The sequence below is a fragment of the Cohaesibacter sp. ES.047 genome (assembly GCF_900215505.1).
Taxonomy (GTDB): Bacteria; Pseudomonadota; Alphaproteobacteria; order Rhizobiales; family Cohaesibacteraceae; genus Cohaesibacter.
The window spans coordinates 574,594-632,264 of the sequence record NZ_LT907844.1 but is presented as its reverse complement, the minus strand read 5'-3'; the positions used below and the strand labels follow the sequence as shown (position 1 = coordinate 632,264).

At 57.1% G+C, this 57,671-nt stretch carries 50 protein-coding genes (2 of these 50 only partly in view); 17 read left to right on the top strand and 33 right to left on the bottom strand.

All coding sequences use genetic code 11. From position 1 onward, the window contains the following. The 13 genes from ybeY to mutS all read right to left on the bottom strand — a co-directional run. Positions 1–384, bottom strand: the 5' portion of a protein-coding gene (gene ybeY, locus CPH65_RS02745; protein ID WP_096172023.1) for an rRNA maturation RNase YbeY. 147 nt of this gene lie to the left of the window's left edge; only the first 384 of its 531 coding nucleotides appear in the window; it begins with the start codon at positions 382–384; its stop codon lies off the left edge, out of view. Beyond that, positions 381–1,493: a PhoH family protein gene (locus tag CPH65_RS02740; protein ID WP_096176189.1), complete on the bottom strand. Its 1,113-nt coding sequence runs from the start codon at positions 1,491–1,493 to the stop codon at positions 381–383. Before CPH65_RS02740 ends, ybeY begins: the two co-directional genes overlap by 4 nt. A gap of 207 nt (positions 1,494–1,700) precedes the next feature. Beyond that, positions 1,701–3,068 (bottom strand): tRNA (N6-isopentenyl adenosine(37)-C2)-methylthiotransferase MiaB, encoded by a 1,368-nt coding sequence (gene miaB / locus CPH65_RS02735; protein ID WP_096172022.1) that lies wholly within the window; start codon positions 3,066–3,068, stop codon positions 1,701–1,703. A 154-nt stretch (positions 3,069–3,222) separates the two neighbouring features. Next, positions 3,223–4,074 carry a 1-acyl-sn-glycerol-3-phosphate acyltransferase gene (locus CPH65_RS02730; RefSeq protein ID WP_244574521.1) on the bottom strand — a complete coding sequence of 284 codons (852 nt, stop codon included), beginning with the start codon at positions 4,072–4,074 and terminating at the stop codon, positions 3,223–3,225. 71 nt (positions 4,075–4,145) lie between these two features. Continuing rightward, entirely contained in the window at positions 4,146–4,577 is a 432-nt protein-coding gene (locus CPH65_RS02725) for a Fur family transcriptional regulator (RefSeq protein WP_096172021.1), read from the bottom strand. Between the two features lie 20 nt (positions 4,578–4,597). Continuing rightward, positions 4,598–5,164 (bottom strand): ribosomal protein S18-alanine N-acetyltransferase, encoded by a 567-nt coding sequence (rimI, locus tag CPH65_RS02720; RefSeq protein WP_157747471.1) that lies wholly within the window; start codon positions 5,162–5,164, stop codon positions 4,598–4,600. 139 nt (positions 5,165–5,303) lie between these two features. Further along, positions 5,304–6,020, bottom strand: a complete 717-nt coding sequence (tsaB, locus tag CPH65_RS02715) for a tRNA (adenosine(37)-N6)-threonylcarbamoyltransferase complex dimerization subunit type 1 TsaB (protein WP_096172019.1) — start codon at positions 6,018–6,020, stop codon at positions 5,304–5,306. Positions 6,021–6,063: 43 nt separating this feature from the next. Continuing rightward, complete coding sequence (locus tag CPH65_RS02710; RefSeq protein WP_096172018.1) at positions 6,064–6,618, bottom strand: NifU family protein; 555 nt, start codon at positions 6,616–6,618, stop codon at positions 6,064–6,066. Between the two features lie 262 nt (positions 6,619–6,880). Continuing rightward, positions 6,881–7,372: a universal stress protein gene (locus CPH65_RS02705; protein ID WP_371359399.1), complete on the bottom strand. Its 492-nt coding sequence runs from the start codon at positions 7,370–7,372 to the stop codon at positions 6,881–6,883. Positions 7,373–7,689: 317 nt separating this feature from the next. Continuing rightward, positions 7,690–8,763: a tryptophan--tRNA ligase gene (gene trpS, locus CPH65_RS02700; protein WP_096176187.1), complete on the bottom strand. Its 1,074-nt coding sequence runs from the start codon at positions 8,761–8,763 to the stop codon at positions 7,690–7,692. A gap of 184 nt (positions 8,764–8,947) precedes the next feature. Beyond that, positions 8,948–10,576: a murein biosynthesis integral membrane protein MurJ gene (murJ, locus tag CPH65_RS02695; protein WP_371359398.1), complete on the bottom strand. Its 1,629-nt coding sequence runs from the start codon at positions 10,574–10,576 to the stop codon at positions 8,948–8,950. A gap of 78 nt (positions 10,577–10,654) precedes the next feature. Further along, a complete protein-coding gene (locus tag CPH65_RS02690; protein ID WP_096172015.1) occupies positions 10,655–13,441 on the bottom strand; it encodes a [protein-PII] uridylyltransferase in 2,787 nt (928 codons plus the stop codon). Between the two features lie 153 nt (positions 13,442–13,594). Further along, positions 13,595–16,294: a DNA mismatch repair protein MutS gene (mutS, locus tag CPH65_RS02685; protein ID WP_244574520.1), complete on the bottom strand. Its 2,700-nt coding sequence runs from the start codon at positions 16,292–16,294 to the stop codon at positions 13,595–13,597. 247 nt (positions 16,295–16,541) lie between these two features. On the opposite strand from mutS, the gene CPH65_RS02680 reads away from it, so the two are divergent. Further along, positions 16,542–18,821, top strand: a complete 2,280-nt coding sequence (locus CPH65_RS02680) for an NADP-dependent malic enzyme (protein WP_096172014.1) — start codon at positions 16,542–16,544, stop codon at positions 18,819–18,821. A 100-nt stretch (positions 18,822–18,921) separates the two neighbouring features. Here the strand turns inward: CPH65_RS02680 and CPH65_RS02675 are convergent, their stop codons facing one another. After that, positions 18,922–19,893 carry a GNAT family N-acetyltransferase gene (locus CPH65_RS02675; RefSeq protein ID WP_244574519.1) on the bottom strand — a complete coding sequence of 324 codons (972 nt, stop codon included), beginning with the start codon at positions 19,891–19,893 and terminating at the stop codon, positions 18,922–18,924. A gap of 275 nt (positions 19,894–20,168) precedes the next feature. Beyond that, positions 20,169–22,496 (bottom strand): PAS domain-containing hybrid sensor histidine kinase/response regulator, encoded by a 2,328-nt coding sequence (locus tag CPH65_RS02670; RefSeq protein WP_096172013.1) that lies wholly within the window; start codon positions 22,494–22,496, stop codon positions 20,169–20,171. 205 nt (positions 22,497–22,701) lie between these two features. Here CPH65_RS02670 and CPH65_RS02665 point away from each other — a divergent pair, with 205 nt between their 5' ends. Further along, positions 22,702–23,676, top strand: coding sequence for a quinone oxidoreductase (locus CPH65_RS02665; RefSeq protein ID WP_096172012.1), 975 nt, complete (start codon positions 22,702–22,704; stop codon positions 23,674–23,676). Here CPH65_RS02665 and CPH65_RS02660 read toward each other — a convergent pair. The 12 genes from CPH65_RS02660 to CPH65_RS02605 form a co-directional block, all read right to left on the bottom strand. Continuing rightward, entirely contained in the window at positions 23,656–24,246 is a 591-nt protein-coding gene (locus CPH65_RS02660) for a chloramphenicol phosphotransferase CPT family protein (protein WP_244574518.1), read from the bottom strand. The two genes, CPH65_RS02665 and CPH65_RS02660, sit on opposite strands and share 21 nt — an antisense overlap. Next, positions 24,236–25,333: a ribosome small subunit-dependent GTPase A gene (gene rsgA / locus CPH65_RS02655; protein WP_096172011.1), complete on the bottom strand. Its 1,098-nt coding sequence runs from the start codon at positions 25,331–25,333 to the stop codon at positions 24,236–24,238. Before rsgA ends, CPH65_RS02660 begins: the two co-directional genes overlap by 11 nt. Positions 25,334–25,605: 272 nt before the next feature. Further along, positions 25,606–26,046 carry a cupin domain-containing protein gene (locus CPH65_RS02650; protein ID WP_096172010.1) on the bottom strand — a complete coding sequence of 147 codons (441 nt, stop codon included), beginning with the start codon at positions 26,044–26,046 and terminating at the stop codon, positions 25,606–25,608. A gap of 37 nt (positions 26,047–26,083) precedes the next feature. After that, complete coding sequence (gene gyrB, locus CPH65_RS02645) at positions 26,084–28,513, bottom strand: DNA topoisomerase (ATP-hydrolyzing) subunit B (RefSeq protein ID WP_096172009.1); 2,430 nt, start codon at positions 28,511–28,513, stop codon at positions 26,084–26,086. Positions 28,514–28,678: 165 nt separating this feature from the next. Continuing rightward, positions 28,679–29,128: a cytochrome c gene (locus CPH65_RS02640; RefSeq protein ID WP_096172008.1), complete on the bottom strand. Its 450-nt coding sequence runs from the start codon at positions 29,126–29,128 to the stop codon at positions 28,679–28,681. A 15-nt stretch (positions 29,129–29,143) separates the two neighbouring features. Beyond that, positions 29,144–29,551, bottom strand: coding sequence for an L-alanine exporter AlaE (alaE, locus tag CPH65_RS02635; RefSeq protein WP_096172007.1), 408 nt, complete (start codon positions 29,549–29,551; stop codon positions 29,144–29,146). A 9-nt stretch (positions 29,552–29,560) separates the two neighbouring features. Continuing rightward, positions 29,561–30,859: a DNA replication/repair protein RecF gene (gene recF, locus CPH65_RS02630; protein WP_244574517.1), complete on the bottom strand. Its 1,299-nt coding sequence runs from the start codon at positions 30,857–30,859 to the stop codon at positions 29,561–29,563. A 43-nt stretch (positions 30,860–30,902) separates the two neighbouring features. Further along, entirely contained in the window at positions 30,903–32,021 is a 1,119-nt protein-coding gene (gene dnaN / locus CPH65_RS02625; protein WP_096172006.1) for a DNA polymerase III subunit beta, read from the bottom strand. Positions 32,022–32,235: 214 nt separating this feature from the next. Next, positions 32,236–33,711: a chromosomal replication initiator protein DnaA gene (dnaA, locus tag CPH65_RS02620; protein ID WP_096176182.1), complete on the bottom strand. Its 1,476-nt coding sequence runs from the start codon at positions 33,709–33,711 to the stop codon at positions 32,236–32,238. Between the two features lie 185 nt (positions 33,712–33,896). After that, positions 33,897–34,337, bottom strand: a complete 441-nt coding sequence (locus CPH65_RS02615) for a rhodanese-like domain-containing protein (RefSeq protein ID WP_371359397.1) — start codon at positions 34,335–34,337, stop codon at positions 33,897–33,899. Positions 34,338–35,037: 700 nt separating this feature from the next. Continuing rightward, positions 35,038–35,304, bottom strand: a complete 267-nt coding sequence (rpsT, locus tag CPH65_RS02610) for a 30S ribosomal protein S20 (protein ID WP_096172004.1) — start codon at positions 35,302–35,304, stop codon at positions 35,038–35,040. A gap of 320 nt (positions 35,305–35,624) precedes the next feature. Further along, positions 35,625–36,398 carry an enoyl-CoA hydratase gene (locus CPH65_RS02605; RefSeq protein WP_096172003.1) on the bottom strand — a complete coding sequence of 258 codons (774 nt, stop codon included), beginning with the start codon at positions 36,396–36,398 and terminating at the stop codon, positions 35,625–35,627. Positions 36,399–36,830: 432 nt separating this feature from the next. On the opposite strand from CPH65_RS02605, the gene CPH65_RS02600 reads away from it, so the two are divergent. From CPH65_RS02600 to CPH65_RS02590, 3 genes are all read left to right on the top strand, one after another. Beyond that, on the top strand, positions 36,831–37,832 hold the full coding sequence (locus CPH65_RS02600) for a PRC-barrel domain-containing protein (protein ID WP_096172002.1): 1,002 nt from the start codon (positions 36,831–36,833) through the stop codon (positions 37,830–37,832). Positions 37,833–38,137: 305 nt separating this feature from the next. After that, a complete protein-coding gene (locus CPH65_RS02595) occupies positions 38,138–38,548 on the top strand; it encodes a host attachment family protein (protein WP_096172001.1) in 411 nt (136 codons plus the stop codon). Positions 38,549–38,597: 49 nt separating this feature from the next. Further along, a complete protein-coding gene (locus tag CPH65_RS02590; RefSeq protein WP_096171912.1) occupies positions 38,598–39,548 on the top strand; it encodes an IS481 family transposase in 951 nt (316 codons plus the stop codon). An 86-nt stretch (positions 39,549–39,634) separates the two neighbouring features. Here the strand turns inward: CPH65_RS02590 and CPH65_RS02585 are convergent, their stop codons facing one another. Further along, complete coding sequence (locus CPH65_RS02585) at positions 39,635–40,372, bottom strand: pyrimidine 5'-nucleotidase (RefSeq protein WP_096172000.1); 738 nt, start codon at positions 40,370–40,372, stop codon at positions 39,635–39,637. Positions 40,373–40,628: 256 nt separating this feature from the next. Here CPH65_RS02585 and CPH65_RS02580 point away from each other — a divergent pair, with 256 nt between their 5' ends. After that, positions 40,629–42,188, top strand: coding sequence for an ATP-binding protein (locus CPH65_RS02580; protein WP_096171999.1), 1,560 nt, complete (start codon positions 40,629–40,631; stop codon positions 42,186–42,188). Next, positions 42,185–42,565, top strand: coding sequence for an MmcQ/YjbR family DNA-binding protein (locus CPH65_RS02575; RefSeq protein WP_096171998.1), 381 nt, complete (start codon positions 42,185–42,187; stop codon positions 42,563–42,565). Before CPH65_RS02580 ends, CPH65_RS02575 begins: the two co-directional genes overlap by 4 nt. Positions 42,566–42,676: 111 nt before the next feature. Here CPH65_RS02575 and CPH65_RS02570 read toward each other — a convergent pair whose 3' ends face one another. Then, positions 42,677–43,330, bottom strand: coding sequence for a peroxiredoxin (locus tag CPH65_RS02570; RefSeq protein ID WP_096171997.1), 654 nt, complete (start codon positions 43,328–43,330; stop codon positions 42,677–42,679). Positions 43,331–43,470: 140 nt separating this feature from the next. Between CPH65_RS02570 and CPH65_RS02565 the strand changes: the two genes are divergently transcribed. Further along, positions 43,471–44,400, top strand: a complete 930-nt coding sequence (locus CPH65_RS02565) for a hydrogen peroxide-inducible genes activator (protein ID WP_096176181.1) — start codon at positions 43,471–43,473, stop codon at positions 44,398–44,400. Between the two features lie 180 nt (positions 44,401–44,580). Continuing rightward, positions 44,581–45,951 carry a tryptophanase gene (locus CPH65_RS02560; RefSeq protein ID WP_096171996.1) on the top strand — a complete coding sequence of 457 codons (1,371 nt, stop codon included), beginning with the start codon at positions 44,581–44,583 and terminating at the stop codon, positions 45,949–45,951. Positions 45,952–46,033: 82 nt separating this feature from the next. On the opposite strand, the gene CPH65_RS02555 is transcribed toward CPH65_RS02560, so the two are convergent. Further along, entirely contained in the window at positions 46,034–46,366 is a 333-nt protein-coding gene (locus CPH65_RS02555) for a hypothetical protein (protein ID WP_096171995.1), read from the bottom strand. 205 nt (positions 46,367–46,571) lie between these two features. On the opposite strand from CPH65_RS02555, the gene CPH65_RS02550 reads away from it, so the two are divergent. After that, positions 46,572–47,072 (top strand): hypothetical protein, encoded by a 501-nt coding sequence (locus CPH65_RS02550; RefSeq protein ID WP_096171994.1) that lies wholly within the window; start codon positions 46,572–46,574, stop codon positions 47,070–47,072. Here the strand turns inward: CPH65_RS02550 and CPH65_RS02545 are convergent. Next, positions 47,062–47,853: a carboxylesterase gene (locus tag CPH65_RS02545; protein ID WP_096171993.1), complete on the bottom strand. Its 792-nt coding sequence runs from the start codon at positions 47,851–47,853 to the stop codon at positions 47,062–47,064. The genes CPH65_RS02550 and CPH65_RS02545 overlap by 11 nt on opposite strands. Before the next feature lie 73 nt (positions 47,854–47,926). Between CPH65_RS02545 and CPH65_RS02540 the strand changes: the two genes are divergently transcribed. Next, a complete protein-coding gene (locus CPH65_RS02540) occupies positions 47,927–49,129 on the top strand; it encodes a glycosyltransferase family 4 protein (RefSeq protein ID WP_096176180.1) in 1,203 nt (400 codons plus the stop codon). 54 nt (positions 49,130–49,183) lie between these two features. Here CPH65_RS02540 and focA read toward each other — a convergent pair whose 3' ends face one another. Continuing rightward, positions 49,184–50,047, bottom strand: coding sequence for a formate transporter FocA (focA, locus tag CPH65_RS02535; RefSeq protein WP_096171992.1), 864 nt, complete (start codon positions 50,045–50,047; stop codon positions 49,184–49,186). A 322-nt stretch (positions 50,048–50,369) separates the two neighbouring features. On the opposite strand from focA, the gene infC reads away from it, so the two are divergent. Continuing rightward, entirely contained in the window at positions 50,370–50,906 is a 537-nt protein-coding gene (gene infC, locus CPH65_RS02530; RefSeq protein WP_096171991.1) for a translation initiation factor IF-3, read from the top strand. A 182-nt stretch (positions 50,907–51,088) separates the two neighbouring features. Here infC and CPH65_RS02525 read toward each other — a convergent pair whose 3' ends face one another. After that, entirely contained in the window at positions 51,089–52,483 is a 1,395-nt protein-coding gene (locus CPH65_RS02525; RefSeq protein WP_096171990.1) for a PLP-dependent aminotransferase family protein, read from the bottom strand. A 78-nt stretch (positions 52,484–52,561) separates the two neighbouring features. On the opposite strand from CPH65_RS02525, the gene CPH65_RS02520 reads away from it, so the two are divergent. The 5 genes from CPH65_RS02520 to pheT all read left to right on the top strand — a co-directional run. Continuing rightward, positions 52,562–53,518 carry a DMT family transporter gene (locus tag CPH65_RS02520; RefSeq protein ID WP_096171989.1) on the top strand — a complete coding sequence of 319 codons (957 nt, stop codon included), beginning with the start codon at positions 52,562–52,564 and terminating at the stop codon, positions 53,516–53,518. A 598-nt stretch (positions 53,519–54,116) separates the two neighbouring features. Beyond that, positions 54,117–54,314 (top strand): 50S ribosomal protein L35, encoded by a 198-nt coding sequence (rpmI, locus tag CPH65_RS02515; RefSeq protein ID WP_096171988.1) that lies wholly within the window; start codon positions 54,117–54,119, stop codon positions 54,312–54,314. A 45-nt stretch (positions 54,315–54,359) separates the two neighbouring features. Continuing rightward, the gene (gene rplT / locus CPH65_RS02510) at positions 54,360–54,719 is read left to right on the top strand and encodes a 50S ribosomal protein L20 (protein ID WP_096171987.1); all 360 of its coding nucleotides are present in this window, start codon (positions 54,360–54,362) and stop codon (positions 54,717–54,719) included. 390 nt (positions 54,720–55,109) lie between these two features. Next, positions 55,110–56,192: a phenylalanine--tRNA ligase subunit alpha gene (gene pheS, locus CPH65_RS02505; protein WP_096171986.1), complete on the top strand. Its 1,083-nt coding sequence runs from the start codon at positions 55,110–55,112 to the stop codon at positions 56,190–56,192. Next, positions 56,189–57,671, top strand: the 5' portion of a protein-coding gene (gene pheT / locus CPH65_RS02500) for a phenylalanine--tRNA ligase subunit beta (RefSeq protein ID WP_096171985.1). Its footprint extends 935 nt past the window's final position; the window shows 1,483 of its 2,418 coding nt (coding positions 1–1,483); it begins with the start codon at positions 56,189–56,191; the stop codon falls past the right edge of the window. Before pheS ends, pheT begins: the two co-directional genes overlap by 4 nt.

The following is a 57,671-nucleotide window of genomic DNA, read 5'->3' as shown; positions in this document are numbered from 1 at the left end:
ACACAGATGTGTCAGATGGGCCGGGATTGCAAGACCCATTTCATCCGCCTCGCGCAAAATGGTTTCATGGGCGAAAACAACATCGCCCAGCATCGGGCCAAAGACATCGGCATTCTCGTCCTGCGGAAAGGATAGCACATTGGTCGGCTTGTCCTTGCCGCGATGCTCGGCATTCAGTTTCCGGATCGCCGCATCATCGACGAACACCAGTGAAATCTCACATTCCGGCAAGAAGGCAATGCCTTCTTGCCGGATCACATGATTATAGGCCGCATCGAGGGCGAATGCGACGAAAAGCTCGAGATTCTCGACGTCGTTCCAGACCTTTGCCTCGATCAGAAAGTCTTTGCTTAACTCGCCATCCGGTGTTTGGGGCTTCGTCACTCTGCTTGGTCCTCTTCAGGATAGGCCGTCAGCATGTCGGGATTTTCAAAGCCGCGCTGGGCATGCCGTTCCTCAGCCTCGATGTTGCGTGACCGCTCCCGCTCGAGAACACGGCGTGCCTGTGCCCGGCGGCGTGCCTCTTCGTCATAGGCATTGACGATCCGCATCACCAGTTCGTGCCGGACCACGTCTTCCGCCGTGAACTGGACACGCACGATCGAGGGAATATCGCCGAGCAGCTCCATGGCCTGCACAAGACCGGACTGCTCGCCGCTTGGCAAGTCGATCTGGCTCGGATCGCCGGTCACGATCATCTTGGAATTTTCGCCAAGGCGCGTCAGGAACATCTTCATCTGCATCGAGGTGGTGTTCTGCGCTTCGTCGAGGATGACCGCTGCATTCGAGAGCGTCCGCCCACGCATGAAGGCGAGCGGTGCGATCTCGATGACCTTGGCTTCCAGCTCTCGCTCCACCTTGTCTGGCGGCATCATGTCATAAAGAGCGTCATAGAGCGGGCGCAGATAGGGATCGACCTTTTCTTTCATGTCTCCGGGCAAAAAGCCCAGACGCTCGCCAGCTTCCACCGCGGGGCGCGAGAGAATGATGCGTTCCACAACACCCCGTTCGAGCAACATGGCCGCATAGGCGACGGCCAGATAGGTCTTGCCCGTCCCGGCCGGCCCGGTGCCGAACACCAGATCTGCCCGATCCATGGCCCGGATATAGGCATCCTGCGTTGCTGTGCGGGCGGTCAGCTTCTTTTTGCGGGTGGCGATCTGGGCAAAGGTCATCTTGCCGGCCCCTTCATTACGGTCGGGCACGACTTCGGGCAGCATCAATTGCTCGTCGGAGGCCTGCGCCATGCGAATGGCACCGTCCACGTCGGCCTGTTCGATGGTGTCGCCTTCCTGTAAGCGGTGATAAAGCGCATCAAGAACCATCTTGGCCAGATCGCACAGGTCGCCCGGTCCCTTGATGGTGACCCGGTTGCCGCGCGCGATCGCCTCGACATTCAGCTTCTGCTCGATCCGGGCAAGATTCTGGTCATATTCCCCGAACAGATCTGCAGCCATCCGGTTGTCGTCATAGGACAACACGATATGCCCCATGTCCGAAGCCGCCGAAAGCGCCTTGTGGGTCAGATGATCCCGATGGTGTCGCTGATCTTGTTTCGGGTCCCAGCCCTTTTGGTCCCGGGGCGGTTTGCTGCCTCTTTGCTTCTTGATTTTCTCGCGGCGCTGATCGCTCAAACGCTTAATCCCTTCGAAAACTTCGGTTGGCGGCTTCGGCTTTGTGCCAAGTCAAGCCGCACCATATTACGCCGGTTTGTCAATCATGGAACCGAACAGACTGTTTGTCCCAACAGTATCAATGGTAACTGTGACAATTTCACCAATCAATTCTTCCGGGGCATCAACTTGCACAGCTTGCAGCCATGGCGACTTGCCAACCAGCTGCCCCGGTTCGCGGCCCTTGCGCTCCAGAAGCACGGTCATTTCCGTTCCGACTTTGGAGGCATTGAAGGCGCGCTGCTGTTCGGTGAGTAGCAATTGCAGGCGTTGCAGCCGTTCGGATTTCACGGCTTCTTCGACCTGCTCTTTACTGTCCGCTGCCGGTGTGCCGGGGCGGGGAGAATATTTGAAGCTGTAGGCCGATGCGTAGGTGACCTCACGCACGATGCGCATGGTGTCCTTGAAATCCGCCTCCGTTTCGCCCGGGAAGCCGACGATGAAATCACCCGACAGGGCAATATCTGGGCGGGCGGTGCGAATGCGCTCAATTAGGCGCACATAATCGTCATAGCTGTGCTGGCGGTTCATGGCAGCAAGGATCTTGTCTGATCCAGACTGCACAGGCAGATGCAGATAGGGCATCACGATATCGAGATCCCGATGCGCGGCCATCAAAACATCATCCATATCGCGCGGATGGCTTGTTGTGTAGCGCAATCTGTCAAGACCATCGATTTCAGCCAGCCGAAAGAGAAGCTGCCCAAGGCCCCAGTCTTTGCCGTCTGGCCCCTCGCCGTGATAGGCATTGACATTCTGACCCAGCAGCGTGACTTCGCGCACACCGGCCTCGGCCAATCGTTCCGCTTCCGCAACAATCTGGCTGACCGGGCGCGACATCTCGGCGCCACGTGTGTAGGGCACAACGCAGAAGGTGCAGAACTTGTCGCACCCTTCCTGCACCGTCAAAAACGAGCTGACGCCGCGCTTGCGCGTGACTTCGCGCTTGGCAGCGGGAAGGGCGGCGAATTTGTCCTCGACCGGGAAATCGGTTTCCACCACGCTCGACCCATTGCCCGTCCGGTCAAGCAGCTCGGGCAGTTTGTGATAGGCCTGAGGGCCAACCACCAGATCGACAATTGGTGCGCGTCGAATGATTTCCTGCCCTTCGGCCTGAGCGACGCAACCGGCGATGCCGATTTTCATCTCGCCCTTGCCGTCCTTGGCCCGCCTCTCCTTGAGCTGACGGATCCGCCCCAGCTCGGAATAGACCTTTTCTGCGGCCTTCTCGCGAATATGGCAGGTGTTCAGGATCACCAGATCCGCATCATCCATCACGTCGGTCGGGCTGTATCCCTTGGTCGCCAGAGCGTCCGACATGCGGTCGGAATCATAGACATTCATCTGGCATCCATAGGTCTTTACAAAGACTTTCTTGTTTTCAAAGGCAGTCATAAAAGCTCAATCCGGTTCTTGGCTGGAAACGGGATCTGCATACGGCAGCTTGGCCCGGGAATAGCGCACCCCTTTATCCTGTTTTTCCCGTCAATGCAAAGTCAAATTGGCTGAAACGGGCCACGAATTTATCGATTGCGTGGCGATTGCGCCACTAGCGCCGTTTGCCATCGTTGTGGTGATGAAGGGTCTTGAGCATGTTGGCGCGCACGGTCGCCTCTGCCTTGCGGGCCGCTTCCTTGCGATCCGCATCGGCTCCGAAGGGAATCGGCTCGCCAAAGGTCAGCGTGACGTCGATCGCCCCCTCCTTGGCCACAGCCCACAGATGGGGCGCCAGATCCATGTCTCCGTACCAGGCGGCAATGTGACGATGCTGACGCCCCATCGGCAGGCCCTGAATGCCTGTGTAGGCAACAGAGAGAGGCTGGATCCAGACGGAGGTCTGCCCTTTCTCTTCTGCGCCGGGCTGTTCGGCTACCATCGCTGCCTTTGCGGCCCCGATCAGTGCGGTGCGAAAGGGCCGGACCTCGTTGCCGTTCGAAGACGTGCCTTCGGCGAACAGCACCATCGCATCCCCTTCCTTCAGCCGCTTGGCGATCTCTTTGGCAACATTGCCCGTTTCCGAGCGTTTGCTGCGATTGACAAAGATCGAGCGTTGCAACTTGGCGAACATGCCGAAAATCGGCCAATTTGCGACTTCCGATTTGGCGATGAAGGAAACGGGCTGGACGGAGCTGAGCACCGAAATGTCCAGCCATGAGGCATGATTGGCGGTGATCAGCACGGATCCCTTGGTGGTGCACAGCCCCCTCACCACGACCTTGATCCCAAGGGTGCGGCAGACGATGCGATGGAACAGCACCGGGATCCAGCGCTTGGACGGCATGTCCAGCAGAACGGAGAGATACTGCAGCGGAATCAATGGCAGGGCCACAAGGGCAATGATCAGAAGGGCACAGAACGCCCGTATAGAGGTCACGGTAAACTTGGACCGGCGATCCGTCATGGTGTGTGCCTTGGTCAAATCGGGATTAACAAAAGACGTTTGGGAAGGACCGCACGACAATCGCGGTGATTCTATTTTTCCTTGTCGTCGATGCGCACACCATATAGCTCCAGCCGGTGATCGACCAGCTTGAATCCGAGCCTGCGGGCCACTTCAACCTGAAGGCGTTCAATCTCCTCATCACGGAATTCGATGACCTTGCCGGTTCGAAGATCAATGAGATGATCGTGATGTTCTTCGGTGATGGTCTCGTAGCGTGAGCGGCCATCCCTGAAATCATGGCGTTCGATGATACCCGAATCCTCGAACAGCTTGACGGTGCGATAGACGGTGGAAATCGAGATGTTGCTGTCGATCTTGACGGCGCGCGCGTACAATTCCTCGACATCGGGGTGATCGATGGCGGCGTCAAGCACCTGTGCGATGATCCGCCGTTGCTCGGTCATGCGCATGCCGGCTTTGGTGCACAGATCCTCAATGCTTGTTTTGTTGTTCTGTGACATGCCCGCTCGCCTTCTGCACTCTATCGTTTTGCACGCTTGACCGGCGCGCCGATCAAGTTCACTTGCATGATCAAAGCCAGAGAGGGGGTGTCATCGGCCTTTGTGTAATAGCCTTTGCGCTCGCCGACCTTCTCGAATCCCAGATCACGGTAAAGTGATAGCGCAGGATCATTGCTTGCGTCCACCTCCAGAAAGAGTTTTGCAATTCGATCCCCGTAGAGTTTGCGCATCAGGCCTTCCATCAACTGCCGTCCGCAGCCACTGCGCCGGTAGTCCGGATGCACACCGATGGTGAGGATCTCCGCTTCGTTGGCGACAGCGCGCGCAAGCACGAACCCGGCAACCTGATCGGTGGCTCTGAAGGTCGAACGGCGCAAAACCAGACATTGGACAAGCCGATCCGCCATCAGGGTCTGGAATTCGCTTGCCGACCAGCCGCGCTGAAAGCAGCGCGCATGAATGTCGGCCAGGACCGGAATGTCATCCCTGCTGGCCTCCGTGACCAAAGAAGTTGATTTGAGCGCAAAGATCACGTCTCTCTCCCCGCAATCTGCCGGTGTCTCGCCAGCGATTTTCCATACGCCCAAGCGGTCAGCTCCGGACAGTCAGCATAGTTTCATCTGGCTCGATACCCGAAAAGACCCCAAATCGTCGAAGATCAACAACCGGTGATCATGAATGGCCACCCTTGGTGACTGAAAAGACGATACAAGGCAAGGGGAATGATCAAGACAGACGGGCAATGACGCTCGCCGCTTGTGGTTTGGCGTCCGGTGCCCTCAGATAAAGCGGCGACGGGGCTGTCTCGGGCGCGGATTGATCAAGGGCCCAGACCGCCAGAGCGGCCATGTCGGGATGAGCTGGCGAGAAGACCTCACAGTTTTCAAGGCCGAAGGCGCTCTCCCGGACGAGAGCTGCGCCGGACCCGATCATCGCCAGTCCCCTATGTGCAACGCAAAGGCTGGCAAAATCCTGCGCACTTCTGGCTGCAGCCACCTCAAGGCTTTCGAGCGTGGGAGCGATTTCCGGCAGATTGAAAATCTCACCGTAGATCTGGTCCCTGCGTGCGTCGATCAGGGCGGCAAGCGGCCCATGATGTCCGCGCCGCCGCGCCGTCAGTCCCAGCGCAAAGAGTGTCGATGCCCCGATCAGCGGCACATCAAGCGCCAGTGCCAACGCACGCGCAGTGGCAAGCCCGACCCTGAGACCGGTGAAACTGCCCGGACCGACGGTCACGGCCAGCCTTGTCAGATCCTGATAGCCAAGCTGCTCTTCTTCAAGCAGGGCAGCGATTTCGTCCATCAGGCGCTCCGCGTGGCCCCGACCGATCACAACCGATCTTGAGGCCTCCCGCCGCGTTTCACCGTCCCATACGGCTAGACCGACAGAACAGGCGTCAAGCGCGGTATCAAGCGCCAGGCATATGTTTCTCTCATTGTTCATGGCACATCACACCCGCCGCGCGTATTGGCTTCGTCGAACGATCCTAGACCGACCGGACTTCCTGAACATCTGGCAGGAAATGGCGCAGAAGATTTTCGATGCCATGCTTGAGGGTCGCCGTCGAGGACGGACAACCGGCACAGGCCCCCCGCATGCGCAGGAACACGACACCGTCACGGAAGCCGTGGAAGGTGATGTCGCCGCCATCCTGAGCTACGGCAGGGCGAACCCGGCTTTCGAGCAGTTCTTTGATGGTGGCAACGGTATCTGAATCGGCTTCATCGAAGTCTTCGTTGCTGACGCTCTCGCTTTCGGCCTGCTTCATGGTCGGAGCGCCCGACATGAAATGATCCATGATGGCGCCGAGAATGGCAGGCTTGATGTGCTGCCAGTCAGTGTCGCCCTTGGTCACGGAAACAAAATCAAATCCGAAGAAGACGCCTTCGACACCTTCGATGGTGAAGAGTTTCTCCGCCAGCGGAGAGGCTTCCGCTTCCTTCACGGAACGGAAATCCATGGTGCCATCGTCAAGGACGACTTTTCCCGGCAGGAATTTCAAAGTCGCCGGATTGGGGGTCGCTTCAGTCTGGATGAACATGTCTGATCCTTCTCACGCCATAACGTCTCATGGCGTCATTTGCTGCTCTGGTGGCGCCATGGCAACGCGGCAGCCATCACGCCTTTGCAAGTCTCTCTAATATGTCAAATAAAACTTCTGTTGCAAAGATCAAGCACAAAGCATCGATCAGATGCAAACAAAGGCGAAGAAATCGGGGCATCCCGGGACGGGATGAAAGGAAACGCCGGGAATGGCTCTGTCGCCAATCAGGCTGATCGGACTGTGCGTGAAGACGAGTCCCTCAACAAAGGGCCTGAATGTCTTCGTCCAACAGATCGCCCGGCACGATAGTCACGGGTATAGGGAAGGGTTTGTTAGACTGGCTGGAAATGGATGAAACCAGAGGTCCGGGTCCATCTTTCTTTCCCACCGCGGACGCGAGCACCAGAACGCCGATGTCTTCGTCCTCGTCGATGAGGGAAACGATTTGTTCGGCAACCTTGCCTTCGCGGATCACGCATTCAACCGGAACGCTTGCAATGGCCTCGATCTGCTCCTTGAATTGATCCAGTCTTTCCTGCGCGGCATCATTGGCTTCAGCCAGCATGATTTCCTTGACGCCGAGCCAGTGCTCGAAATGTGCAGGTTCGATGGCAACCATCATGACGATTGCGCCACGGGTCGCCGCCGCTCGATAGGCGGCATAAGTGATGGCACGGTCACATTCCTCGGTGTCATCGACGATAACGAGAAATTTCCGGGAGTGACCCTCATCGTGAATTGTACGTCTCATAATCATGCTCCGAGCCTGCCATGTCCCGATCCATTGGGCAAGTCTGTGTTTCGGTCAGTGCACTGTCTTGGCGCGACAATTCAGGCCGCTGCTCGACGATTTGGGCTCGGAACCAATGAAAAATTGCCACGATTCGACAACTTGAGTCGACTCTGGATTGGTGCTTGATATGATGACACGGAAAAGGCGATGTGGGCGTTAACCGGCTTTGGTGGGGTTTTCAAGATGATCGGAAGGCTCCGCGCCTTCAGAACAGGAAAGCCCGGACCAAACGAAGTTGATCCGGGCTGACGGGTAGTACGAAGCTTCTTCTATTTCTAGCGAATGAAGCCCACGATATCCTTGACCTGATCAAGGATGGGGGAGGCGATGGCGTCTGCCTTTTCGGCCCCTTTTTTGAGGACGGCGTCGATGTGCCCCGGATCGTCCATCAAGCGGCGCATCTCCGAGGTGATCGGAGACAACTTGGAGAGAGACAGCTCGACCAGAGCGGGCTTGAATTTGGAAAATTCCGAACCGCCATGTTCCTTTAGAACATCGTCTTTTGACAGACCCGAGAGCGCCGCGTAGATGCCGACAAGGTTGGAGGCTTCAGCCCGGCCTTCCAGTCCTGCGACTTCGCTGGGAAGGGCTTCAGGGTCGGTTTTGGCCTTGCGGATCTTTTGAGAGATGGTATCCGCATCATCGGTCATGTTGATGCGCGCTTTGTCAGACGCGTCCGACGAGGACATTTTCTTGCCACCATCCCGAAGCGACATCACCCGCGGAGCCGGACCGCCGATCAGTGGCTCCGGCTGCGGGAAGAAGACCAGCTCGGGATCGGTCGTCACATCACGGTCGATATTGTCCACGCCATAACCCAGCTGCGCGATACGCTCGGCATAGTCGATGTTGAACTTCTGTGCCGTGTCGCGCGCCAGTTCCAGATGCTGCTTCTGGTCTTCGCCCACCGGAACATGGGTGGCCTTGTAGACCAGAATGTCCGCACTCATCAGGTTGGGATAGGCAAACAGACCCGAGGACACATTCTCGCGGTTCTTGCCCGCTTTGTCCTTGAACTGGGTCATCCGGCTAAGCCACCCCATCCGGGCCACGCAATTGAACACCCAGGCCAGCTGGGCATGGGCGGGAACCTGACTCTGGTTGAAGACGATATGCTTTTCAGGATCTATGCCGGACGCAAGAAAGCCCGCCGTGACCTCACGGGTCCGACGGATCAGGCCTTCGGGATCCTGCCAGACCGTGATGGCATGCATGTCGACGACACAGAAAATGCAATTGTAGGAGGATTGCAGGTCGACAAACTTGGTGATCGCACCAAGATAGTTGCCCAGATGCAGGTTGCCGGATGGTTGAATGCCGGAGAATACACGTGGCTCAAAGCTGGCCATGGAATGCCTCATGATGTTGCCCAGGCGGTTGGACGCGCGAGGGGGAGGGAAAAAATGTGCCGCATTGTCACAAAATCCGCGTCTGATGAGCGCGGCGGGACACATGCGGCTTGCAGCGTTATCGGACAAGGCCAAGCTGGATGCAAGGGATTTTCGAAACCGTCACCCGCGTTTTCATTGATGCTCAGGTGCCACGCCGCATCTGGCGGCGGATGTCGCCAAGCGAGATCGCACCGGTCACAAGGCTCGTAACCAGAAACAGGGCGATCCCCACCCCCACGAGCACCCCGAGCGTAAGTCCCCGCGTGATTAGCAAGGGAGCCTCAAGCCATGGGGTCAGATAGGCCGAGAGCATGAAGACGCCAACTCCCATGAGAACCGCGCAAAGGCAATAGAGCGCAAGGCGGCGGATTAGCTGCGCATCGGCATGAAAATGCCCGCGTCGCCAGAGTGTGACCCCCAGCAATAAAGCGTTGACCCAGCCGGCCAGAGTGGTCGCAAGGGCTATCCCCACATGCTGCAAAGACGGAAACATCAGAAGCGAGCCAGCCACATTGATAACCATGGCGACGGTTGCAAACTGCATCGGTGTCTTGGTGTCTTGACGGGCAAAGAAGCCCGGAGACAGCACCTTGTTGAGCACGAAAGAGGGAAGGCCGAGGGCAAAGGCCGCAAGCGCCATCGCCGTCATTTGGGTGTCGCCTGCATCAAACTGGCCGCGCTCGAACAACACCGCGATGATCGGGCCGGGCACCACCGCCAGCGCGACGGCGGCAGGCAGGGTGAGGAACATGGCAAATTCCATCGCCCGGTTCTGGGCATGGTAGACGGCTTCGGACTTCTCCGCCCGAACCTTGCGCGTCAGGTCAGGCAGCAGAACCACGCCAATGGCGATCCCCACGACGCCGAGCGGCAGCTGATAGATCCGGTCCGCATAATAGAGATAGGAGACAGCCCCTGCTTGAAAGGAAGCGATGATCGTGCCGATGGTGATGTTGAGCTGCGTCACGCCTCCCGCCACGATCCCGGGAATGCCAAGACGGATGAGCTTTCTTGTGTTTTCCGTGTGCCGGGGCCGTTTGAGGCTAAGCCGAAACCCGGCCCGCATCATGGCCCAGATGAGAGCCGCAAGCTGCACGAATCCGGCGATAAAAACACCCCAGGCCAGAAAATGCCCAGCCATGGGGTTGTTATCAACCCCCAGAAACAGGATCAGCATCAGGGTTGCGATCATCACCACATTGAGAAGGACGGGCGCAAAGGCTGCTGCCGCAAATTTTCCAAGGCTGTTGAGAATGCCTGACAGAAAGGCAATCAGCGACATGCACAGAAGATAGGGAAATGTGATCCGCGAGAGCACAACGGCCAGATCGAATTTGGACGGATCATCGCCAAAGCCCGGTGCCAGCACATGGATCAGGAGCGGCATGGCCAGTTCGGCCAACGCCGTGAACAGCAACAACACGAACAGAAGGCCCGCCACGATCTCTTCGGCTACCTTGCGCGCACCGCCTTCGCCCTGATCCTCAAGGGATCCGGCAAAAATCGGAATGAAGGCAGAGTTGAAGGCCCCTTCGGCAAACAGCCGCCGAAACAGGTTTGGCAGGCGAAAGGCAACAAAGAAGGCATCGGCAATTGGTCCGGAGCCAAGACTGGCGGCGATCAGGATGTCGCGGAAAAACCCCAGAAACCGACTGGCAAGGGTCGCCACGCCTACTGTGGCGAAATTTCTCAGCATGGACATCGAAGCATCCTTCCCTACCCATTGGGTGTCGATCACGAGCAAAGAGCCGGCGTGTAAAAAAAGGCCCATTGAGGGCCTTTTGTCTTATACGCGCAAATTCTGGCCAGTCAAACACCATCTGAGGGGCTAGCCTTGGGTCATTTGCGGCTATTCCTCAGGCGCTGTCGGGCGCTCCTTGAGCTTGCCTTTGAGCACTTCCATCAAGCGGGCTGAAATGATGTCCTTGCGGGCCGGGTTGGAGATCTTGGCACCGGTCAGGTCAGTCAGATAGAAGGCGTCGACAACCCGCTCGCCATAGGTCGTGATATGAGCCGAGGCGATGTCGAGATTGAGCGCGGAAATGGTGCGCGTCAGGGCTGACAGAAGACCGGGTCTGTCGAGGCCCTCCACTTCGACAACCGTTGCCTGGTTTGAGATTTCGTTGTTGACCGTGACTTTGGTGGTCGGGCGGAAGGTTTGCAGCCGCCGCTTGTGGCCTTCCTTCTGCTGCACGAGGGCTGGAAGCCGCGTTTCGCCCTTTAGGACCTGTACCAAAAGATCAACAATCCGATTGGCCCGGCGCCTTTCGTCATGGTCTTCGAGAAATTCCCGTTCGATCAGGATGGTATCAAGAGCCCGCCCGTCGGTGGTGGTAAAGATCATCGCGTCGACAATGTTGCCCCCGGCTGCCGAACAGGCCCCGGCAATCATTGACAGAAGGCGCGGATGGTCGGGCGCGAGAATGGTGATTTCGGTGATGCCTTCGAACTCGTAGGTCTTGATGGCCGTGGCCACCTTGTGCTTTTTCTTGTCGGCCTCGTAAATGAGCTCGGCATGGGCAACGGCGCTGTCCACATCGGTCCTCAGCCAGTAGGCCGAGTAATGCAGATCGAGATAGGCCGCAATTTCCGTCTCGCTCCAAGCGGAAAGCCGGTCTGCGACCTTTTCTTTCATGCGGGCAACGCGCGAATCGCGGCTCTGCTGCGAATGGCCACCGGTCAGGATCGGTTCGACCTCGGAATAAAGGGTGCGCAAAAGCTGGCCCTTCCAGCCATTCCAGACGCCCGGCCCGACGGCCTTGATATCGGCGATCGTCAGGATCAGCAGCATGCGCATCTGTTCCATGGTCTGCACGACATTGCAGAAATCAAGGATGGTCTTGCGGTCGGACAGATCGCGCGACTGGGATACCTGACTCATCGTCAGATGTTCCATGATCAGCCAGGCGACCTGTTCGGTCTGCTCGTCAGTCAGGCCCAGACGCGGGCACAGCTCGCGCGCAACCTGCGCACCGGCTGGTGAATGGCGCTCCGGGCGTCCCTTGGCAATATCGTGCAGGAAGACCGCCACATACAGCACGACCCGATCCTTGATCTTTGGCACCAGCTCATGGGCCAGCGGATGCTCGTCTCCGAGTTCCTGCTTCTCGATCTCAGAGAGAATGCCGACCGCCCGCAACAAATGCTCATCGACCGTATAGTGATGATACATGTTGAACTGCATCATTGCGACGATGCGACCGAATTCGGGGATGAATCGACCCAGAATGCCGGATTCGTTCATGCGCCTCAGCACACTCTCGGGATCCCGGCGCGAGGTCAGGATCCTCAGGAACGTAGCATTGGCTTTCGGGTCGTTGCGCATGTCGTTGTCGATTAGGCGCAGATTGTGATGGATCGCCTGCATGGCATCGGGATGCAGCAACAGGTTCTCTTGATCAGCCACCTCGAAAATGCGCAGGATATTGACCGGATTCTGGCTGATGACTTCTTCGTTTTCGACCGACAGCCGTCCGTGATCAATGCAGAACCCGTCTGCATTGCGAATCTTTCGCCGCCGAAACGGTATGGCATTCAGAAAGCGGTTGATGCCTGGAGCGGATCGCCCGAAATCCTCTTCAAGAGCTGCGCAGAAGACGCGCGTCAACTCGCCCACTTCCTTGGCAACAAGGAAATAGTGCTTCATGAAGCGCTCCACCGAATTCTGACCGGGGCGCGACTTGTAGCCCATCTTTTCCGACAGCTCGCGCTGAACGTCAAAGCTCACCCGCTCCTCGGGGCGACCGGTGAGGAAGTGCAGATGGCAGCGAACGGTCCAGAGATGGTTGTTGGCCTTTTTGAAGCGCGCATATTCTTCGGCCGAAAAGACATCGGCGTCGACCAATTCCTTGCCCTTGCGGACGCGATAGGCATACTGGCCAATCCAAAACAGGGTCTGGATGTCTCTGAGCCCACCCTTGCCTTCCTTGACATTGGGCTCGACCATGTAGCGCGAGTTGCCCTGCTGTTCGTGGCGCGAATCCCGCTCGCCGAGCTTGGCGGCGATGAAGTCCGCGCTGGTATTTTTCATCACTTCCTTGTCGAACTTGTCGATGAGGCCTTCATAAAGGGGCTTTTCGCCATCGATGAAGCGGGCTTCGAGAATGGATGTGCGGATGGTCATGTCGCTGCGTGACAGGCGGACGCATTCATCGAGCGTGCGCGTCGCATGGCCCACTTTTTGCCCCATGTCCCACAGCATGTAGAGGATATATTCGACCACGCTCTCGCCCCACGGGGTCTGCTTGTAGGGCAACAGAAACAGAAGATCGATGTCCGAGAAGGGCGCCAGCGTGGCGCGGCCATAGCCACCAACGGCAACGATCGCGAGGCGCTCGGAAGCAGTCGGATTGTCGACGCGGTAAACGTGATTGATGGCAAAGCGATGGATGAGCGTTATGAGCTGGTCTTCCAGATACGATAGGCGAATGGCGCACAGAATCCCGATGCCATCCTCTTCGAGCAGTTTTTCCGCGCGTTCGCGGCCCGTTTGCAGGGAGTCCTTGAAAAGTTGCAGGATATCGGCCCGTGTGGACAGGTCTTTAGCGTCCCCTCCGTGATCGGCAACAATCTTGTCGAGCTGTGCCTGCGTCGCATCAATGTCGATCAGGCCGTCTGTCTGGGGGGAAATTTTCATAACTCATGCCTTGTGTCCGAAAGGGACCTGTGAATTGCTGATCAAATCTGGCTATATGCCTACAAACCGGGCAGTGCCTCTTTTTGCGTCAATGTGCGACGAGGTCGACACCATCGTCAAGCGCAAATCCCGGGTGCCTTGATAACATATAGGTCACAACAGACCTTTAAGCCTGTAGAGCGCGTCCTGCGCTTCGCGCGGGCTGAGATCATCTGGGTTAAGCTCCATCAGGGCGTCCCGCAAAGCATCGACCTCTTGCGGGGTGATGGATGCAACCGGCCTTGAAAACAGCGGCAGATCGTCGATGGTTGCAGCCGGGGCCTGTCTGTCCCCCTCTTCGAGATGTTCCAGAACCGCCCGCGCTCGCTGGATCACGGCCTCGGGCAGCCCTGCCAGCTTGGCCACCTGAATGCCATAGGAACGATCTGCGGCTCCCGGCACAATCTCGTGCAGAAACACCACATCGCCCTGCCATTCCTTCACCCTGACCGTGGCGTTGATCAGGCGGGAGAGCTTTTCGTGCAAAACCGTCAATTCGTGATAGTGGGTGGCGAACAGCGCCCGAGAGCGATTGACCTCATGCAGATTCTCGATTGTCGCCCAGGCGATGGACAGCCCGTCGAAGGTGGCGGTGCCGCGTCCGATCTCGTCCAGAATGACGAGGGATCGCTCGCTGGCCTGATTGAGGATCGCCGCCGTCTCGACCATTTCCACCATGAAGGTGGAGCGCCCGCGCGCCAGATCATCCGCCGCCCCGACCCGCGAAAACAGGCGGTCAACCAGCCCGATGTGGGCAGTGGCTGCGGGCACGAAGGCACCCATCTGAGCCAATATGGCAATCAGCGCATTCTGGCGCAAAAAGGTCGATTTACCGGCCATGTTGGGGCCGGTGATCAGCCAGATCTTGCCATTCAGTTCACTGCCTTGCGGTCCGAGATCGCAATTGTTGGCGACGAACGGATCCCCGCCCTGTCGCTCCAGCGCAACCTCGACCACAGGATGACGGCCATTCTCCACTGCAAAGGCGAGGCTGAGATCCATGGTCGGGCGGCAATAGTTTCGCTCCGCCGCCAGAGAGGCAAGGGCCATCGAGACATCAAGCACAGCAAGCGCATGCGCTGCGTCCAGAATGATATCCGCAGCCTTGATGACCGCAGCCCGGACGCGCTCATAAATCTCCAGCTCGATCGCCGTCACCTTGGCACCGGCAGACGCGATGCGCGCTTCGAGGTCAGCCAATTCTGTGGTCGTGAAGCGTACTGCATTGGCGAGCGTCTGGCGGTGGATGAAAGTCTCATTGAGCGGCGCAGACATCAGCTTGTCCGCATGGTTGGCGGTGACCTCGATGAAGTAGCCCAGCACATTGTTGTGCTTGATCTTGGTGCCGCGCACCCCGGTTTTTTCGGCATAATCAGCCTGTAGCGATGCGATCACGCGACGGCTTTCGTCCCTCAAGGCACGCAGGTCATCCAGATTATTGTCGAACCCGGACCGAACAAAACCGCCATCGCGTTTTTGTAGCGGCAATTCGTCGTCGAGCGAGGCCGAAAGAAGCGAGCCAAGATCTGTCGGCATGGCCGCAAGGGCACTGCGGGCCCGGTCTATCTCGGACGGCATCGATCCGGGCAGACTGCTGCCATCGAGCCGTTCAAGCAGATCGGATATGGCCGAAAAGCCGCTGCGGATGGCGCCAAGATCTCTTGGGCCACCCCGGTCCAAGGACAGGCGCGACAGGGCGCGCGGCATATCGGGCGCGGCTTTCAGGGCTTCGGTGAGATCCTCGCGCAGACCCGTCTGTTCCAGAAACCATGCGACCGATTCCTGCCGCTCGAGGATCGGATCAAGCTCTGCAAGCGGGGCGGCAAGCCTTGCGGCCAGAAGGCGCGAGCCACCACCGGTCACCGTGCGATCGATGGTTGACAGGAGGCTGCCCTTTTTCTCGCCCGACAGGGTCCGCACCAATTCGAGATTGGCACGGGTCGCAGCATCGATCGACATGGTGCGGCTCGATTGCTCCCGTTGGGGCGGACTGAGAGGCGGACGGGCACCCAGCTGGGTTTTTTCCACATAGGCGAGGATCGCGCTTGCAGCCATCAGCTCGACCCGCTCGAACGATCCGTGACCATCGAGTGTGGACAACCCGAAATAACTCAGCAGGCGTTCTTCGGCCGTGGCACCATCAAAAAAAGCACGCGGCACCGGCGAAAAGGTTGCTCGCGACAGGTTCTCAAGGGGCGCAATATCCTCTTCAATCAGCATGTGATCGGCAACGATCACCTCGCGCGGATCAAGCCGGGCCAACTCGGCACCGAGGCGCAAGGCGGTCAGTGCCAGCACGCCGAAATCCCCGGTGGATAGTTCGAGCCACGAGAGCGCATAGTGATAGCCGTCGTCGCCCTTCCTCACGCGGGCAATGGCTGCGAGATAGTTAGAGCTTGCCGCATCCAGGAGGCTATCCTCGGTCAGGGTGCCCGGCGTGACCAGCCTGATCACGTCCCGCTGCACCACCGACTTTGCGCCCCGCTTTTTCGCTTCGGCCGGATCCTCGGTCTGCTCGCACACCGCGACCTTGTAGCCGTGGGAAATGAGCCGTTCCAGATAGCCCTCGGCGGCATGAACCGGCACGCCGCACATGGGAATATCGTCCCCCAGATGCTTGCCGCGTTTGGTCAGCGTGATGCCGAGTGCGCCCGATGCCTCCACAGCATCGTCAAAGAACAGCTCATAGAAATCGCCCATGCGATAGAACAGAAGACAATCCTGATGGGCCGCCTTGATATCAAGAAACTGCGCCATCATCGGGGTGGATTTTGATGTCACTGTCTGTTTGGATGCTGCTGTCTTGTCGGCCATGGATTGGTAAGGCTTTCTCTTGTCCCTGCATGCCTTGGGAGACAGGTTGGACTGTCTGATTTGCGGCAAGTTAGCAATTGGCCGAAGGCTCGGCCACATAGAGTAGCTATTTGACCGATTGTTTCCTGACAGACAACGCATTAATGTGCATAACTATATTTAGAACATTTGAAATACATGTAAGGACAAAGACTTATCTTGCCGACGCTGGAGCCGACAGATAAGCAAAAACGGAGGTTGAAAGTACGTGGCTGATGAAAATTTGAAGCCCGGCGTCTCGGTTACAGACGAAGAAGCGCTAGCATTCCATAAAAATGGTCGCCCGGGGAAACTGGAAATCGTTGCCACCAAACCCATGGCGACACAGCGTGATCTGTCTCTCGCCTATTCTCCCGGCGTTGCAGCACCCGTCAAGGCGATTGCAGAAGACCCATCTCTGGCGTTTGACTATACCGCACGGGGCAACTTGGTCGCCGTGATTTCGAATGGCTCGGCCATTCTGGGGCTGGGCAATCTGGGAGCACTGGCGTCCAAGCCGGTGATGGAAGGCAAGGCGGTTCTGTTCAAGCGCTTTGCTGATGTTGATTCGATTGATCTGGAAGTCGATACACAGGATCCGGAAGCCTTTATCAATGCTGTGAGATATCTTGGACCGTCGTTCGGTGGCATCAATCTGGAGGATATCAAGGCACCGGAGTGTTTCATCATTGAGCAGAAGCTCAAGGAAGTGATGGATATCCCGGTCTTCCATGACGACCAGCATGGCACCGCCATCATCGCAGCCGCCGGTCTGTTCAATGCCTTGCATCTGACCGGTCGTGATATCAAGGAAACCAAGGTGGTCTGCAACGGGGCCGGGGCCGCAGGCATCGCCTGCATCGAGCTCGTGAAGGCCATGGGCATTCCTCATGAGAATGTGATTCTTTGCGATACCAAGGGCGCAATCTATCAGGGCCGCAAAGAGGGCATGAACCAGTGGAAGTCCGCCCATGCCGTGCCGACCAAGGCCCGGACGCTGGCAGAGGCCATGGAAGGCGCGGATGTGTTCCTCGGGGTTTCGGTCAAGGGCGCGCTGACGCCCGATATGGTCAAGAGCATGGCACCGCAGCCGATCATCTTCGCCATGGCCAACCCGGATCCGGAAATCACGCCGGAAGAAGTTCGGACCGTGCGCACCGATGCGATTGTCGCGACGGGGCGGTCGGACTATCCCAATCAGGTCAACAACGTGCTCGGGTTCCCCTATATTTTCCGCGGTGCGCTTGATGTGCTGGCAACCGAGATCAGCGACCACATGAAGGTCGAAGCGGCCCGGGCCCTTGCTGCTCTGGCGCGTGAGGATGTGCCGGACGAGGTGGCCAGTGCCTATCAGGGCAACCGGCCCAGATTCGGCCCTGAATATATCATTCCCGTGCCGTTCGATCCGCGCCTGATTTCCGCCATTCCGCCAGCCGTTGCCAAGGCCGCGATGGAAAGCGGCGTTGCGCGCCGTCCGATTGTCGATCTGGAGGCCTATGCCAATCAGCTCAACGCCCGGCGGGATCCACTCGCCTCGACGCTTCAGCGGGTCTACTCCAAGGTGCGGCGCAATCCCAAGCGCGTCGTCTTTGGCGAGGGCGAAGAGGAGCAGGTCATGCGCGCGGCGGTCTCGTTCGTCAACGAGCAGCTGGGCACAGCCGTGCTTGTTGGTCGCGAGGATCTGATCCGGAAGCATGCAGAGGAAGCCGGCATCGAAATCGACCGTCCTGGCATCGAGCTGGTCAATGCGCGCCTGTCATCACGCGGCGAGGACTATGCCGACTATCTCTATCGTCGCCTCCAGCGCAAGGGCTATCTCTATCGCGACTGCCTACGCATGGTGAACAATGACCGCAACGTCTTTGCAGCTGCCATGGTGGCGATGAACGATGCCGATGCGATGATTTCGGGTGTGACGCGCAATTACTCGATCGTGCTTGAGGACATTCGCAAGGTGATCGATCCGCGTCCCAATCACCGGATCATCGGTGTCAGCATCGCTCTTTGCAAGGATCGCACGGTGCTCGTGGCTGACACGGCGGTGCATGAGATGCCCAGCTCGGAAGAACTGGCCGATATTGCCGAAGAGGCATCCGGTGTTGCGCGCAAGTTCGGTATCGAGCCGCGCGTTGCCATGCTGGCCTACTCCACCTTTGGTCATCCCGAGGGCGAGCGGTCGGATCGGCTGCGTGAAGCGGTTGGCATTCTCGATCGTCGTCGCGTTGACTTCGAATATGATGGAGAAATGGCGGCCGATGTCGCGCTGAGTGGCGACCTTATGGAAACCTATCCCTTCTGTCGTCTTGGCGGTCCGGCCAACGTGCTGGTCATGCCTGCGTTCCACGCAGCGTCGATCTCAACCAAGATGTTGCAGGAGCTCGGTGGCGCAACCCTTCTTGGCCCGCTTCTGGTCGGCTTTGACAAGCCGGTTCAGATCTTGCCAATGGGTGCCAAAGACACCGAAATTGTCAATATGGCAGCTCTTGCGGCCTACAATCTTGGCGCTTGATTCGAAATCGAAACGATCAAATAAAAAAGAGCGGCAGTTTATCTGCCGCTCTTTTTTTTAAGTCTGCTGGATCGGGACCGCCAGATGGGACGCGGCAGGTCTAAAGGTGCTTTGCAACGGCATCCTTGACGCAATCGGTGTTGTAATGCAGCACATATTTGGGATCGATATTCTCCACCGGCAGGATGATGAAGACATCGGTTGTGCCGAACTGGTAATCCACCATGGCGCTTTCACCGAAATGGCATCCAAGGCGCATGTAGGCCTTCACCAGCGGCGGCAACAGACGCAGAGCCTGCTTGTCGTTGATCTCCTCGGGCGGCATCTGGTCAAGGGGCACCCGAATCTCGGGCCACGCCTCGACGCGCCATTCCTCCGGTGCCTTGGCCTGCTTGGACAAGAACGTGAGGGGTTCGGCCATTGCCTTCGGGTCGGTTCCTTTGAGAGAGGCGCATCCGATCATCACGTCGATCTTGTGAATCTGCACATAGGCCCAGATGCCCTGCCACAACAGCTCAATGGTGCGCTTGGTCCGATAGTCCTTGAGCACGCAGGAGCGCCCAAGTTCGAGAAAACGTAGGTCCTTGTGGGTGTCGAGGATATGCCGGATGTTGAACTCGGAAGCGGAATAGAAGCCGCCATAAAGATCTGCCATTTCCTGCCGGAGCAGGCGGTAGGTGCCGACGATACGCGGTTCCCGGCGGCGGAATTTCTTCTGGGGCGAATCGTGATCAAGCACCAGAAGGTGGTCGCAGATCGCATCGAAGGCATCCGCATCGCGGCGGGTGAATTTGGTGTGGCTGTCCGGTTTGGCGGCCATCTCTTTGTAGAAGACCTTGTAGCGCAGACGCTGCGCCTTGCGGATTTCCCGCTCGGTCTGGGCCAGTCGGATTTCCAGTGATCCGACACGGCCAAGGGTGATCGGCCTGTCGCTGATCGGACGACCATCCCGCAGGCGATTGCGCCGCATGGCGGTCAGGATCTTCTTGGGCAGGTTCGTTCTCACAAATGGCGGAGTGTCCGGCATTGGATGCTGTTTGGAGAGCTCGGTTTCCCGCTCGAGCATGACCATTCTTTCCGTCCCCTTCCCTGCCACATGGCACGCAGTGCGCTGCGCATGTGGGTGCCTTTCTATGCAGTGGCCTGATGGTGAACAGCCAGCTCACCGGTCTTTCGTCAATGCGCGGACGTTATCATGGCGCGCATGGGTCCGAATTGATCGAGCACTACACGTCTATCTTATTCCCAGAACTATAGTCGACAATCGCCATTTGGCCAAAACAACTTCTGTGCTTCCTCCCGGACTGGTCGGAAAAACTACCAGTGCAATAGAACAGTTATATGACATTACTTTGTCAACTCAAGAACTTCTCGGATGCGGCTGACCAGGAGATCCGGTTCGGACGGTTTGACGATAAAGGCGTCGAATCCATGCCGTTGGCAGGCGTCCTGGGTCTCCTGCAACGCGTCGGCCGTAAAGGCGATCTTGGGGATGCGGCGTCCGTGCTGCTGATCGCGTTCCTTCATGGCGTCAAACAGGGTCATTCCGTCCATGTCGGGCATATGCAGGTCGATCAGCGCCAGATCAAAAGCCATCGTGTCGCCGTCATAAAGAGCCAGCGCCTCGGTGCCGGATTTGGCAAGCCCTACCTGCATTCCCTCTTTGGTCAGAATCGTGTGCGCCAGAAGAGCATTGATTTCATTGTCTTCCACGAGCAGCACATGGGGTTGCTTTTGCGGCTCGGCAAGTGAAACAGGCTCGATGACGGAGGGCGATTCGGATTCGAAATGATCTTTGTTTTCAGCTGCGGCAGGATGTCCCAGCAGCGCCAGATGCAGCGAAGCCTGCCGCACGGGTTTGACCAGATAGGCGTTGATGCCACCTTCGCGCATCTGCGGAATCACTCGCCGCTCGCTCGGCTCAAGCAGAATCACGCGACTGCGCGGAACAGGCCGGGTGAGCTTTCCGCCTTGAAGCGGATGAAAGGCGGCAATGATTCGTTCTGCCTTGTTCGGGTCTGCGCCATTGATCAACAGATGATCAGGAAGGATGTCATCCCCCTGTTGCTGCCATTCATCAAGGCTGAAGCTGTGAAACGCGATGTCCCAGTCCTTGCAATAGGCGTGCAGTGCCCGCTGATCAGCCTGTGTCAGATCGATACCGACGAGCCGATCCCCGGCAAGCTCGGCCCCGATCTTTTGACTGGCCCCGATCTTTTGACTGGCCCCAATCTTTTGACTGGCACTGACTGGCCCGGAAGGGCGGCTGGCGATCTCTGCGCCACCGCCGACGGGCTGGTCTTCGTCCCCTTCGTTGAGCCAGGACGCATCGAGTTTCAGTGTGAAAGTCGAGCCCTTGCCCAGTTTGCTGGAAAGAAGAATATCCCCCTGCATCATGCGCGCCAGACGTTGCGAAATGGCCAGACCAAGCCCGGTGCCTTCATGACGCCGCGTCCGGGCCGTGTCGGCCTGCTCGAACTCTTCAAACAGGCGGGCATGCATGTCTTCGCTGATGCCCGGGCCCGTATCGCGCACGGACAGAAGAATCGTCGCCACTTCGCCCTCGACGGGCGGGGTCTCACAGTCAAGCGACAGGTTGATGGCACCCTCAGGGGTGAATTTGATGGCATTGCCAACCAGATTGACGAGAATCTGCCGAACCCGCACCGGATCAATCAAAAGCTTGTCGGGTACGGACTGTCCCACCCATGAGGCGACCGACAGGCCTTTTTCTTGAGCGTCGGGGGCCAGAAGCTCTACCACGTCCTCCATCAGCCGGGCTGGCGAGGTCCATTCGTGGCTCAGGGTCATCTTGTTGGCTTCGATACGCGACAGGTCAAGCACGTCATTGACGAGCGCCAACAACGCGGTGCCGGATTGGCGCAAAGCCTGACTGTAGCTGGCTTGCTCGGCTGTCAGGGTCGTTGATTCCAGCAAGGTCGCCATGCCGATGATGCCATTGAGCGGTGTTCGCATCTCGTGGCTGATCGTTGCCAGAAAACGGGATTTCGCTTCACTTGCCGCTTCCATCTGCTTGTAGGCGGTCACATCCCGGGCGATGACCAGACGGCGTTCGCCCTTCTGGGTCGAGCGCATCATGGTCTCGGTCCAGCGAAACCAGCGTGGCCCTTCTCTCGTTTCGATCAGTTTTTCCCAAAGGGGATCGAGACAGCCTGGCCTATCATCGCCCTGAAACAGGTTGATCGCCGACTCGTCGGGCCGGAAAGGTGATCCCTCATCACTCGGCTCGAAAAATCGGGCGAAGGAATCATTGGCAAAATCCACGGTCCCATTCGGTCCAAGATGCAGAATGATGTCGCCCTGCCGATTGAGCAGGGTCTTGTATTTGTGCTCCGCCTCGCGCAACTCCCAATTCTCGTCCTGCAATTGCTCGCACGCGTGATCAAGGCGTTTGATCTGCGAGCGCAGGCCCTGATCATGGCTCGGACGGGAGGGGGGAGTGGAGGATTTGTTGCCGGATAAACTGACTGCCGCAGCAAGGGCGATGCCTGCCATTCCCCACAAAAGGGCACCGATCCAGATCCATGCCCCTTCGAAAGTGATCGCAAAGGCGCCACCACCAAGCAGTAGAAAGCCGATCGAAAAAAGCGCCGATCGCATCATCGCGGGCTTGTGGTCAGGGGGGCGTGGCGTGTGATGCTCGGGGTTTGACATGGAACCGTCCAGAAAACTCTTTTCTTTCTTGTATCACAAGCCGGAGCGCAATTTCTCGTGCAAATGTACGGATGGGCGCAGAGGTTCGAACGTGGTTAAGCCTGCAAAAGCAAGATTGCAATTTGCTCACCATAGCCTACTTTGGAATAGAGCAACATTTTGCAGTGAGCGCTGCACCCGCAACAAGGAGAGTGTCGTGAGTAAAATGACCCGAATCGAAATCAAAGGGTACGGTGGACCGGAGGTGATGAAGCTTGTCGAACGGGATATTCCAGAGGTCGGCCCCGCACAGATTCTGGTTCGGCACGAGGCGGTCGGGGTCAATTTCATCGACACCTATCATCGCACTGGCCTCTACCCGGTCCCGCAGCTTCCCTCGGGTCTGGGCGGTGAGGCCGCTGGCCTAATCGAGGCGATCGGCGCGGATGTCGAGGGCATGGCCGTTGGTGATCGCGTCGCCTATTGCTCTGGTCCCATAGGATCTTATGCCAGTCACAATGTCATTGCGGCGGACAGCGCCGTGCTGTTGCCCACCAGCATTTCGACCAAGGATGCAGCTGCCTCGCTGCTCAAGGGACTAACTGTGCAATATCTCATTCGCCAGATCTATCCGGTCAAGGAAGGTGACACGGTTCTGTTCCACGCGGCGGCCGGTGGCGTCGGCACCATTGCCGTACAATGGTTGAAATCTTTGGGTGCCACAGTGATCGGGACCGCCGGATCAGAGGAAAAGGTGAAACTGGCCAAGTCGTTGGGCTGTCAGCACGTCATCAATTACAAAACTGATTCGGTTCCGGAACGGGTTTTGGAAATTACTGATGGCAAGAAGCTTCCTGTCGTGTTCGACGGCGTTGGCAAGGACACGTTCATCGACAGTCTTGACTGTCTGGCGCCACGTGGTCTGATGATCAGCTTTGGCAATGCCTCTGGTCCGGTCGATGGTGTCAAGCTGGGGATTCTGGCGGCCAAGGGCTCGCTCATGGTGACACGCCCGACGCTTGTGCATTTCATCGCAACGCGCCAAGCCCTTGATGCGGCCAGCTATGACTTCTTTGCTGCTCTTTCCTCCGGTGCCGTCAAGATCGCACCGCCTGCGGAATATGCTCTTGCGGATGCCGCCACGGCCCATGAGGACCTGTCCGGGCGCAAGACCACCGGGTCACTGGTTCTGGTTCCCTAACCGCTCAAGCTGCTGCCGAAACACCGACCGGCGAATATCGCCGGTCTCGATGCGCTGCCGCCAGGCTGCAATCACCGTCTCGACGTTTTCCTCGAGCGGCTCAAGCGCATCAAGCTCCAGATCATAGCGCAGACCCTTGTGGATGCTGTGATAGTCGGCAACAGCACTGCCTCTTGGTCGATCACCGCGGGCTTTCTCCCGCGCTTCGAGAATGTCGATCGGACAATGCAGGCCGATGAACAGGACCTCAAAGGGCTCAAAAAGCCTGACCAACTGATCGAACCAGCCCTCTTCGTCCAGAATGTGCTCAAGGATCAGGTGGTTGCCTGCTGATGCATAAGCCTTGAGGGAACGGTGATAGCCATCAAAAAAGCACTGGCGGGCCAGTTGCCAATCAAACTCACCCGACTTGAAGCGCTTGCTAGGCAGAACGCCGGAATCACGCAGATGGTCAATGGAAATGTGCCAGAAAGGGAGGGGAAGGGCGTCTTGCAACGCCCTCGCCAATGTCGATTTGCCCGATGAGGAGGCCCCGTGCAGAAACAGGATCTGCGCAGTCTCAATCATCATCTTGAATGCGCCCCTTGAAGCGATCGGAATCCTTCACCGCATTCTTTACCATCTTGCCGAAAGTCTTGGAGCGTCGGCGGTTTTCTGCGATCGTTTCGGTGTTGCGATTGTCTTCGGCCTGCAACTTGCGCCAACGATCCAGCCGGTCCGCTTTTAGTTCCCCGGACGAGATGGCAGCCTGAACCGCACACTTGGGTTCGGTGTCATGCTGACAGTCGCTGAACTTGCATTGTGCCGCCAATGCCACGATATCATCAAACACCTGCTCGATGCCGGTGCTCTTTTCGTGCAGCCTGAGGGCGCGAATCCCCGGCGTGTCGACGAGCCATGCGCCATTGACGGTGCGATGCAGGGAACGGAAGGTGGTTGTGTGCCGCCCCTTGGCATCATCCTCGCGGATGTCCCGTGTGGCATCGGCCCGGTCGGTCAGGGCATTGAGCAAAGTGGTTTTGCCCACACCGGATGACCCCACCATGGCAACTGTCCGGCCCTTTTCGACCCAAGGCGCGAGCGAATCTGCCGCTTGGGTATCCTTGGCATTCAGACCGATAACATCCACCCCGGCCATCAGGTCCCTTGCGGGTTCCAGATAGCGCTCGGGATCGTCGCACAGATCCGTTTTGGTGATCAGGATTACAGGCGTTACGTCCGCGTCCCTAGCCAGCGCCAGAAAGCGTTCAAGGCGCGCAAGATTGAAGTCGTCATTGCAGGATGAGACGATAAACAGCACATCCACGTTGCAGGCCATGATCTGTTCGGACACATCCGTGCCCGCAGAGCGGCGTTTGAGCTCGCTCTTGGGATCAAGACGCCGGACGATCTGGTCGGTATGGTCGGTGAGCACCCAATCGCCGACGCCAAAATCCGACGTTGGCACCTTGTGCGGCGTGCGCAGGGGCCTGGCCCCACTTTCACCAAGACCCATCACGATGGTTCGCTGGATTTCCGTGATGCGAAAAGGGGTGAGGGTGTCCAGCTCGTTGATGTCGAGCTGGCTCATGAAATGGGCAGTAAAGCCAAGTTCGGACAGGGTCCAGCCGGGTTTCCTGTCAGGGGCTTTGCCAAGAAAGTCTTCGAAGGAAGTCATTGTCTTGCCTTAAGAACATACTTTTTGGTCGGCGCAAGCCTCGCGGCAAGGCCGTTGATCCAGGCAAGATCCGTCATCCATTCAGATGCCGTTTGCCCGGAGGGACAAAAAGACACTCATAAATATCCTCCTTCAGGGCTTGGTTGCTGGCAGGTGCCAATTTTCGGCACCATGCAGGGGAAAGTTGTGTCCCGATCTTAGTCAAATGCCGGGCTCTTGTCACCTGTCTTCATGTGTCACCTGAGAGGAAGACAGAGAAATGAGAGATCGCATCATGAAGCGGAAGAAGAGCCATCCGGCTCCCAGCCTTCTGGCGCGAGGGTGAAGCCCTCGAACTGAAAGGCCGGTGCAACGACACAGCTGACAAGGGTCCAGTCACCAAGGGATTGGGCCGATTGCCATGCGTTTTTTGGAACGATTGCTTGCGGTGCCTGACCGTTCAGAATGTCCGGGCCGAGGTTATGCTCGACCACATTCTGCCCGTTTTCAGCCATTTTAAGAGATAACGGGGCACCATCATGCCAGAACCAGCTTTCCACCGCATCAACACGATGCCAGTGGGAGCGCTCTCCGGCCTTGAGCAGAAAATAGATCGCGGTGCAATGACCGCGACCGTTGCTGCCTTCGTCATCGCGGAACGTCTCGACGAAATAGCCGCCCTCCGGGTGGGGCTGCATGTCAAGCGCTGCGATAATCTCGTCGGCTGAGGCCATGTCCCACTCCCGGCGGTTGGCTATCGGTGGTTAACCGCTAGACATCGAGGTTTGCGACATTCAGGGCATTGTCCTGAATGAAGTTCCGGCGAGGCTCGACTTCATCGCCCATCAGCTTGGCGAAGATGTCATCCGCGTCGTCGGCTTCCTGCACTCGAACCTGCAACAAAGTCCGGACATCCGGATCCAGCGTTGTTTCCCAAAGCTGCTCGGCATTCATCTCGCCAAGACCTTTGTAGCGCTGCATGGCAATGCCTTTGCGTCCAAGCGTATAGACTTCCTGCAGCAGCGAAATCGGACCGTAGATGGTGTATTCCTTTTCGCGGCGGCGCATGACAGTGCCATAGTCAAAGCCCTCTCTGAGCTCCGACCCAAGCCGATTGAGCTTGCGGGCGTCGGCCGACTGCATCAAAGCGGAATCAAGAATGGCCGCCTCCTTCACGCCGCGCACCGTGCGTTCGAACGCATAGTTTCCGTCATCGTCGATCGTGCCGACCCAGCCCCGCTCTGTTTCCTCGGCAACCCTGTCAAGGCGACGGGCAACACGGGCGAGGGCTTCTTCGATGGCCTTGTCGTCATCGGCGATGTCCGGATTGAGCAAGCCGCTGATCGCTGCCTGCTCGACCACCGAACGATTGTAGCGGGAATGCAGACTGTCGAGAGCCTTCTCGAAGGCCCGGGCTTCATCAAGCAGACCGCGCAAATCGGAGCCGGCCCGTTCAACACCGGAGCCGGTTGTCAAAACCGCTTCATCAAGACCCGCATCAATGAGATAATTCTCAAAGGCGAGTTCATCCTTGAGATATTGCTCGGACTGGCCACGCTTGACCTTGTAGAGCGGTGGCTGGGCGATGTAGAGATGACCGCCTTCCACAAGTTCGGGCATTTGCCGGAAGAAGAAGGTCAGAAGCAGGGTCCGAATGTGAGCGCCATCGACGTCAGCATCGGTCATGATGATGATTTTGTGATACCGCAGCTTTGCGGGATTGAATTCATCCTTGCCAATGCCCGTTCCGAGCGCGGTGATCATGGTGCCGATCTCCTGACTGGAGAGCATCTTGTCAAACCGGGCGCGTTCCACGTTGAGGATCTTACCGCGCAGGGGCAGGATGGCCTGATTGGCACGAGACCGTCCCTGTTTGGCCGATCCACCAGCGGAATCACCCTCCACCAGGAACAGTTCAGACTTGGCAGGATCTCTTTCCTGACAGTCGGCCAGCTTGCCGGGCAGAGAGGCGATATCGAGCGCGCCCTTGCGTCGGGTCAGCTCGCGTGCCTTACGGGCGGCCTCGCGGGCCGCGGCAGCTTCAACCACCTTCGATACGATTGTCTTGCCTTCGGCCGGATTTTCCTCCAGCCACTCATTCAGCGCGGCACTGATCAGGCTTTCGACAACGGGCCGGACTTCCGAGGAAACCAGCTTGTCCTTGGTCTGGGACGAGAATTTCGGATCTGGAACCTTGACCGACAGAACGCAGGTCAGTCCTTCACGGCAGTCATCGCCTGACGGGTTGACCTTTTCGCGTTTGAGAAGACCTGAGCTTTCTGCATAGGCGCTGATCTGACGTGTCAGCGCTGTGCGGAATCCGGCCAGATGCGTACCCCCATCCCGCTGCGGGATGTTGTTGGTGAAACACAGCACATTCTCATGGTAGGTATCGTTCCACCACAGGGCCGCTTCGATGGTGATGCCGTCCCGCTCCGAGGAAACGGCGATCGGCTTTTCGATAATCGGCTTCTTGGCCCGATCCAGCCAACGCACAAAGGCTTCAAGGCCACCATCGTAGAGCATCTCCTCGACAACCGTGTCCGCCCCGCGATTGTCCGTGAGCAGGATCCGCACCCCAGAGTTGAGGAAAGCAAGCTCGCGCAGCCGATGCTCAAGCGTTGCGAAGCTAAACTCGATATGGGTGAAGGTCTGGTTGCTGGGATAGAAAGTCACCTCGGTGCCCTGCTGTCCATTGGCCGGACCGACGATCCTGAGCGGGCTGACGGCGTCGCCATGCGCGAACTCGATCTCGTGCTCCAGATCATTGCGCCAGATGCGCAAGAGAAGCTTGGTCGAAAGCGCATTGACAACCGAGACACCCACGCCATGCAGGCCGCCCGAGACCTTGTAGCTGTTCTGGTCGAACTTGCCGCCAGCGTGCAGCTGGGTCATGATCACTTCGGCAGCCGAGACACCTTCTTCGTGATGGATATCGGTGGGGATGCCACGGCCATTGTCCGTAACCGTCACGGACCCGTCCGCATTGAGCGTCGCGGTGACCAGGTCAGCATGACCGGCGAGCGCCTCGTCAATGGCGTTGTCGACCACCTCATAGACCATGTGATGCAGGCCAGATCCGTCGTCAGTGTCCCCGATATACATCCCCGGGCGCTTGCGTACCGCGTCGAGACCTTTGAGGACTTTGATCGATTCTGCGCCATACTCAGCGCTGTCACTGTTATTCTCAATATCGCTCATGCGAATCAGTCATCCTTTGGCTTGAGCTAACCTCTCACTTATAATTGGTTTTTCGCCTTATTCAACTGAACTGGCGAGAGAGGAGAGGTGAAGTCGGGGCCTTCTGTGGAGAGTTATCCGCTCACGCAAAATTTGCGTCTGGTTTGGGGCTTTTTGGGGCAAAATTTAGCGGAATTTCGGCACCTTCTGCAGGCTTCTGATATAGGCCAAAATCTGCGCGGATTCAACCTGATTGAGCGCTTTCACGGGCTTCATCGGGCCATACTTCCAGTTGGTCTGCTCCACACCCTGAAAGATCGCCTTGACAAAGGCGCGATCACTGAGCTTGTCGGGCATGTAGAGCGGGTGAACGAGGGGGGGGGCGAAGCTGGTGCCACGCCCTTCGATGCCATGGCAACTCATGCAATTGGCGTTATAGAGACTTAGGCCGGTCCGCCGGATCTGATCGCCATCAAGTCCCTGTTTCAAGATCGGGCCATCGGCGTTGTGCCCGCCGATCTGGCTGATGTCTCCCCCACTGAAAATCAGCAGCAGAAGGGATGAGACGGACAGGAACAAAATCAGAAAGCTGTTTCTTGATCGGGCAAATTTCCAGCGTTTCCTGCGTCTGACCATGATCGTCTCGCCCCGTTACAATGCCGAAACGCCGGCGAGACGCCGGACGAGCTCAAGGAACAGACCGAACGGGCGACTGACCAGCAGCATCAACAGGATGGCTGATCCAATGGCGGTCAACGCCTCCTCAATGCTGGCTCCGGCGATGAAAAGCGTCGCTGCATAGACCGGGACCTGAAAGCTGATGAAGGCAAGTCCGTCGATCAACATGCGCATGGGTTCTGACCCGGGCAGCACCTTTCTAAAGCACCAATCGCGATAAAGGCCGTAGGGCCGCCCGGTGGCGACCATCACCGGCACCATGATGAGGCGCGTGATCAGCATTTGCTCAAGGCTGAGCTGGGCAATGTACAGCTCGACAAACCCTGCAAGGACGGTGAAGAACAGAATTGTGGCCAATGTGTCGGTGATTGTCGTTTTCATGGGCGGAGCTTATCCGATTGCGCCGGGATGTTCCATCCTAGTGATCGGAACCACGGTGCCCAGATCCACATGGAAGCGTTCGGCGCGATCCCCCAGCGGCTCGAAGACGGCATCATCGGTGCCCGTCACCCAGGCCTGACAGCCGAGCCGGTCCAGAAGATCGAACAGGGCCAGACGGCGGCTTTCATCAAGATGGGCTGCGACCTCGTCCAGAAGCACAAGCGGTGTGCGCCCGCATCTCTCGGCAACCAGATGCGCATGTGCCAATACGATCCCCAACAACAGCGCCTTCTGCTCACCGGTCGAACATTTGGCTGCGGGCATATCCTTGGGGCCGTGACGAACGATCAGGTCGGAGCGATGCGGCCCTTCAAGCGTGCGGCCTGCGCCGCGATCCCGGTTGCGCATCTGCGCCAGGATGCCGCGATAATGCTCTTCGCTCTCGATCGCCGGGCGCGAAAAAGCCTCGGCTTCCAGAATGCCTTCAAGCCCCACCAGAGCATTGGGAAAGGCCGATGACCCTTCGTTTGCATGCAGCAAATCAAGAGATCGGTTCAGGAGCGAAACCAATTCGGCCCTTGCGGTCGCGATGGCTGAGCCATATTCGGCCATCTGGGCCTCAATGCCATCAAGCCAAACCGTCTCGTGCGGGGCCTCTTCGAGCAGCCGATTGCGCTGGCGCATCGCTTTCTCGAACGCATTGACGCGGCTGCCATGGGTCTTGTCGATGGCCAGCACCATCCGGTCGAGCCACTTACGCCGCTCGGACGCTGCGCCCGTAAAATGGCTGTCCATCTGAGGGGTGAGCCAGATCACCGAAACATGGTCGCCAAGGCCTTCCGCCGATTTGCTCGGAGCGCCATTGATCCGGATGCGCCGTTGCATGGAGCCATCCGGGCTCGGTTGCAGGCCGGTTCCCAGTTTTGTCGGGCCAAAGGGCGTATCGATGGCAACGGAGACCGCCCAGCTGCCTGACGCCCCCTCGCGGGCGATGTCCGGATAGGCGACACGCCGGAGCCCGCGGCCCGGTGACAGAAAGGAAATGGCCTCAAGCAAATTGGTCTTGCCCGATCCGTTGGCTCCGGTCAGGACGACATGCCGACCAGTAAGGGCCAGCGACAGGGTGGGATAGTTGCGATAGTCGGTCAGGCTGACAGATCGAACCGAAACCCTGTCGACAGGCGCATCGTCCTGCGTCAGAAAGGCGGCGGCTGAAGGCGTATCTGTCATGCGTGCGAACCAGTCCCTGTCTGTTGCCTGCCTTGTGCGGCTTTGAGTCAAAAAGGGCATTTCCGAAGAAATGCCCATGGAAACGCTCCATCTGATCGTGATGTCGTCGGAGCGGATCCGATCACACGCGCATCGGCATCAGCACATAGAGCGTGTCATTGTCACCATAGTCCTGAATGAGGGTCGGCGAGCCGGAATCAGCCAGTCGGAATTGCGCGCTGTCGCTTTCCAGCTGGTTGGTGATGTCCAGCAGGTAACGGGCATTGAAGCCGATTTCCATCGGTTCGGAATCATACTCCACTGCCAGCTCGTCGGTTGCCGTGCCCGAATCGGGGTTGGAAACAGAGAGCACCAGACGGCCAGACTCGACACTCAGCTTGACCGCGCGGCCCCGTTCGTTGGACACGGTCGCCACACGATCAACCGCTTGGGCAAACAGGGCATTCTCGACCTTCATGGCCTTGTCGTTGCCTTTTGGGATGACCTTTTCATAGTCCGGGAAGGTGCCGTCGATCAGTTTGGACGTCAGCACGACCGGCCCGATCGTCAGGCGGATTTTGGATTCGGATAGCTCGACCGCAATGTTTGCTTCGGGGTCTTCAATCAGCTTCTGGACTTCCGAAACGGTCTTGCGCGGCACGATCACGCCGGGCATGCCAGCAGCCCCTGCCGGAGCGGGCAATTGAGCTTGTGCCAGACGGTGACCGTCCGTGGCCACAGCGCGCAACAGCTGGGTGCCGTCGACCTCAATGCTGTGCACATAGATGCCGTTGAGATAATAGCGCGTTTCCTCTGTCGAGATCGCGAACTGCGTGTGATCGATGAGTCGCTTGAGATCAAGCGCCTTGATCGTGAAGGTGTGGCTGAACTCTCCGGCCGTGATGTCGGGGAAGTCCGTTACCGGCAGGATCTGCAAGGTGAAATGCGACCGACCGGCGCTGATGGCAAGGGACGTCTGATCTTCGTTCGTCTCAAGAGTCACTTCCGAGCCGTCGGGCAATTTGCGAACGATGTCATAGAGCATGTGAGCCGGGACGGTGGTTGCGCCCCCTACTTCAACCATGGCCGGCGCTGTTTCCAGCACTTCCAGATCGAGGTCGGTTGCCTTGAAGACCAGATCTCCCCCTTCGGCTCTGAGGAGCACGTTGGAGAGGATCGGAATGGTATTCCGTCTCTCTACCACCCGATGGACATGGTTCAGCGACTTCAAAAGGGTTGCCCGCTCGAGAGTGACTTTCATATCCCTAAATTCCCTACTTCATTACAATCAATACGCGTTCCCGAACCAGATACCGGCAAGTGCGGGGACGCAACTTTGAACCGAATGGCCGGATATGGCAAGGGGATCGGCTCAATTACTGAGCCGATCCCCTCAAATTTCTCGCACTTATCAGCGCTATTTTTCGGTGCAGTCTCAAGGGATGCCTGAGGGCTGCTGCTGATGTGCCGATTTGCTACTCGGCGATGTTCCGCTTCAGCATCTCGATTTCCTGCTGCAGGGTATTGTCAGATCCTGCGAGCTCCTCGATCTTGCGCACGGCATGCAGAACCGTCGTGTGGTCGCGACCGCCAAACCGCCGACCGATTTCCGGCAGGGAGCGTGGCGTCAGCATCTTGGACAGATACATCGCGATCTGGCGCGGACGCACGATCGTGCGGGTCCGGCGAGAAGACAACAGGTCAGAGCGTGACACATTGTAATGCTTGGAAACAACGCGCTGGATATCCTCGATACGGATGCGGCGCGGCTCTTTCGAGCGGATCAGATCCTTCAGTGCCTGCTCGGCCATCTCCACCGAAATCGGAGCGCCGGTCAGTTGATTGTGTGCCATCAGGCGGTTGAAAGCACCATCAAGATCCCGTCCATTCGAGCGGATGATGCCGGCCACATGGTCAAGCACCAGCTCGGGAATGGCCAGATTCGGATCCCGGCGCGACGCCTGCTGGGCACGATCCGTGAGGATCGAGCGCCGCAGTTCCTTCTCAAGGGGCTGCAATTCGCTGACCAGACCACCGGCCAGACGCGAACGGACGCGTTCATCGAGGCTTTCCAGCTCGACCGGCGGGCGATCAGCCGCAACCACCACCTGACGGGCGCCGTCGATGAGGCTGTTGAGCGTGTGGCAGAATTCCTGCTGGATCGACTTGCCCTGCAGGAACTGCAGATCGTCGATCAGGAGAATATCGATGTCGCGCAATGTGTCCTTGAAGTCGAGAGCCGACTGGCTCTTGAGCGCCTGAACGAACGAATACATGAAGCGTTCAGCCGTCAGATAAAGCACCTTGGCCGACGGATTGGACTTTTTGGCTTCCCAAGCGATGGCCTGCAAAAGGTGTGTCTTGCCCAGACCGACAGACGCATGGATGAACAGCGGGTTAAAAGAAACCGGCTGGCCTGGCTGAGCCATGGCGACCTGTTTTGCTGCCGCATGTGCGAGGGTGTTGGACTGGCCCACAACGAAGGTTTCGAAGGTCAGACGCGGATCGAGCGGCGAGCCGCCCATATGATCATGATCGGAACTCATGGAGCTGCTGGCCTGCTGACGGGCAAAAGCACTTGAATGCTCGCCACCGTCCAGAGCCGGAGCCTGAGTTTTGGCCTGCGCAGGCTTGGGACGAACGGCGCCGCGCACGAACAAATCGATTCGGCGCACCTGCTCGCATTCCTCGCGCCAGAGCGACATCAGCAGTTCGCCATAATGAGACTGGATCCAGGATTTCAGAAACCGGGTCGAAACCGACAGGATAACCAGTCCGTTCTGTTCGTCTTCCAATTCAACGCTTGCGAACCAGCTTGAAAAGACATCTTCTCCGAGCTCTGCCTGCAACCGCTGTCTAACACGATCCCATTCTTCTTTGCCCACTTTCACCGAAGGCTCCTCTTGTCGGGAGGCAGCCTTAGGAAAAGCTTGATGAGCAGCCGCACCCATCTCCATATCAACATTTTCCTTTGTGGCCGTCTGCTGTGTTTTCATTTTTATTTACTAGCCCAATAGCCGCCAAAAAACAGCGGTTTTCCTTGACAAGCCGCAATCTCGGCGAAATTTTCCGCTCTCTCGATCACGACCAGGTTGCGTCTTTAAACGAAATTGTCGAAAGCGACAATTCGTATTCTTCAGAACTGCCGCCACGGAAGCCCTGCATGCTTCCAGCCGTTCTGCTGTCCCCGATGCAAGTTGACGTCCAAATCCCCCTCGAAGCCGGACGCAATATTGTAGCAGGGTCCCTGCCACCGCTCTGTCATCTCAATTGCCGCATTTTTCGATCGAACGCCTGACCGGCAAAGAAACAACAGGGCTGAATTCTGTTCTACACTTCGTTTGTGCAGTTCTGCCATGAGCTGATCGGCGAAATTCGCATTCACCTGCATTTGAGGATAGGAAATCCACTCGATCAGAAGCACGTCCCTTGCCGCATCCTCAAGCACAGGCACGCCGACATAGGACCATTCCGCATGGGTTCGCACATCAATGAGGACCGCGTTCGGGTCTTGGCACAACAGATCCCAGGCTTTGCTTACCTCAAGATCGCCAGCATACGATTCCGCATTCCGCAAAGACACACACTCCTTAGAGAATGATCCGCAAGGACCATCCTTTCAAAACTGAACACATGTTGCATTTGGGCAGAAATCACTCCTTCACCGCACAGGCGAAGAAGTCACATGAAACGCCAGCTCTTTCGACTTGCTGCCCACAAGTCCGCCCAGCAAAGAAACTCGCACTGGGCAGTGTTTCGAAAGGCCTTCGGGACTGGCTGCAACCGCTTTTCAAATGAGTATTCAGGACTTCATTTGTTGTGTTCTTTGCAAGCGCTTCCCGCGTGGCGCATCTGACCATACACAGCCTGAGATGGCCGTGCAAGCAGCCGACAAGCAGATTCTGCAGGGCTTCAAAGGGCAAGCAAATAAGCCAAAAATTTCACATTTGCTCTTGACCAAGCTATCCCGTTGCGACTCTTCAGATTCTGTCAGAAAACTGTCAAGTTAGCTCACAAAATGTCGGTTAAATTTTTTTTCGTCACGTTCCATATTGACCATCGCAGAATCGCATGCATCGGGGCACAACAAGCGCGGTCCTTTTTAACCTCTTGATATAAGGGGCAAAATTTAGAATCGATCAAAAGGAGAACATACCGGTTTCTGCTAAGCGATTCCCGGAAAAAGTGTGACAAAAACACGACACTCGGCAGAGGCAAGGCTCGCACGGTCGGAAAAAAAGCCCGGTCAAGCCGGGCCTTTTTCGACATGTCTGATCTTAGGCTGCGATTGCTTTCACGCGCTTGGACAGACGGGAGATTTTACGAGAAGCGGTGTTCTTGTGATAGACGCCCTTGGAGACGGCACGCATCATTTCGGACTGAGCCTTGCGAAGGGCTTCAGACGCTGCTGCCTGGTCTGCTGCTACAATCGCTTCTTCAACGACACGCAGAAGGCCGCGTACGCGGGTGCGGCGTGCTTTGTTGACAGCGGTTTTGCGCTCGATTGTACGGGTCGCCTTCTTGGCGGATACAGTATTGGCCATGGAGCCTGTTCCTTATTCACTCTTGCGCAGGCCATCATCGGCCCGCTTACGCCGCTACATCACATCAGCCCTCAAAGCTGTACAGGCCGGAAGGACGAGCAGCAATCCTGACAAAACGGGGTTGCGTTTTGCTTTTCTCGAAATACGGCGGTGTGATCAAACACTCTGAGTTCCGAACAAGACGGACCCGCCGATAGCAAAAGGCGGCATACAGATTGCCGCCCAATGGCTCGCGCTTATAGTCAAACTTTCACCGGGCGTCAACATGAAATGACTCCTGAAAGGCCCGAAACGGGCGCATTCAAGCGGTGTTGGTGCGACTATTTGTTCTGGAATTGAGCCTTGCGCTTGTCGACAAACGCGGCCATGCCTTCCTTCTGATCCTCGGTGGCAAACATCGAATGGAACAGCCGGCGCTCGAAGCGAAGGCCCTCAGCAAGGGTCGTCTCGTAGGCGCGATTGACGCTCTCCTTGGCCATCATGACGATTGGCAGAGAGAAATCGGCGATTTTCTTGGCGGTTTTCATCGCCTCTTCCACCAGATCATCAGCCGGTACGATCCGCGAGACAAGTCCGCAGCGTTCCGCTTCCTCGGCATCCATCATCCGTCCGGTCAGGCACATTTCCATGGCCTTGGACTTGCCGACAAAGCGGGTTAGCCGCTGCGAGCCACCAGCGCCGGGCATGACTCCGAGGGTAATTTCGGGCTGGCCGAACTTGGCTGTCTCTGCCGCCAGAATGAAATCGCACATCATGGCAAGTTCGCACCCACCACCCAATGCATAGCCGGCAACGGCTGCGATCACCGGCTTGCGGCATTTGGAAACGCGGTCCCATGGCGTGATGAAATCCTCAAGATAGGCTTCCATATAGTTCTTTGAGGCCATCTCCTTAATGTCGGCTCCGGCCGCGAAGGCCTTTTCCGAACCCGTGATTACAATCGCGCCAATCTTGTCGTCTGCTTCGAACTCGTCCAGAGCCTTGGAGACTTCGGCAATGAGTTCGGATGACAGGGCATTGAGCGCCTTGGGGCGATTCAGTCTGATCAAGCCAACGCCGTCATGACTTTCTACATTGATCGTTTCATAAGCCATCAAGTCCTCCTGGTGGCAGAACAGGGCAACAGGCCCTGTTTATTGAGGTCCCACGAACCTATGCCGCACTGCAAGAGACGGCAACCCGTAAAGGTGCGGAGTTCTGGATAGATCAGTCCGATTTTTCTCCTCACCAACCGCGTTGGCCAAAAATGAGGCCCCCGTTATGGCGCGGCATGATTAAAAAATTGCTCTGAAATATCTCGAAGAAACGGCTGGTCTTGATTATACGAATAACATTTTAAAAACAAATAGATAAATGAATTCCGCCAAGAGTTTGGAGTGCGTGGCTGGGGCGCTGGAAATGGAGAGGATGAGAAAAAAAACGGAACTCTTTTGCTAACCTGCCCATTGTCTAGGCAACTGAGACGCACGGTTGAAAGCCTGTGTTCAGGATAACTCAAGTCTTCAATCTAGAGAGGAGAGAGACCAATGAAACGCATTCTTGCAACCACCGCTATGGGCCTCATGCTCACCACCGCTGCCATGGCCGAAACCCCGATGGGCAGCTTCAATACGATCAACACCGTCGCCGAGAGTGACATCTTTGCATCCAACTTTATCGGCATGCGCATCTATTCTGCTCAGGATCAATATGACAGCTTCGATGAAAGCAGCACTGTTGCGGCAGGTGCCGAGACGGATTGGGACGATCTGGGTGAAGTCAATGACATTGTTCTCGACCGCAATGGCAGCGTGAAAGCAGTCGTGCTGGGCGTTGGCGGGTTCCTCGGCATTGGCGAGAAAGACGTCGCTGTCGATATGAACAGCATCAAGATGGTCAATGAAACGGATGATCCGGGCACCTTCTTCCTTGTTGTCAAAACCGACAAGGCGACCCTTGAAAATGCTCCAGAGTTCGAACGCCCAATGAATGACGTATCTGCGATGGGTGTGAGCGGCGCCGACATCGAGAAAACCATGCAGAATGGCAAGGAAACCGCCGAGAACAGTTACGAATCCATGAAGGATGACGTAAAGAGCGGTTACGAATCGGCCAAAGACAAGGTCTCCAAGACCATGGATGAAACGCAGGAGGGTCTGAACTCCGCGCTCAATCAAACCGGTGAGACCATGAAGAAGTCCTATGACGAGACTCGTAGCTTCTTTGTCGCACCCGAAGTTGAATTTGAAGGCTATGAAGTGGCCAGCAGCGATCAGATGACCGCTGATGATCTGACCGGCGCCCGCCTTTACAGCGCCAACGACGAAGATATCGGCGAAGTTGACCAACTGGTTCTGAACAAGAACGGCTCCATTGACAAAGCTGTTCTGGATGTCGGCGGCTTTCTGGGCGTCAACGAACACCGCATTGCGGTAAACATGGACGAACTGAGCGTTCTGCGCTCTTCGGAAAGTGGCATGGTACGGGTGTATATCAATGCTACCCAGGAGGAACTGGAAGCGCAGCCTGAGTACCAGCCTCAAATGTAATCGGATCCGTCCGATGGCTTACGCTGTCTCAGTTGGCAGTGTATGGCCGGATCGGTCATCCTAGATCAAGGTCGATCTGACAAAGACGCCCCGTTCGTATGCCGGACGGGGCGTCTTTTGTTTGGAAGACCCAACTTGATGCCAGATAAAGTGATGGTTTGGAGGAGAGCCGGAACAAAGCGCCTTTGTTCGCGTTGACTGAAGAGCGAGCTGTCCAGTTGGGATCCGTTTCAAATGAAAGGCTCGATGGAATTCATGACCAGGTCAAATGAAAGGCCCGGTCAAATCAAAAGGAAAGGGAAGCCATGATGAGATTGCCCAAGGAAACCACCGTCGTCGTCGCAACCGGCGAAAGTGCCAAATTCTTTGATGCCAACAGCAAGGTGGGCGAGGTCTCGCTGCGTTTCGACCACGATCTCACCCCCGGAGATCTGGCTGATCAGGGCCCGTCGGGAAAAATCCCTCCCGATATGGACGGCAAGGAATCCATGGAGGCGACCTTTTCGAAAATTCTGGCGTCTGACCTCTTTTCAAAGGTGCATGCAGGCAAGATCGAAAATCTGGTCCTGATTGCGGACCCTGAGACATTGGGTGAAATGCGCCCGTTGCTTCACAAAGAAGTGACCGATGCAATTGTTCTTGAATTGGACAAGACCCTGACCAATTCCCCCGTCAAGGACATCGAAAAGGCGATCAGCGCTGCCCTAGATGTTTGATCCCATGCTTTGATGGTGCACCTTTCTCATTTGAATGGAGGGAAGCACTATGGGCCAAGTTCTACACGGCAGCGCCACGACGACAGAGGCAGTCCGTCGAGCAATACAAAATAGTCAAGAGAGCCTGAGAGTGCTTTCCAAGCGATACGGCATCAATCAGAAAACGGTCGTCAAGTGGAAGACGCGCACCTCACAAGCGGACTTAAGAACCGGACCGAAGGAGCCACGTTCGACTGTGCTTTCGCGGCAAGAAGAAGCGACCATTGTCGCCTTCCGCAGGCATACCTTGTTGCCTCTCGACGACTGCCTTTATGCACTCCAGCCGACAATCCCGCATCTGACGCGCTCTTCACTGCACAGATGCCTGCAACGACACGGAGTTTCGCGACTACCGAGTGTCGAAGGCGACAAGCAGCCAAAGAAGCGTTTCAAGAGCTATCCGATCGGCTATTTCCATATCGATATTGCCCAGGTACAGACAGCTGAAGGCAAGCTCTATCTCTTTGTGGCTATTGACCGGACTTCCAAGTATGCCTTCGTTGAACTCTATACCAAGGCAGGAAAGATGAATGCTGCACAGTTCCTGCGCAATCTGGTCGCCACTGTGCCCTATACCATCCATACTGTTCTGACCGACAATGGCATCCAGTTCACCAATCGGTCTCGCGATCTCCATGAGTTCCAGCACATCTTTGACCGGGTCTGCACTGGAAACGGCATTGAACACCGCCTGACAAAAGTGAAGCACCCATGGACCAACGGTCAGGTCGAGAGGATGAACCGGACTATTAAGGATGCCACCGTCAAACGGTTCCATTACGACGATCACGAGCAACTCCAGAAGCATCTGGCTGTTTTCATAGATGCCTACAACTTCGCTAGACGATTGAAGACGCTAAGGGGCCTGACCCCATACGAATTTATCTGCAAAAAGTGGACAGAGGATCCGGAAAGATTCAAAATGAATCCGATCCATCAAATCCCGGGACCGAACACCTAGACTAGACCAGCACAACCGGCGAGCGGAGAAGCGCTCGCCGGAATTCAGCTTTAACGTTCCTGCACATAATGCCAGTGATAGGATGCTTAGGTTTGGGGCTTGCGGCCGATGGCATCAAGCACGTCATTGAGGAAGCTGCCCAGACTGTCCGTCACATAATCAACATGCGGCGATTCCTGCCCTTGCGCTTCCCAACTGTCGTGGAAGACCTCGCGGGTCTTGGACGGCACGATCAGCACCGTTTTCATGCCCATATCGAACGGCACGGCAAGATTGCGCGCCAGATCCTCGAACATTGCCGCCCGGTCAGGGTTGAGGCCCGTCTGCTTGAGCAGTCTTTCATAGGGCGCACGGTTGGGCTTGGGTTCAAGATCAGCCCAGACAATGTCGAATATATCCTCGAAATAATCCGTGATGCCGAGACGCTCGGCAACCTTGACGGCGTGTTCGCGCGTGCCGTTGGTATAGATATAGCGTTTGCCCGGAAGGGCGCTGATGGCCTGCGCCAATTCCACATCGGCAGTCACATGACTGTGGTCGATGTCATGCACATATTCGAGAAATTCGTCGGGCTTGATGTCATGCTCGATCATCAGACCGCGCAGGGTGGTGCCATGGTCCTTGTAGTAGCTCTTGCGCAGCACGGTGGCTTCATCCTCTGTAATGTCCAGAAGGCGCGAGACATAGGCACTCATCTTCACTTCCATCTGCTTGAACAGATCGACATGACGCGGATAGAGTGTGTTGTCGAGATCGAAAATCCAGCTGTCGACCTCGGTAAATTCCAGCAGTGACTTGTTGCCATAGGGCAATTGGTTGAGCATTCTGGCGTCCAAACTCATCTCGGTTATGCGTTGGTTTCCCACCACGAGACCCCTTTCGAAGGGGAAAAAGAAACGGGACAATCTCACAAAACTATGAACAAAGCATGTCTTGGAGCAATTTCGTGGAACCGGCAACGGCAAGCCTTGTCATAGGCAGCTTTGCCTCTTGCCAACATCCCTCAATCCGTACCATAGATAGAGGGACTGTAACAATTATCTATAGTTAGGCGTGCGCGGGACGCCTTGCAAGCAGGGCATGAGAGCCAAGGCTGAAAGCATGGACGACGAACGGCAGAAGGACAAGCAGCAAGACGGTTTGATCGCTGCCGATCTCAAACTCGATTCCGTCCCGTTCGCTCAACCGCCCGCGCTGGGGCTGTCGTCGAAGCTCTTGCTGCTGACCATCCTGTTTGTCATGATCAGCGAGATTCTGATCTTCGTACCCTCGATTTCCAAATTTCGGGTGGACTGGCTGACGCGCAAGCTGGAGCTGGCAGAAGTGGCAGCGCTCATCTACACCAGATCCTCCTCCGACCTGATGGATGCTGAACTTGAGAGCGAGTTGCTTGAGCGCCTCGATGTGCAGACCCTTGCCTTGCGGACCGAAGGACAGCGTCGCTTGCTGGCAATGGTCGACATGCCCGGCCAGATCGAACGCGATGATGACATACGCGCCATGACACCCGGTGAATCCATCCTTGCCGCCTTCGATACGCTGATGTTCGGCGAGGGGCGCACAATCCGCGTCACCGATCAAACCCGCGAGAACGGCGGCATTATAGAGCTGGTGTTTGACGAGACCCCCTTGCGGCAAGCGATGCTCTCCTTCTCGGTCAATATTCTTTTGCTCTCGCTGGTGATTTCCGTCATCACCGCAGGCCTTGTCTATCTCTCCCTTCGAGCCTTGCTCGTTCGCCCCATCGTTCGCCTGATGCGCAACATGGCCAATTTCACCTCGAACCCTGAGGATGCCAATGCCGTCATGCAGCCCTCAGGCCGCAAGGACGAGATCGGCATGACCGAGGCGCAGCTGTCGAACATGGAAATGATCCTCGCCAAGACTTTGCAAAAACAGAGACGGCTTGCCGATCTGGGGCTTGCTGTTTCCAAGATCAATCACGACTTGCGCAACATTCTCGCCTCGGCACAGCTGTTCTCCGATCGCCTGTCCATGCTGGAAGATCCCACCGTTCAGCGCGTTGTGCCCAAGATCATGGGAGCGCTGGATCGGGCTGTCGACTATTCCAGTGCCGTCATGTCCTATGGCAAGGCTCAGGAAGCACCACCGGAAAAGCGGTTGCTGACCTTGCATCAGGTCTGCGACGAGGTCGCCGATTTTCTCGATCTGAATGAGAATTGCCGGGTCGAATATCTCAACCACGTGCCAGAGACCTTTGAGGTTTATGCCGATCCGGGCCAACTCTTTCGCGTCTTGATGAACCTCTGCCGCAATGCCGTGCAGGTGATGCAGAATGATGTCGAGGGAGCGGTTGTCTGCCGTCTGGAGCTCAGCGCTCGCAAGGCTGGCAACGAAGCCGTGATCGAAGTGAGCGACACCGGGCCGGGCGTGCCGGAGATCGCGCGGGAAACGCTGTTCAAGCCTTTTCAGGGATCGGTGCGAAAGGGAGGAACCGGCCTTGGCCTTGCCATCTCCGCCGAGATCGTTCGTGCCCATGGCGGCACCATTCGGCTTCTTGATCGCAGTCCCGGTGCCCATTTCGAGATCCGACTGCCTGAAGGTACGAAACCCGGCCTTACCACGGGCAAGGGGGCCGGAACGGATCGCCTCAGAACGCCGGACACCGAAACATCATGACGCGCGCAGAGTTCGACGCCTATTGCGGGGCCATGACAGGCACGACCAATGTCATTCAATGGGGCAATGCCTCTGTCTGGAAGATCGGAGGCAAGATTTTTGCGATCTGTTCGAACTGGGGCTCCAAGGCAGAAACTGGTCACGATGACGATGGCCCGCGCTTCAGCTTCAAATGCTCTGATCTGGCGTTTGAACTTCTGCCCGATCAGGAGGGCATCGTGCCCGCACCCTATCTGGCCCGTGCCAAATGGGTCCAGCTTCAGACACCCGATGCCATGAGTGATGAAGATCTGAAACTCCATCTCGACAAGGCTTACGAGATCATCGCGCGTAAATTGACAGCAAAGCACCGCAAGGAGCTGCGGCTGGATTTCTAGCGGACACCGCCAATCATCGCCGTTCAATGCCGGACAGTGATCCGGCCAGAATGGATCCGGATCACTAAGGTTCGTCATGCCGCATCGTGTTGTGCGGTATGGATCAGACGATCAGATGGCCTTTTTGGAGAAATACCAGTCCACGGTCTCATAGCCTTCCGAGGCGCGCTGTTCTGCTGCTTCGGCTGTTGCGGGCGGCGGAACGATGACCTTATCACCGGGCTGCCAGGCCTCGGGCATGGCGCAGGAATGGGTATCCGCCGTTTGCAACGCTGTGACCAGCCGGAGGAACTCGGCAATTGACCGACCACAGGTCTGCGGATAGTAAACCATCGCCCGCAGGATGCCCTTGGGATCTATGATGAAGGTCGCGCGCACAGCAGACGTATCCGAAGCGCCCGGCTGGATCATGCCGTAGGCGTTGGCCACCTCCATCGACAGGTCGGCAATGATCGGGAACTTGATGTCGACACCGAAATTCTCCTTGATCGAGCGGATCCACGCAATGTGTGCGTAATGGCTGTCGATGGAAAGGCCGAGCAATTCGGTGTTTAGCGCGGCAAATTCGTCTTGAAGCTTGGCGAAGGCCATGAATTCGGTGGTGCAAACCGGGGTGAAATCCGCCGGATGCGAGAACAGGATCAGCCACTTGCCTTCATAATCGGATAGGCTTTTCTGGCCTGCAGTGGTCGGGGCATTGAAGTCCGGTGCTCTTTCGTTCAGGCGCGGAAAAGCGGGGTTGTTGAGGGTTGGCGCGTCGGTCATGTCAAAACTCCTTGGGTCAAACTGGGTCAAACTGCTTCATTATGGCAAAGCGTCTCTTGCATTGACCTGACCATACCTGTGCGGTATTTATTAGTGAAACGAGTTATTTCTTAAATAATAATCGGAAAATTCGATTGATGATGCCAACCCTGCGCCAACTGACCTTCCTTGTGGCACTCTGTGAGGAATTGCATTTTAGCAACGCCGCCAAACGCTGCCATGTCACCCAGTCAACCCTAAGCGCGGGTCTGAAAGATCTGGAAGCCATTCTGGGGGTGTGCCTTGCTGAGCGCACAAAGCGCAGCGTCATCATGACCCCGATTGGCAAGCAAATAGCGGAAAAGGCCCGCGCACTTCTCACCGAAGCCGAGGATCTCGTGCAAATGGCCTCCGAAGCCTCCGGGCCATTGTCCGGCGATCTTCATCTTGGTGCCATTCCCACCGTCGGGCCGTTCCTCCTGCCACGCTTGAGGCCAATCATCAAGAAGGCCTATCCCGATTTGCGGCTGTTTCTGAGAGAAGAACTGACCGAAGCGCTGCTCGAGGGAGTGCGTGGCGGACGGCTCGACGCGGCGCTCATCGCGCTGCCTCACGCGACTGGCGATCTGGTCACCCATGAGCTGTTCGAGGATGGCTACCATCTGGTGGTGCCTCTTGATCATGCGCTGGCCTGCAAGAGCAAGGTCGATGTGAACGGTCTGAGGGATCAGCAGTTCATGTTGCTGGAAAAGGGCCACTGCCTTCAGCAGCATGCCTTATCCGCTTATCCGGGCTTGATTAACAGAAACGAGGAATTCGATGCCACCAGTCTGCCGACCCTGATGGCCATGGTCGAAGAAGGGCTTGGGACGACCCTCATACCCGATCTTGCCATCGATGCCGGACTGACTCGGGGCCATCAGGTACACAGGATTGCTCTGCCTGATGCTTTGCCGCGCAAGATCGCCCTCGTCTGGCGCCGGTCTTCTTCACGCAAGGCGGAGGCCCTTCTGCTCGCCGATCTGCTTCGCACCGCCCGCCAAAGTCTGCGGGCAAGGGAGCGTGTCGAAGACGCACATTCCCGCTCTTGACGGGATCAAACCGTTCTGCAAATATTCTCTTCGTAAACCTTTCGGCGCTGAGCGCGGCAATCGGTTCGCTTCCCTTTTGAGGAGAGGATCGAGAGCAACCGCGGCGCACAGCCCGGAATGTCTATTTCTTGAGATATCTCATGAGAACCACCCGGGCTGATGATCAGACCGGAGTGACTTATGAAGACCATCATCGAACCCTTCCGCATCAAATCCGTCGAGCCCATCCGCATGACCACGCGCGCCGAGCGTGAGGCCAAGCTCAAGGCCGCAAACTACAATCTGTTTGCGCTGAAATCGCAGGACGTAATCATCGACCTTCTGACCGATTCGGGCACCGGCGCCATGAGTGCGGAACAATGGGCCGCCGTCATGCGCGGCGACGAAAGCTATGCCGGCTCGCCATCCTATGATCGCTTTAGGGAAGGGGTGCAGGCCCTGATGCCCTTCAAGCACATCATCCCAACCCATCAGGGGCGCGCAGCCGAAGCCATCCTGATGTCGATCTTTGGCGGCAAGGGCAAGCATATCCCGTCGAATACGCATTTCGACACCACCCGCGGTAACATCGAGGCGAGCGGCGCCGAAGCCTCCGATCTGGTGATTGCCGAGGGCAAGGATTCGACCTCGCTCCACCCTTTCAAGGGCAACATGGATCTCGAAAAACTCGAATCCTATCTGGAGACCCACGGCGACAGCGTTCCCATCGTGATGATTACCATCACCAACAACGCAGGTGGTGGCCAGCCGGTCAGCCTTGAAAACCTGAGAGCCGTCTCAGAGTTGGCGAAAAAGCACGGCAAACCCTTTATCATCGATGGCTGCCGCTTTGCCGAAAATGCTTGGTTCATCAAGCAGCGCGAAGAAGGCCAGCAGGCCCGTTCCATCCGCGATATCGTGCGCGATTGCTTCACCATCGCTGACGGCATGACCATGAGTGCCAAGAAGGACGCCTTTGGCAACATTGGTGGCTGGATCGCCTTCAATGACGATTCGGTTGCGGAACAAGCCCGCGTTCGTCTCATCCAGACGGAAGGGTTCCCCACTTATGGCGGTCTTGCCGGACGGGATCTGGAAGCCCTTGCCCAAGGCCTTCAGGAGATCACCGACGAAGATTACCTGCGTTACCGCATCCGGACCAATGAATATATCATCGAGCGGCTTGATGCCCTTGGCATTCCGGTGGTCAAGCCCGCCGGTGGTCATGCGGTCTTTGTCGACGCCAAGCGCTGGCTGCCGCACATCGACCCGCTTCACTTTCCGGCCCATACGGTCGCCTGCCGCCTTTATGAAATCGGCGGTATCCGGTCATGCGAAATCGGCTCGGTTATGTTCGGGCGGCAACCGGATGGAACAGAGAAGCCAGCGGCCATGGAGCTGGTGCGTCTGGCCTTTCCCCGCCGCACCTACACCCAGTCCCACGCGGACTATCTCGTCGAGGTGTTCGAAATGCTGAAGGCAGAGAAGGATAGCCTCAAGGGCTTCAAGATCACCAAAGAGCCCAACCTTATGCGCCACTTCACCTGCGAATTCGCCCCGCTTGCAGGCTGATCACAACAGACGCACCCAAAGCAAAGAGCGCGCTGGCCTCATCCGCTGGCGCGTTTCATTTTGTGGTTTCGAGGCGATCAGCTCATTCGGAGCGCAGCAGCAGAACCACGCCTGCGGGATCGGACGTCCAATGGCCCTTGATGTCCCCCAGCGGCTCGAGCTCATCCCGCTTGGGTCTTTGAAGCGTTTCAAGAGCCTGATCTGGATCGTCCGTTATGAACTCGAGCCAGACATCGACCTGGCTTTGCGTCGCGACGCGGTCAAGCCAGAGGACGATCTCGCCAAACGCGAAAGCGATGCTTTCGGGAAACTCCTTCACGGGCTTAAGTCCGATGCGATCACGATAATAAGCAACGGTTTCGTCCCATTTGAACTGCGGAACCTTGATTGCGATATTCTTTCCGGGTCTGATCATCGGGTGCCTTTCGATAGATGGGTGAAGCCATATCAAAATACCACATTTAAGAAAGAAGGACAGGTGCTGACTGGACAGAGCCGTCTGCACCGTTGGCTCTCGATCACATTGTTGTTGAAGGGGCGGGTTGCTTTCCTCGTTCGTTTGCTTTTAGTAGCCTCCGGTTTTGTCCTTAGGACGAATGGCACTCAGGTTAGGAAAACGGATGCGCTGGTCGAAGCTGAAAAAACTGGTTGAAAGCAATTTTGCAGACCCGGTAGCGTCCCGCGTCGCGATCCATAGCACGCGCTATGGAGGATGCACCTGTGGCCATGCGTGGTTTGCTCTGGATGGCGAGGTCGTGGCCAATTTTTGCACGCGCGCCTATTTCAATCGCTTCGCTTATGGCCTCAAGGAGGAAGATCAGGGCGTTAGCGAGGAGCAGGCCAAACGATATCGGGATCAGCCGGTCGAGTATGGCGAAATCAACCGGCAGGATTTGTATGAATCCTGTTGGGCCTATGTCCACGACATCAGTTTTCAGGACGCGCTGAAGAGCGACGACCCGCTCATTCAGGCATTTGTCATGTTGGACAAGCGTCTGGGCAAGAGGCGTATCGCCACTCTGGACAGGGAAGCGTTCCACCCTCTTGCCATCAAGATGCTTGATATCCGGCTTGCTGCGGATCAGTCTTCTGCCGCACGGACCCGGGAACTCAGCTCATAGCGGACTGTTCGACAACCCGGACCAGAAGGGCCAGATCGTGCTCGCGGCTCAGACTGTGGTCACCATCCTTGACCAGCGTGAGGCGCACGTCATCCTGCGCCAGCCGGGAGACGAGATCCACCGATGCCTGCCAGGGCACCGAATCGTCCTGCACGCCCTGAAGAATGCGCACCGGACAGCCGGTCTGGATCAGCCGGTCGCCGAGCAGATGTTGTTCGCCATCGACAATCAGCTCGCGGGTGATCTCGTAGGGTTCGCCATATTCGCTTGGCTTGCGAAACACGCCGTTGGCCGCCAGTTCTGCACGGGTGGCCTGATCGAAAATGTCCCACATCAGATCTTTGGTCATGTCCACCGCCGGGGCGATCAGCACAACGCCCTTGATGCGGCTCTTCTTGATGCCGACCTGTTCGATATGAGCCTTGACCAACAAGAGCGCCAGCCATCCACCCATGGATGATCCGATCACGATCTGCGGGCCGCTGGTCTGCTGATCGAACATGGCGAGGCTTTCTTCAAGCCATTTCGAAATGGTGCCATCGGTGAAGGCCCCGCCTGAGGCCCCGTGGCCGGAATAGTCATAGCGTGTGCAGCCAAGCCCGGCTCTTTCTGCAAAGGCATCAAGCGCGAGCGCCTTGGAGCCGTCCATGTTCGACTTGTAACCACCCATCCAGAAAAGCCCGATACCATCCGGCTGAGCGGCTGGGTGTTGATGAAAGGCAATTTCGCGGGATTTGCCTGCCTCACCCACAAGGAAGGTTTGCTTTTCGGTGGCGGTCATTGTTATGTCTCCGGCAATCAGGTTTCAACGCGGCAAGGTGCGCGTTCCTTTTCTTTTTAGCGTGGCATCCTTCATGACAAAAGCCCCAACCATCCTGCAAGCTGTTCCCTGGCTCGATTCCGGCGGGGTCGAACGCGGAACGGTGGATATCGCAGCTGCAATCTCTGCTGCAGGGGGAGAGGCGCTCGTTGCTGCCGAACCCGGCCGACTTCAGGGCGAGCTCGAGGCGGCTGGTGGTGAACTCCTGCCCCTCAAGGGGCGCAGCAAAAATCCCTTCGCGATCCTGTGGAGCAATGCTCGCGCCATCGAAAAAATGATTCGGCAGCGAAACGTCTCTCTTGTCCACGCCCGGTCCCGTGCGCCTGCATGGAGTGCTATGATCGCGGCTCGCCGCACAGGCGTTCCCTTCGTGACCACCTATCACGGCGCCTATAGCCAGAAGGGGCGCTTCAAGGCTTTCTACAATTCGGTGATGGCCAAGGGCGATGTGGTGATCGCCAATTCCGACTATACGGCCCGCCTGATCGCCGAACGCAATCCTGATGCCGCCTCGCGGATACTCTCTATCTATCGCGGTGTCGATATGGATCAGTTTGATCTCGCCGCGATTGCGCCCGAACGGGGCGAGCAGCTACGCAAGGCATGGGATCTTGATGATCGCCCTGTTCTTCTGCTCCCCTCGCGTCTGACCCGCTGGAAGGGCCAGAGCTTCATCTTGCCCGTGCTGGGGGCCTTGAAAAAGACCGGCGTTGCTTTTCAACTCGTCCTGATCGGTGATGATCAGGGGCGCAAGGCCTATATCGACGAATTGGACCGGCTCATCAAGGCACACGGTCTGAAGGACTGCGCCCGCCGGGTTGGCCATTGCAGCGATATGCCAGCCGCCTATGCGCTTGCCGATTTGGTGATCGTGCCCAGTCAGGATGCGGAGACATTCGGGCGATCCGCCGCGGAAAGTCTGGCGCTGGGAACCCCGGTATTGGTCGGCGACCTCGGTGCTCAGCCGGAAGTGACGGCCTGCCCCGAAGGCGTCGATACCGACCAGTGGATTGCCCTCTCGCTGCCCCATGCAGACGAGGCCGCATGGACTGAGGCCATTCTTTGGGGCCTCGCTCTTCCTGCTGATGCCATTGCGGACATGGCCCCAATAGCGCGGGCGCATATCGAGGCGCATTTCTCCCTTGCTTCCATGAGCCGCCAGACCCTCGCGGTCTATGATCAGCTGCTGGGATGCGATCTTGCAAACATCTACGACATGACAAAAGGAAAAGCCTGATCCAACGGGGGATCAGGCTTATAGGTAAAGAGCTGTCGTTATGGTTATTTGATCTTATGCCGACTTGCTGGGGCGCAGGTAGATGTACCAGTAGAACCAGCCAACAAGCAGGCCGCCGCCGATGATGTTGCCGATGGTGACCGGTATCAGGTTGTTGATCAGGAAGTTCGACCAGGTCAGCGCATCAAAATCACTGGCAGCGCGACCGGCCTCCGCCCAGAAGCTGTCATCGACACGGGCCTTGGTGATGATCCCCATGGGGATCTGGAACATATTGGCGATACTGTGCTCGAACCCGGCAGCGACAAACATCGCAACCGGCAGGACCACCGCCAGAAGCTTGTCGGTGACCGTGCGCGCCGAGAAGGTCATCCAGACGCCCAGACAAACCATGACATTTGCCATGGTGCCAAGAGCCACCGCCTGAAAGAAGCCGTGATGCAGCTTGTGGTCGGCAATCGACATATACTGGATGCCAAGCGCGTGGCTGGTGCCCGGTCCCTGCTCGAAATGCCGTGCGACCTGCATGATGCCGACCAGCGCCATGGCACCAACGAAATTGCCCGCATAGACCAGCACCCAGTTCTTGGCCAGTTGGCCCCATGTGATCTTGTTGCTGGCTTTCGCCACCACCGTCAGCACCGTACTGGTGAAGAGCTCGCCGCCATTGATCACCACCAGCATCAGCCCCAGACTGAAGGCGAGACCGCCCAGCATCTTGTTTGCTCCCCAGCCCATATTTGCGTTGCCGGTGGTCACGACCGTATAGAAAATAAAGGCGATGCCGATGAAGGCCCCGGCCATGATGGCCAGCATGAACGTGTTGCGCGGATGCTTGGTGGCCTTGGCCACGCCTGCATCTTCGGCCTTTTTCGCCATTTCGGCAGGCAGCAAAGCGTCGAAGGGGACTTGAGTCATAAAGAAGAGTACCTTGGGCAGGTTGCTGTGGGCGCGACCAATGGGCGCGGGTTTGGTGTCTGCTCTTTATCAGACAGCCTTGCCGGATCGTTGATCTTAGTCATCGCCGGACATGCAAATAGCGCATGGCAGCCTTTAAATGGGCCCTCGTTTTGCGCGACATTTCAGCCCGGGCCCTCAGTACAAATAGCCAAATTTGCAAAAAGGCTTGTGTTTCTGACGTTGAATCAGGCTTTGAGACCCTTGCAGGGCTTGAAAGGAGGCCCAAGCTGCGGCATATGTATCTAACGCCAGAAGTGCAACAATCAAGGAGAATACGACCATTCGCCGTCCATTCCGAGCGCAACCAACCCGTGATACGGGGCCGCGCATCAATAACCTAATCCGTGTAGACGAAGTTCAGCTCATTGACGATGAGGGTACCAACCATGGTGCCATACCGACCAGTGAGGCCATGAGCAGGGCAACCGAAGCAGGGCTGGATCTGGTGGAAATTTCACCAAATGCCAAACCGCCGGTCTGCAAGATCATGGATTATGGCCGGTACAAGTATCAGGCTCAGAAAAAGGCAGCTGAAGCGCGCAAGAAACAGAAGGTCGTCGATGTCAAGGAAGTGAAAATGCGTCCGAACATCGATACCCATGACTATGAAGTGAAAATGCGCGGTGCCAATCGCTTTCTTGACGAAGGAGACAAGGTGAAATTCACCCTGCGTTTCCGAGGACGCGAAATGGCTCACCAGAATCTCGGTATGGAGCTGCTTCAGAGGGTCAAGGCCGAATTGGCCGAGCGCACAAAGGTCGAACTGGAGCCACGGCTCGAAGGCCGCCAGATGATCATGATTGTTGCGCCAAAATAATCCGCCGTTGAGACCCCGGGTGATTTGACGTCGCGACTTTGGCGTCCTCTGGGGCTCTTGGCTGGAATTGAAAAAAACCCGGTTCAATCGAGCCGGGTTTTTTGTTGGGCTGAATGGCTGTTTGGAGCCCATTTTGTCAGCTGCATGTTGAACGAACGGCAGCTTTTTGTGGCGCCCTTTGCTCAGATCACCATCGAGGACCCACTTGGCTTTTGGCGCAACACACCTGCAACAATTTCCAGGCCGCGTTGCACTCGCTCTTCGTTGGCCTCATGGCTAACGCAGAGGCGAATGGCTTCGGGCGCATCACTTGCGTTCATAGCGAAGCTCCGAGCCTCACTCACCCGAACACTCAAACGGGCGCATTCAGAACTGAACACATCGGCACGCCAGCCCTGCGGTAGCGGTAACCAGACGTGAAAGCCGTCCGATGGGGATGGGATAGCAGCCATGCCCAAGATGTCTTGAACAAGCCGTTGCCGGTGTCTCGCAACCCGCTGTTGCTGGCTGGCCAATTCCGCTGCTGTGCCGTCCTCGATCAACCGGCTCGCTACCTCTAGGGTCAGAGGTGGCGTCATCCAAACGCTCAGATTGACCGACTGATGCAGCGCGGCAGCCAGCTTCGCGGGGGCCTTCAGAAAACCTACGCGCAATCCGGGTGCGACAGCCTTTGACAAGCTTGTCACATAGATTGTCGTCTCCGGTGCAATCTGCACCAGCGGAACAGGATTGTCAGATTTGAGCGGCCCGAATACATCGTCCTCGATCAGGAGCACGCCGTATTGCGCGGCAATCTCCGCGATCCTCGTCCTTCGCGCCTCGGAGAGTGTGACCGTCGTCGGGGCCTGCAAAGTCGGGGTCAAGTAAAAGGCTTTGGGTTTCGCGTCACGGCACCATGCCTCAAATGCTTCCGGCATCACACCATCGCCATCCATCGCAACAGCACCGGTTTGCAGATTAAGGCGTGCTGCCATGGCAAGGACCGGCGTGTAGGTCAGCGCCTCGGCCAGCAACAGATCGCCCGACTGCAAAAGCGCCATGAGAACGCACAGAATGCCGTGTTGACCACCGACCACTGGGACAATGCAATCAAGGCCTGAGGCAAGACCGCAGTTATCCAGCCATGTTTGACCGGCAACGCGATGATGCGGGAGGTCGGTGTCTGTCTGGTAATCCAACAGGGATCGCAGACCGGCGTCGTTCGCAATCTCAGCCATCACGCGACGGATATGTCGTTCTGAAAACCCCGGCATCGGAAGGTTGCGGGACAGATCAATTGGTCCGCTTGCTGCCCTTTTTAGGCTTTCAGGTTCCGCTTGCGCTGGATCGGATTTGCTCAGACGCACAAAGGTTCCGCGCCCCACCTCGCCCTTCAGTAACGCCCGTTTCACCGCCTCGGCATACGCCCGACTGGTCGTGTTAGGAGAAACATCGAGTTGGTAGGCCAGCTCACGATGAGGCGGAAGGCGTGCCCCTTGTGGCAAGCGACCCGTTGCAATGTCTTCGGCCATCGCCTCGACAATCTGCAGGTATTTGGGGCCTACACGGCTTGACAGATCAGGTTTCCAAATTGCCATCAGATCAATCTTTTCATTGCACTGAAATATATATGGGTGCAATTAATTGGGGCGTCAACTCAATTATGGACTCTTGCAATGGCTCTTTTTTCCCCGTCGGTCGGGAAGGGCATCACCCTTTCTCTCGTCAGTCTCACCTTGCTCGGGATCATGCCGATCATCTCGAACCTGCGCCCTTCGGAAATCGGGGCGCTCAGCTTCGCCTTCGCACTTTCCGTGTGGCAGGTGGTATTTGCCGCGCCAGTATTTGGATGGGAACTGCGCAGCGGTACCAAGGGAATCTTCGGCATTGATCTGTCCCGTCAGGAACGCCGACGGATGATCCTCGTCGCGCTCTTCACTGGCGCGCTCTTTGGTCTCTCGACGTATCTTTACGTTCTGAGTGTTGAAAAAGCCGGGGCGACGAATGCGGCCATCGCGATACAGGCCTATCCGCTCTTCGCCATCCTTTGGGAGTCACTTTTTTTGAAACGGCGCAAAACTCCGGTCGAACTGGCCCTGACTGCTGTTCTGATCGGCGCGCTTTATTACCTTGGCACGGGCGGCACATTTCTGATGTCGGGCCTGTCGCCCTGGTTCCTCCTCTCCCTCGGCGTGCCGCTGCTTTGGAGTATCGCACACGTTATCATTAAGGAGGAACTGAGCAACACAGCGATCACCCCGGCTCAGGTGACATTCTTCCGTGTCGCGATCTCGACGCTTTTCTTGGCACTTGTTCTGATTGTCGCTGCCTCGTCAGGGATTGGCTCCGGTATCAACGCCGTCTTCCAAGTAATGTCGGCGCTCATGGGCCTTGTCTATTTTCTGGAACTGATCGTCTGGTTCTACGCTGTCCGTCATATCGACGTATCACTCGCCAGCTCGATCACGACCCCCTGGCCCGCTCTGACGATGGTGCTGGCGGTACCGTTCCTAGGCGATGCCATCGCACCCTTCCAAGTCGCAGCCCTGATTGTTATAGTGGCCTGCATTTACGGTCTCACACTCGCAAGTCTGAGAAAAAATAGGGGCCAACAGAGCGTACCGGAAGCATAGGCAATGGTTTATATCTTTGCCGGCGCCATGATGACAGCCAGCCGATGCGAACCGCTGGAAGAGGTGGACCATCAAGGCACTCGTAGCTGTGGCTCCGGTACAAATCACTCAATACGGCCAGTGGCCCTGGATCACTGTCCCCTGGGAAAGAACGGTCTCGCTGCAAGAATTGCTATGATGCTTCGTTCGAAACGTGGGTCAGAGTAATCCTATCGATGCGTTTATCTGAAGCAGCCATTCGGCAGGTTGAAGCGAAGGCTCACATTGTCCGCCCACCAGTCATCTAGCGCCCTCAATTGCCTTTAGGCATCAGCGCTAGGCAATGACTCCCGTCCCCGCAACAGATTCTTCGCCTTTTCCCTTGATTCTCGTCCCGCCCATCGGTATAAACCGCCAGTCTCGACTCATCCGGCTCAAGTGTTAGGGCTGCCGTGGTGACGTCAGAATGCTCATTCCAGAGCGGTTATCGCGTTGATCCGTAAGGATTAGATGGCCAATCTAGAGCGACATCAAAAACAAACAGTCCGACAGTGAACACCTGCTGGTTGCTCGCAATCAGATGGGAATCGTCCCACTTGAAGGACATCAGGAGAGCAAAATGCCCAAGTTGAAAACCAAGTCCGGTGCCAAGAAGCGCTTCAAGGTGACCGGAACCGGCAAGATCGTATCTGCCCAGGCTGGTAAGCAGCATGGTATGATCAAGCGTAGCACCAAATTTATCCGCAAAGCTCGTGGCACGACAATTCTGTGCGATCAGGATGCAAAAACCATCAAGCAGTTCCTGCCTTACAAATAAGCGCAGACCTTGAGAACAGCATTCCGATTATAAGGAGATCAAAACATGTCACGTGTAAAACGCGGTGTAACCGCTCACGCCCGCCACAAAAAAGTTCTGAAGGCTGCCAAAGGCTACTATGGCGCTCGCCGGACCACCATCCGCATTGCGAAGCAGGCCGTAGAAAAAGCCGGTCAGTACGCCTATCGCGACCGCAAGACCAAGAAACGCAATTTCCGCTCGTTGTGGATCCAGCGTATCAACGCCGCTGTTCGTGAACACGGCCTGACCTATGGTCGATTTATCGACGGCCTCAACAAGGCCGGCATCGAAATTGACCGCAAGGTTCTTTCTGATATGGCAATCAATCAGCCAGAGGCATTTGCCAGCCTGGTTGAAAAAGCCAAATCGTCTGCTGCCGCCTAAATCCTTCGCTCACACAAGCGCTGTTGCGCTTTGGGATGAGGGATTCGTGTTGAGGCTTTAAATGTTGCAATTCGCGTTAGGGCGAGTTGCGAGATTGTCTCTATCGGCGCACGAACATAAACAATGTTTGAAAACCCGCGTCGAGCAATCGAGGCGGGTTTTTGTTTTGGTCTTTGTAGGGCTCAAAAGAGCTTGTGAGGGCCGCAATCGAGAAACGCGCCGCCAGATAGTTTGATTGATCGGTCCAGATCGGAGGTTTTCCTCACAAAGCCGCTTTATTGTGCCGGTCAATCTGTTAAAACCCCAGTTAACTGAGAATAGTCAACTGGGAACAGTCAACGGAAATCCGTCCGGGCGGCGTCCCGGTCTCAATGTCCATATGGAATGGTTATGTCGGAACTCAATGCACTCGAGCAGGAAATCACGGTAGGCATTAACGCTGCTGCCGATGAGGCTGCACTGGAAGACGTCCGCGTCTCCGCCCTTGGCAAAAAGGGCAAGATTTCGGAATTGATGAAAACACTGGGCAAGATGAGCCCCGAAGAGCGCAAGGAAATGGGCCCTGCGCTCAATGGCCTGAAGGCGCGCGTCGGGGATGCGATAGCCGAGCGCAAGGAGGTGTTGAAGGAACAAGCCCTCAATGCCCGCCTCGTCTCGGAGACCGTGGATGTCACCCTGCCCACCCGCGTTGGTGCCACCTTTGACGGATGCGTGCACCCGGTCGCGCAAGTCACGGACGAATTGACCGCGATTTTTGCCGACATGGGCTTTGCCGTGGCCGAAGGGCCGGACATCGAGACCGATTTCTACAATTTCACCGCGCTCAACTTCCCGCCTGATCATCCTGCGCGTCTGGAGCATGACACCTTCTTCCTGCCGGAAAAGGAAGATGGCTCCCAGATGGTGCTGCGCACGCACACCTCGCCTGTGCAGATACGTACCATGATCGATCAGGAACCGCCGATCCGCGTCATCTGCCCGGGCCGCACCTATCGCTGCGACAGTGACCAGACCCACACCCCGATGTTCCATCAGGTCGAAGGCCTCGTCATCGAGGAAGGCGCCCACTTGGGGCACCTCAAATGGGTGCTGGCGGAATTCTTCAAGGCGTTCTTCGAACTTGATGATGTGAAAATGCGCTTCCGCGCGTCGCATTTCCCCTTCACGGAACCATCCATGGAAGTGGATATCGGCTGCGAGCGCAAGGGCAATGAAATCCGCATTGGCGAAGGCGACGACTGGCTGGAAGTTCTCGGCTGCGGCATGGTGCATCCCAATGTGCTGCGCAACTGCAACCTCGACCCGGACAAATACACCGGCTTTGCCTGGGGCATGGGCATCGACCGCATCGCCATGCTGAAATATGGCATGCCGGACTTGCGCGCCTTCTTCAACGGCGACAAGCGCTGGCTCGACCATTACGGCTTCCGTCCCCTTGACATTCCCGGACTTGTAGGAGGGCTCTCCTCATGAAATTCACCCTCTCCTGGCTGAAGGATTATCTCGACACCGACGCGTCACTCGAAGAAATCCTCGACAAGCTCACCATCATCGGCCTCGAAGTCGAGGAAGTCATCGACAATGCCGCGGCCTTGAAGGACTTCACCGTCGCCTATGTCGAGGAAGCCGAACAGCATCCCGACGCCGACCGCCTGCGTGTCTGCAAGGTCAACACCGGCAAGGAAGTGCTGCAGATCGTCTGTGGTGCCCCCAATGCCCGCCCGGGCATCAAGGTGGTGCTGGCGCAGAACGGTTCTGTCATTCCGACCAACGGCATGGTTTTGAAGCCGACCAAGATCCGCGGCGTCGAATCCAACGGCATGATGTGCTCCGAGCGCGAAATGGGCCTTTCCGATGAGCACGACGGCATCATGGAGCTGCCCGAAGATGCCCCCATCGGCGAGCCTTTCGCCCCATTGCTTGGTCTTGATGATCCGGTCATCGACATTGCCATCACGCCCAATCGTGGCGATGCGCTCGGTGTCTATGGCGTCGCCCGCGATCTGGCCGGCGCAGGCATCGGTACGCTGAAGGAAAAGACCCCCAAGGACGTGACCGGTTCTTTCGACAGCCCGATCAATGTGACGCTGAAAGAAGAAGGCGACAATCCGATCTGTCCGATCTTCACCGGCGTCTATGTCAAGGGTGTCAAGAACGGCCCCAGCCCCGATTGGCTGCAGGCCCGCCTGCGTGCCATTGGCCTGCGTCCGATCAACGCGCTCGTCGATATCACCAACTACATCACATACGACCGGGGTCGCCCGCTTCATGTCTATGATGCCGACAAGCTGACAGGCGACATCCATGTGCGCCTCGCCAAGCCCGGTGAGACCATGAAGGCGCTCGATGGCAAGGACTATGAAATCGCCGACGGCGAAGATATCTGCGCCATTGCTGATGACAAGGGCCTTGTTGGCTTCGGCGGGATCATGGGCGGCGAGGAAACCGGCTCTAGCAACGAGACCACCAACGTCCTCATCGAATGCGCCTGGTTCGATCCGATTCTGACGGCCCGGGCCGGTCGCGCACTGGGCATCCAGTCCGACGCCCGCTATCGCTTCGAACGCACCTGTGATCCGGCTTTCGTCATTCCCGGTCAGCACGCCGCGGTCGAAATGGTTCTGGAGCTGTGCGGTGGCGAACCCTCCAAAATGGTTGTGGCTGGCAAAGCTCCCGTTGAGGACAAGATCATCACCTTCCCGCTGTCCGAAGTGAAGCGCCTCGTTGGTCTTGAGGTCCCTGACATCGAGATCAAGACAGTGCTCCAGCGTCTCGGCTTTTGGCTCTCCGGCAAGGGCGAAGAGGTCAAGGTGGCTGTGCCGACTTTCCGCCCGGACATTCATGGCAAGGCGGATATCGTCGAGGAAGTGGCGCGCATCGTCGGCGTCGACCGGGTGCCCAACACGCCGCTGCCACGTCTGCATTCGGTCACCAAACCGCCGCTCACCGAGC

Bases quoted from the DNA above. Each gene is read 5' to 3' on its own strand.
- CPH65_RS02740 (WP_096176189.1), bottom strand. From the start codon at position 1,493: ATGGGGCATATCGTGTTGTCCTATGACGACAACCGGATGGCTGCAGAT.
- miaB (WP_096172022.1), bottom strand. From the start codon at position 3,068: ATGACTGCCTTTGAAAACAAGAAAGTCTTTGTAAAGACCTATGGATGC.
- CPH65_RS02730 (WP_244574521.1), bottom strand. From the start codon at position 4,074: ATGACGGATCGCCGGTCCAAGTTTACCGTGACCTCTATACGGGCGTTC.
- CPH65_RS02725 (WP_096172021.1), bottom strand. From the start codon at position 4,577: ATGTCACAGAACAACAAAACAAGCATTGAGGATCTGTGCACCAAAGCC.
- tsaB (WP_096172019.1), bottom strand. From the start codon at position 6,020: ATGAACAATGAGAGAAACATATGCCTGGCGCTTGATACCGCGCTTGAC.
- CPH65_RS02710 (WP_096172018.1), bottom strand. From the start codon at position 6,618: ATGTTCATCCAGACTGAAGCGACCCCCAATCCGGCGACTTTGAAATTC.
- CPH65_RS02705 (WP_371359399.1), bottom strand. From the start codon at position 7,372: ATGAGACGTACAATTCACGATGAGGGTCACTCCCGGAAATTTCTCGTT.
- trpS (WP_096176187.1), bottom strand. From the start codon at position 8,763: ATGGCCAGCTTTGAGCCACGTGTATTCTCCGGCATTCAACCATCCGGC.
- murJ (WP_371359398.1), bottom strand. From the start codon at position 10,576: ATGGGCCTTTTTTTACACGCCGGCTCTTTGCTCGTGATCGACACCCAA.
- CPH65_RS02690 (WP_096172015.1), bottom strand. From the start codon at position 13,441: ATGAAAATTTCCCCCCAGACAGACGGCCTGATCGACATTGATGCGACG.
- mutS (WP_244574520.1), bottom strand. From the start codon at position 16,294: ATGGCCGACAAGACAGCAGCATCCAAACAGACAGTGACATCAAAATCC.
- CPH65_RS02675 (WP_244574519.1), bottom strand. From the start codon at position 19,893: ATGGTCATGCTCGAGCGGGAAACCGAGCTCTCCAAACAGCATCCAATG.
- CPH65_RS02670 (WP_096172013.1), bottom strand. From the start codon at position 22,496: ATGTCAAACCCCGAGCATCACACGCCACGCCCCCCTGACCACAAGCCC.
- CPH65_RS02665 (WP_096172012.1), top strand. From the start codon at position 22,702: ATGACCCGAATCGAAATCAAAGGGTACGGTGGACCGGAGGTGATGAAG.
- CPH65_RS02660 (WP_244574518.1), bottom strand. From the start codon at position 24,246: ATGATGATTGAGACTGCGCAGATCCTGTTTCTGCACGGGGCCTCCTCA.
- rsgA (WP_096172011.1), bottom strand. From the start codon at position 25,333: ATGACTTCCTTCGAAGACTTTCTTGGCAAAGCCCCTGACAGGAAACCC.
- CPH65_RS02650 (WP_096172010.1), bottom strand. From the start codon at position 26,046: ATGGCCTCAGCCGACGAGATTATCGCAGCGCTTGACATGCAGCCCCAC.
- gyrB (WP_096172009.1), bottom strand. From the start codon at position 28,513: ATGAGCGATATTGAGAATAACAGTGACAGCGCTGAGTATGGCGCAGAA.
- CPH65_RS02640 (WP_096172008.1), bottom strand. From the start codon at position 29,128: ATGGTCAGACGCAGGAAACGCTGGAAATTTGCCCGATCAAGAAACAGC.
- alaE (WP_096172007.1), bottom strand. From the start codon at position 29,551: ATGAAAACGACAATCACCGACACATTGGCCACAATTCTGTTCTTCACC.
- recF (WP_244574517.1), bottom strand. From the start codon at position 30,859: ATGGGCATTTCTTCGGAAATGCCCTTTTTGACTCAAAGCCGCACAAGG.
- dnaN (WP_096172006.1), bottom strand. From the start codon at position 32,021: ATGAAAGTCACTCTCGAGCGGGCAACCCTTTTGAAGTCGCTGAACCAT.
- dnaA (WP_096176182.1), bottom strand. From the start codon at position 33,711: ATGGGTGCGGCTGCTCATCAAGCTTTTCCTAAGGCTGCCTCCCGACAA.
- rpsT (WP_096172004.1), bottom strand. From the start codon at position 35,304: ATGGCCAATACTGTATCCGCCAAGAAGGCGACCCGTACAATCGAGCGC.
- CPH65_RS02605 (WP_096172003.1), bottom strand. From the start codon at position 36,398: ATGGCTTATGAAACGATCAATGTAGAAAGTCATGACGGCGTTGGCTTG.
- CPH65_RS02600 (WP_096172002.1), top strand. From the start codon at position 36,831: ATGAAACGCATTCTTGCAACCACCGCTATGGGCCTCATGCTCACCACC.
- CPH65_RS02595 (WP_096172001.1), top strand. From the start codon at position 38,138: ATGATGAGATTGCCCAAGGAAACCACCGTCGTCGTCGCAACCGGCGAA.
- CPH65_RS02590 (WP_096171912.1), top strand. From the start codon at position 38,598: ATGGGCCAAGTTCTACACGGCAGCGCCACGACGACAGAGGCAGTCCGT.
- CPH65_RS02585 (WP_096172000.1), bottom strand. From the start codon at position 40,372: ATGCTCAACCAATTGCCCTATGGCAACAAGTCACTGCTGGAATTTACC.
- CPH65_RS02580 (WP_096171999.1), top strand. From the start codon at position 40,629: ATGAGAGCCAAGGCTGAAAGCATGGACGACGAACGGCAGAAGGACAAG.
- CPH65_RS02575 (WP_096171998.1), top strand. From the start codon at position 42,185: ATGACGCGCGCAGAGTTCGACGCCTATTGCGGGGCCATGACAGGCACG.
- CPH65_RS02570 (WP_096171997.1), bottom strand. From the start codon at position 43,330: ATGACCGACGCGCCAACCCTCAACAACCCCGCTTTTCCGCGCCTGAAC.
- CPH65_RS02565 (WP_096176181.1), top strand. From the start codon at position 43,471: ATGCCAACCCTGCGCCAACTGACCTTCCTTGTGGCACTCTGTGAGGAA.
- CPH65_RS02560 (WP_096171996.1), top strand. From the start codon at position 44,581: ATGAAGACCATCATCGAACCCTTCCGCATCAAATCCGTCGAGCCCATC.
- CPH65_RS02555 (WP_096171995.1), bottom strand. From the start codon at position 46,366: ATGATCAGACCCGGAAAGAATATCGCAATCAAGGTTCCGCAGTTCAAA.
- CPH65_RS02550 (WP_096171994.1), top strand. From the start codon at position 46,572: ATGCGCTGGTCGAAGCTGAAAAAACTGGTTGAAAGCAATTTTGCAGAC.
- CPH65_RS02545 (WP_096171993.1), bottom strand. From the start codon at position 47,853: ATGACCGCCACCGAAAAGCAAACCTTCCTTGTGGGTGAGGCAGGCAAA.
- CPH65_RS02540 (WP_096176180.1), top strand. From the start codon at position 47,927: ATGACAAAAGCCCCAACCATCCTGCAAGCTGTTCCCTGGCTCGATTCC.
- focA (WP_096171992.1), bottom strand. From the start codon at position 50,047: ATGACTCAAGTCCCCTTCGACGCTTTGCTGCCTGCCGAAATGGCGAAA.
- CPH65_RS02525 (WP_096171990.1), bottom strand. From the start codon at position 52,483: ATGGCAATTTGGAAACCTGATCTGTCAAGCCGTGTAGGCCCCAAATAC.
- CPH65_RS02520 (WP_096171989.1), top strand. From the start codon at position 52,562: ATGGCTCTTTTTTCCCCGTCGGTCGGGAAGGGCATCACCCTTTCTCTC.
- rpmI (WP_096171988.1), top strand. From the start codon at position 54,117: ATGCCCAAGTTGAAAACCAAGTCCGGTGCCAAGAAGCGCTTCAAGGTG.
- rplT (WP_096171987.1), top strand. From the start codon at position 54,360: ATGTCACGTGTAAAACGCGGTGTAACCGCTCACGCCCGCCACAAAAAA.
- pheS (WP_096171986.1), top strand. From the start codon at position 55,110: ATGTCGGAACTCAATGCACTCGAGCAGGAAATCACGGTAGGCATTAAC.